Here is a 57,671-nt window from a genome sequence, read left to right on the forward strand (position 1 = left end):
CACTACCAACACCTGATGTATCAAGAACTGCTCAAAAAACATGGTATCGTGCAAAGCATGTCCAGAAAAGGAAATTGCTTGGATAATGCAATGATGGAGAACTTCTTCGGTCTGATGAAGAATGAACTGCTATACATTAATCAGTTTGACTCCGTAGAGGATTTTGAGCAGCAACTGAAGAAATATATTCTCTGGTATAACAATAAAAGAATAAAATTGAGGTTAAAAGGAATGAGCCCGGTACAATACCGAGCTCACTACTATAGAGAGATTAATAATTAACGATTAATTTAACGTCCAACTTTTCGGGGGCACTTCAAAGTCTGCTTGTGTACTTTCTTTTTTTCTCTTCTTGCGCCATAAACGGCGACTTTAGAAGCTAATCCGATATCGGTTTATTACTCGTCAGGCGTTTTATCTTTCTTAGAGAACAGACGGATAATTCCTTTGATAATCCAATATACGATAAAGAATCCCAGCAAGAAGATAAATATCGTCCATCCCAGCGCCTTTAGTGCTGTAACCTCAGTATAGAAGCCAGAGGTTAAGAATTTTGCGAATCCACTTTTCATAATTATCTACCTTAATAATATTAATAATTTAACGCATCTTTGCCTTGACGGTCAGTTCCTGGGCCAATTCCCTCACTCTCTCCCAGTCTGCACGGTCAATAAGCGCAGAAAGTTCGTCCAGGCCAGCAGTGATCGCGCCTTCTATCTGTTTTCCCTGTGGCGTCGTATGGTTGGCTCCATAGCGAATGGTTTCATAGAGCCTGCTCACTTCTTTCTTCGCAGCAGCATCTTTCACCTTGACCTCCAACAGTTGCAAGCGTTGACTCAACTGCATCTTCGAGTCTTGTTCAGCAGCCTGTTCGGCCAATGATTCCCTTGTGGCATCATTGGCAGTCTTGTGTATGCCCAAATTGAAAGCATAGAACAGCAGCACCAGCAGATATACAGACAGGACAATCACCGTATAGTTCTCCGCCAGGAACATCGACCTTCCGACAACCGTCTCAGTCGTCGTATTTACCGTATTTCCTATCGCAGAGCCTATGCTGTCGGTAGCAATGCCAGCCACACTGTCAGGCAGACTCTCCACCACCTTATTCACCGTATCCTGCATGTTGTTTGTCAAACTCTGCACCGTTTCCTGTGTCCTGCGAAGCACCATGCCATAGCCAATAGCCACGGCACTCAGCACGGTCTGCACACAGAAGTAAGAGAGAGGCAGAAATGTTGTGGTCAGGTGATACACCTCATCGCTATCCTTGCTCACGCGCAACACCGCTATAGACGCCACCACAAAAGAAAACATGGCAAATCCATACGACATCCACTCTACAATGCCTCGTGTCTCGACATCAGTCCAGACAAAAAACAACACATTCAGCACAATGAGCACCAACACCATCAGTGCCACAAAAGTCATTTGATTGATTCTCATAATCTTCTAATTTCGTTTAAAGGGTTGGAGGTGTCGGAGGCATGGGTGGAGGAGTCGCTCCAGCCGCTGCAAAGAACTGCTGCAGCTCGGGCACCGTTTTAGCGGCAGCCCACTGAGGCATTCCCTCTTTCCACACCATCGTATCAGGAGTCAGCTGTCCAGTCTGCACATACTGAGCAAGCTGTTGCATGGGCACCGGTCCCACTTGCTGGTTGTTCACAAAGAGCCAGAACTGCGCCATGGGAGGCGGAGCAGCCTGCTGCATAGGTTGTTGCTGCCCCATCGGTTGTCCCATCATTTGCTGTCCCATACCGAAGAAAGAACCTGCCGCAGCCATTCCCATACCGATTCCGGCACCTATTGATGCCGTGCCCTGGTTGGCGGCCATGGTCTTCATGATGTCCACCTGCTGCTGAGCAGCCCACTTATCGCCAAGGATATCCATCACTTCCGAGTCGGCAGAAGCATTACCGAGCTTAGCCTCATAGGCTTTACGCACCTCGTCGTCCAGATCAACTTCCAGAGCAGAAATCGAAAAGCGTTCCAGTTTCACGCCATAGTCAGACAGCACCTCAGCTACCAGCGGTGAAATCTTCTGACTAATCTCGCGCTGTCGAGCCTGAATGCCCAGTATCTCGCCTTCCAGTTCCACCAAGACGGTGGCTATTTCCGTCTTGATATGTTCCAAAAACTCATTGCGGAAGTAGTCTTGCAACTCCTCAGCACCAAACGAACTGATGCCGTTGCCTATCAGTTTGAAGAGGAATTTTCCACCGTCCTCCACACTCACGCGATAGGCACCACGTGCAAACACTTTCGAGGCCACGCGCAGTTTCTTATCGCGCACCTGAATATCGCCAGCTCCCCAGTTCACCTCCATACTTGTGGCCGTTCGGATAAAGAACACCCTACAGTTGAAGGTACTCACGCCACCCGTAAAAGCATTGCGCAGACGGCTGATAAAGGGATAGTTCTCCGTTTTCAGCTGGTAGCGTCCCTCGGTGAACATCTGGTATATTTGTCCGTTTTTCTCGAAGATAGCCTGTTCTCCGGGGTGTACTGTCAGCGTAGAATTGGTGTTGAAGTCTTGATCAGGATGGAGCGAAATCATATCGCCTCCAAAGCCAACATTCTCTATAGACTCAGCCCAGTGCTTCTCGCCACCCACATAGTTGGCCTCTTTTGGATCTCTCTTAAAAAATCCCATAGTCGTATAATTCTGTTTATTAGTGATACATTAAGGTATTGGGAACTCAGGAACGTCGTATTTCAAATCCAGTTTAAAATTACGCTGAGCAGACTGACGCTTATGTTCCTGGAACTCCTGCCAGCGTGCACGGAACTTCTTACGGATAATACGATTGACAATGGCACGGATGATGGCATCAATACCGCCAGTGACAAGAGCTATCAGTCCATAGACAATCAGTCCGAGGAAATAGCCTATCGCGCCCAGGATTGCCACACCAATAACACCAGTCCAGAAGCCGGCCTTAAACAGTGCAAAGACGATCAGCAACAGTATCAATATGAGGATGGCAGTCACAATCCACGTCACCGGCTTCATGCTGGTATAGTCGGGACTCTGCTTCAAGAACTCAGCATTCGGGAAATTATCAAACTCGTACCACCAGCGATCGCCACTTGCTGTGCCGATGAAGGTGTACTGCTGTCCGTTATACTCCACAACCTCCTCGACCACCGGCAGACAGTAGTAGGCTGGTGTTGGGATATACGAGCCAATGTCTGTGTGCGAGAACTCAAAACGGTTCTCCGAGGCCGACTGTTCCTTAGGAATTACCTCCGTGTCGCGAATATAATCGCTTGCGAATGGCACCATCTCTTTCGTATTGAAGTGTTCCTCATAGTCAGCAATCAGCATATAGGGCGTGCCGCACAGTTTCTCGAAGAACTCTTTACCATACTTACACAGCGGGAAGATAGCGCGCTCGGTGGCCTGTCCGTACTCACGAGCCCAGAAATATTTTCTCTTAATATCCACAATCTTCATATTGTCGAACACGTCCACAGGCGCATTTTCCATGAGGAACTGCATGAAGAATTTGTGATACTCGTCTTTTGTAATGGTAAACTTCGCGAGCAGCTCAATAATCAGGTTATCGTCGAAAGCATTACCACCGCCACCCAACAAAATAGCCTTACCACACTGGTGACACTTAGCCCAGTCCTTGCTCAACAAGTCTTTTGGTCCAAGATCAGCACCACAATGAGGGCACGCCATCTTCGAGGCGCTCATCTCTTGATTGCCAGCAGCTTGAGGTTTCGGTGGGAAAGGCTGTGGGTTTGAGGGTTGCGGATTAGAGGGCATTGCGTTTGATGGCATTGCATTAGTAGGTTGATACCCCCCGGGCATTGGGGGAGGAACAGGTCCGGTGGGGGCTGCCGATTGCAATGGGCAGCCACATTGTGGACACGTAGCAGCACGATCAGACACCTGCTTACCACATTCAGGGCATGTTATTAAAGCCATAATTACACTGTTTTAGGGTTAATATTTAGGTATTGTAAACATCATTGGCAATCTACAATTGCAAAGAAAATCATTTATTCAGTCATATCCTAAAAAATCAACAGCATATAAGAGTCATTGAAACAAAAAACCACAAAAATTGTTTTAATGACACACCAAAACATCAGTATATACGCCACTATAGAACGAAATGATCAGTGGAGTAAAAGTGGTTCCCTTCATAGACTCAACCGGTCTTCACAATCTGGAGAACATGTGCTTGATGAGTCAGCGTGAAGGCATCGCCATCGTTCTGTCGGGTGTCAACGAAAAAGATCGTTCACTACTCTTTGGGCAGTGAACGATTTTTTTGCGAATATCTCACGCACTTGTTATCTTACAAACTTCTTACCGTTTACGATATAAATACCTTTAACAGGTTTCACTACCTGACGTCCCTGAAGGTCAAACATCTTATCAGCGCTATGTTTCAAAACGGCTGTGTCAATATGGTTGACGTCATCCGTTTTAACGATTTCAATACCATTACACTTTGCCTCGATAGCGCTCCAGTCTTCATCCCAACGGGCGGCATCTTTGACGATGAGCTTAGTTGCCGTAGGAGCCAGCTTCTTTGCAATAAGGGCATAGTCATCATAATCCATCGAATGCCAGTCGCCATCCCATGTGCACTGATAGGTACCCTTGCCTATAACACCTGTGATCGTCACCTCACCATCGAGTGAATTGTCTGCATACGCAAGGATTCCCTTATCATTAACCATCGGGCCTTCCAGTTTGATGTCGTCAACATAGAAAGTCTTTCCATCGCCCTCACTTGTCTCCTCGTAAGGCCAGATGGAAAGCACCAGGTTATTGTCTTCGGTAATCTTTTCAGCATCAGGTCCCTCTGCAAACTCATAAGTCAGAATTCTCCATTCGTTGCCACCATCCTGCCATGCCCAGCGTGGCGTATTGAAGGCACCTTCCTTGCCCTCGAGTCTAACCATCACATTGTGACTGTCTGTCATCTTCAGTCGCATGGTCAGTCGGCGCAGCCCCTTGAAGTCAACACCTTCCAGAGGAATTGCGCCATTATGATGCTCATCTCCCCAGCCACCAGGATTAGCTTTCATCGTGAACTTCATCACGTTGTTGCCCTGCTCCTCTACGACAACAGGTTCTGCCCGATTCCAGAAGCCACCGTCACTTCCCAGTTCCTTGCCATCGCCATTCCAGATTACGACCTGTGCACTACAAACCGTTGTTACAAACCATGCTGTGAGTAAAAATACTTTTTTCATAAAGATTAGTGTTTTAAATTAATAATACATTTGGTAAAATTCTTAATTCTGGCGCAAATGTATATTAAAAAAGGCATCTTCACAATAAAAAATGATACATCCAATAAGAAAAAACGTTCAACATATCATTATTTCTCTCAAATGAAACAAAAATACCAAAAGACGTATGGTGGTCCTTATATTTAGAATTAGGTATAAGCGCAACTTATCTCATGATCTTTACCATCGTGCCATCAGTATATACGCCACTATAGAACGAAATGATCAGTGGAGTAAAAGTGGCACAATAGATGGTCAATAGTCTTTGTTCAAGGAAGTGATATTGGCACCTTACTGATGTAAAACGATAAATACCATACAAAATCCAGACTCTAGAAATGTGCATTCTAGAGTCTAGAACAAGATAATCTAAAGTCTAGATGCGCACGTTCTAGAGTCTAGAAATGAGCATACTAGAGTCTAGAACAAGAGCAAAAGTTAAGCTTTTGGAACGTAAAAGCTTAACTCTTGCTCTGCAAAACGGCCTGAATAGCCTGGCTATTCGGCTTGATTAGAACAGCACCTTTTGTCCTTGACGGTTGATGCCGATGCCCTTTCTCTGCGCATCCTTGCGAATGCCCTGAACCGAGAACCATTCCTGGCTGTCCGCATGCTGCTCCACCGTCTTCACGCCTGCGGCATCCCTAGCAGTCTGCGTCGCAAAGCGCACAATCACGGGATAATGGTCGCCCAGAGGTTTGCCATCCGCCTCATAGCCCGCCTTATCCACCTCGTAGCTCAGCGGAGCGATGGTGGTTGACGCATTCGCGGGATTGATATAGATAACCTTGTCGAGCAGTTCGCCCTGCTGGGGCTCGCCACCCATTTCGGGGAAGATGCCATTTTGCTGCAGCTCAACCCATACATCGGCAGCAGTAGCCAGGCCCGTGGCTGCTATCTCGTCGAAGAACACCTTCTTCACATCATCCCTGTGATACAGCGTGTTCATGTCGCCCATCACGATCACGGGGCGTGCATCCAAGTGGGCCATGATATGCTCGCGCAACTGGATCCACTGCGCTAGTCTGACCTCGCGATCTTTCGCATCGTTGCCCATCGTCTCGTCACGATAGCTGCTGGCATCCATATGCATGTTATACACCACCACCTCTGTGCCGTCGCCCAGCACCATATCATGGCGGCGGAAGCCCTTTGTCACCATGTCGTCGAAGTCGTGACTGAACTTTCCAAAGCTGCGCTCCCATGCCACGCGCTGGTAGGCACCAGACTGGCTGCCATTCTTCCACGACATGTTCAGACCGTCGCATGGCAACTTGATGTTCTGCGGATGCAGGAAGTCACAGTCCAGCATATCCTCGTAAATGATGCCACCCGTCCACTCATCATGCTGGTAGTTGGCAAACAGCTGCGACCATATCTCCCAGCGGTAGTTGAAGTCCTCTTGCATAGCGATGATGTCGCAGTTCTTGCTGGCCAGATAGCTACTGATAGCCATGCTGCCTTCCGACTTAGGTCCGTCTTTGTTCACGTCCAGCACCAACCACTTGTTGGGCAGTCCGTCCACGTTGAGTGTCATCACGCTGAACGTGCCGTCCTCTTCCTTCACGTCGGCTACGCGATTGGTCTGTCGCAGTGCCGGTATCTCTCGATAGTCACTACCACGACTTTCCTCCGTCGTCAGATAGGTGTAGATTTCAAAGATGTCCAACAGCGACAGGCCACTGTCGTCTGCCATTTGCAGCACGTCCAGAGATGTCAAGCCCAGCGGTTGCAGTTTCTCGTCCAACTCAGCCATCAGCGAGAAGATATTGCCCGAACCTTCGCCTCCCATTCGTTCCTGCACAATCTTTTTCAGGTCGATGCCTGCATCCTCCAGTTTATGGATGATGTTCATCGGCGTTGCATCCTTGATCAGATCGGCATAATGCGTGTTTAGCTCACCGTCATAGTATAAAACAGGCAGGGTGCTCAACATGATAGCAAGTTGCAGATAGTAAGTGAGACCACCCACATACACATGGTCTTTCGATGGTATCACAAAGTTCGTTTGCAGGTGCGTCTGTTCGGGCACAATGCTCTTCTTGAACAGCGGGCTCGTCTCTCCATCATAACGATATGTGGACAGGAAGTTAATCAGAGACCTACAGCTGCCAGTAGGCACCACACAATCGTGCAGCACATTCAGCACGAAATAGTTCTGTGTAGTGTCAGGCTCCCAGTCGTTCTCCAAGGCCACGTCCTTCATGGCTTGCTTCAGCTTTTTCACCACGGGCGAACTGGACTTCAGCAGGGTGTCCTTCAGCACCTCTGTGATGGGCAGACCATCGAGTGCGTCCTTCACATGCTGGGTGGAGTATTTGCCCGTGTGGAACCACTCGTCAAACATCGACGCCGCAGGCTCATTCAGCATGCTGGGAATATCCAGTTCCAGGCCGCCATGTGTGTTGTAGCTGTCCAGTATCATCAGCAGTCCAAACAGTTTCAAGTCGGTGTCATCCTTCTTGTCTATCATCTCATTATAAGCCTCAACCATATCGAAAGGCAGACCGCCCACAACGGTCTTATCAAACGAGATTACGTCGCGATATTTCATGTCGCGCAACTTCTGGATGGCTATCGCCTCATAGCCACCCGACGAATAGCCCGCATTGACCAGCAGTTTACCCTGACTGATACCGCGCGCATCGAGCAGCAGCCTGGCCGCCAGCAGACAGTCTATGCCTGCCTGTGCATTGGCGTCGCCATAGCAGTAGTAGTAGCCCTTGCCCTCGGTCACGCCATAGCCATACTGATCGCTGGTCACCACTATATAGTTGGGCTTCAGCGGACTAGCCATCACATAATCTTCGCCCTGAGCATAGCCCCTAGTAGGTGCGCCATCGTAGCCCATCTGCGTGTAGTGGCTGTACAACAAGATGCCATCTACGGGCTGATGATCCTTATAGATGTCGTTAGGTATTGCCACATAGCCACTCATTTCTGTGGGATTGCCCTTAGGGTCTGTAGAAGGATATACAATGTCTATGCGGTGCATAGACCTGCTATACAGGTTGATGCCCTGCAGTCCAAAGTTCCACACCGTGTCGATCTCGTGGATCACTCTCACCTCGTCGGCTGTCATCTGAGCCCATGCGGTCATCGGACTGCCACAAAGCAGCAGCCCAATCATGGTGTTAAAAAGTCTCTTCATGATCATATCTATAAACGTTATTTCATTAGCACGCGTTAGCGTAAAGGTAGATTATCAGTTGCAAATATACAAAAAATTTATATTCGCGCTATCAAAAAGCTCCATTTTTATAAAAAATTCATCGTTCATTGCCTCATTTCTGAGACAATGAACGATGAATACAGTTGGTAGTTTTTCGTTATTTGCTGTAGAACTTTGTGGCCGTGCCATCAGCCTGACGACTGATATAGATCTTGCCAGGCATCAGCATGCGTACCTGCTGGCCGTCCAGGGTGTAGAAAGTAACCGACTGACTGTTGGCAGCAGTCTTCACCGTCTGTACTGCGGTTGGTTCAGGCATTGGTCCGCACCACTTGATGAAGGTAAACTCTTCAGCTGATGCTGCACCATTTTCTGCTGAGAAAGCGTCGACCATTGCTGTTGTGAGATAAAGATACAGACGGTCATCGCCACTGAATGTGGCTTTGTTATACAGTCCCTCTGTTGTCTTAGCTACACGTTCAAAGCCCACCTTCTCTGGGGTGCACACCCACTTATAGATGGCACGTGACTTCTGGCTGCCGCTGAACTCCAGCGCATCAACCTCTGACCATGTGAGCGCATTGCTTGGAATCTTCTTGGATGGCTGTGCCTCGCTGTAGTAAACCTTGTAAGTGCCGGGCTGTCCTGTCAGGATAAACACTGACTTAGCTAGCAGCTCGTCCGTTCCACCATATATATTATAGGTGAGGTTCGTGTTCTTGGCGTTCGTAGTGATATAGTTAAAGGAGATAGCACTTTCGCCAAAGCAGCTCTTCTCGGGGCGGAACACCAGGAATCCGCTCTCAGGAATAGTCACTTCCTGCTCTGTAACCCCGGCCAGCTCTTCATCGTAAGCACGTGGCTGAATGGTGGTCGATGACTGGAAGTCAACTGTAGAGTTGTTGGTATCATAGAGCACCCTGCGTCCGGCGGGAGTCACGAATGCCGTCTTGCGATACACCGTCTCGCCATTGTAGCCACCTTCTGCCGTTGTCGAAGCATACCCCTGGTCGTAGGTGTCGCCCAGTCGCTTCATGGTGGCGTCAACGCCCTTGTTCTTCACGTTACCCAGTATATCTACGGCATCAATGGCGTAGTATGGGTTCACCAGTGCAAACTTGTTGCCCGTGGTCTTTCCCCTACCATACACGAGGCTCTCTTCTGCCGTCACAACAGCAGCAGCATTGTTTTTCAGCAGCATCACACTTGCCGAACCCGTGCCTGTATAAGAAAGGTTCATGAAGTCGAGCGTTGGTGTCATGGTGTAGATGAGCTTCATGGCTGGCACTGCATCATTGTGAGGATAGTTCGTGTTGGTTGTTTTCACCTCGAAGTCAGCACCAGAGAGGTCGTGACCAGTCACGGCACCTGCAGTGTGGTCTGTGGCACTGTTGCAGATAATCATCGACTTTCCTGCCTCGATGGTGTAAGTCTGATCGTCAGGAATCTGAAAGATCTGCTTCACTACAATCTTTCCGCCCAACGCAGCCTTCAGGTCTGCATTCTCCTCAATGACAGCCTGCGTATAGGCCGAAGCAGCTGATTCGCTTTCCAAGAGTGCCAGATACAGGCCCTGCACCTCAACAGCCTCGTCACGGTTGTTGTATAACTCTACGTACTGACCAGCCACATAGTTGCCAGAGCCAGCTGCTTTCTTAGAAGCAGCATAGAACACTTTACTAATCAAGAGGTCTCCTGAACTAACCTTGTTTGGTGTGATGACAGCACCAGCATCGGTGGTCATCATTGCGCCAGCCATTAGGGCCAGCATCTTAATCTGAGTAAATAGTTTCATTAGATTTTCTGGTTTTTATTTGTACTACAATATTGTTATTATAATTATTATCCAGCAAATTAGACTTTCTGACGCTGCAAAGGTAAGAATTAAATTTCAAAATACAATATTCTAATACAAAAAAAAAGATTGCTCCTTTTTTAAGAAGCAATCTTTTTGTTTATTACACTTATGTTGTCAAAAAAGATATCATCTGCCACAAATGGCTGTTTGACGAGCTAATACTGCTAGTTCCTCGTTGGTGATGGGTGAAAATAGCAGTTTTCCGATAACGGAAAAGTGAGTCTTATCGGCAGGAATTCTGTACTTCTCAATCACGTCGCGACCACAACTGCTGTTGCCCAGCGCACGGTTGTAAACATCCAGGTTGACATAGGTTTTATTTTCAAATTTCACCTCACTAGGATGACGCAGACGGTGGTGACGATCGGTATAGATTGCGCGATCGTCCCAATGACCTGCCGAGGCTGCCATTGTATCAGGAGCAACAAACAGTACGCCCACGCCATTGGTGTTTGTGAGTGCCATCCAAGCCACATCTTCTTTGTTGCCCATTTCCTGAGGCAGCACATGGTTCTCCCACTGGTTGCTGACAGTGCTTTGCCACAAACCGATAAAGGCACTCTCCTTACGGTCGCGATAACTGTCGTGAGGGCCACGACCCAACCAGCGCAACTGCTCAAGCTCGCCTGGAAGCACTGCTCGATAGCCCAGACGAGGCAGTTCGCAACCTAGTTCGCTTGGCATGATATCGCTGTCAAAACAAATGGCACCATTATTATATATGGTGATGGTCTCCTCTGTGGTAAAATGCATGGTGCCATGGGTACTGCTATAAACGTTAGTGAAGTGCAGCATCACACTGTCAGAGGTCTGCTGATAAGAGGCTTTCTGGTTATGACATGTCAAGTCACGCAGTCCTTGCTTATCCCAGCGTTCTGTCTGTTCTTTATCGTTGTCGTGGGGAGCACGGAAAGCATTCAGCTCAAAGAGCACCTTTCCGTTCTCATCGACCAACTGTCCATTATGAAAGGATAACGTAAAAAGCCCCACACGCACCTGATAGCCATCGGGGGTTTCTTTCACGTTCAACGCCACACACTCGTCTTCAGGAGTTGGTGTCACATAGTCGGCACCCGCCAACTGGAACTGCTCGCTGGCCACCTCGTAGCCCTGTTCAGCCCAAAGTGTGGCCTCACGTTGTCTTACTGAGAAACGAATGGCATCGTGGTGCTGATCCACCTGCAATTCGGTGCCGTTCAAAGGCTGCCATGAGCCTTGTTGCAAGCCATTATCAAAATAAGCATAGCAGATGTCATAGTCCTGCTGTGGCGTACGGAACTGGCGTTTATTCTTCAGTGATACGCAGCCATTGGTCATCACAAAGTCCACTGGCTGATATATTTTCTTCACGTTATAGCTCTTTGAGGTCCACGATCCATCAGCCAGCACCACTCCGTTGCAGCAGAAATTGTTATCGTTGGGTTGATCAGCAAAGTCACCACCATACATTTGGTCGTTTCCTAAGCGGAGTCCCTGATCCTTGAAGTCCCAGATAAACTCACCTGTTAGCGAGGGATATCGCTCATAGAGGTCGAAATATTCACGCTGGTTGCCCATCGAGTTGCCCATGGCATGGGTGTTTTCGCACATGATAAAGGGGCGAATGCCCGTCTCGCCACGCTGGTAACGCTCCAGATTCTCACGACCGATACGCTCCACATCGTCCAATCCGGCATACATTCTGCTAGTTGTGAGACTCCACTGTGAGTTGCCCTCATAATGAGTTATGCGGGTTTTGTCGAGGGCCACGATACTATCGGCCACAGCCTGGAAGTTATCACCGTTGCCACTCTCGTTACCAGCAGACCATCCGAAGATACAGGCATGATTGCGCAGGGTCAGCACCTGGCGTACGTTGCGTTCCACCATTGGGGCACGGAAGGTCTGCTCATGACTGAGTCCTGTGTTGCCATGACACTCCACGTCGGCTTCAGCCAACACATAGAGACCATACTGGTCGCACAAATCGTAGAAATAAGGATTATCAGGATAGTGCGATGTACGCACAGCATTGATATTGAGTCGCTTCATATTGCGAATGTCAGCCTCAGTCTCCTCGCGGGTGATGGTACGTCCATTCCACTGACTATGGTCGTGACGGTCCACCCCATGGAACAACACACGTTGCCCATTGATGAGCAGTGCCCCATCCTTACGCACAGAAACAGTGCGGAAGCCCACTTTCAGAGTACGAAGATCCAGTACCTTACGTCCCTTCATCAACTTAATACTGAGGTCATAGAGCTTTGGGGTCTCAGCACTCCATGGCTCCACGGCGAGATCATTAAATGATAGCGTACAAAGACCAGCGGCAGAAGCCACCTGACTAACGGTGCCAACGAGGTGGTTTCCATCGCGCACCTCGGCCTCTATGGTGCCCCCACCTGTCACATCCACTTCGAGTGTGGCGGCGGCACAGGTATTATGATTCGTCAGGCGGTCTGTGCTGAACGAAAAGTCACGGATATGCGTTTTCGGTACCGACCACAGAAGCACATCACGCTCGATACCCGTTAGACGCCAATAGTCCTGACACTCCAGAAACGAACCACTGGTAAAACGGTAGGCCCTGACGGTGATACTTTGTTCACCCTTGCCGAGCAGGTACGGGGTGATGTTCCACTCTGAGGGTAGGAACGAATCTTCCGCATAGCCCACAAACTGGCCATTGACCCACACATAGTAGCCATGTCCCACACCATTGAAACGCACAAACACCTCGCGTCCTTTCCAGTTGGCAGGCAACTTAAACGTGCGGTAATAGGTTCCAACGGGATTCTTCATGTCCCCCGTGTAGGTCCAATCGGCTGGTCGTTCGGCCATTACACTCCATGTTTTGCGGTCGTAGGTAAAAGGATAACGGGTATTCACATACAGTGGTTTATCCCACGACTTATTATGACGCAGCGCATAAATCTGCCAAGGGCATGGTACCTCTATATCGTCCCAATCGGAGCCATCACTAAAGTGCGGCGTACCAATAAAGCCAGTAGGAGCCTTATCGGGATTGGGTGCCCAATAAAACTTCCACGTGCCGTTGAGCGACATAACATAGGGCGAGTCCCAGTAGTCGCTCTCGCCACGTGAAGCCACTGTCTGTTGTGGCAAGGCTATGGCGTGAGCACGCTCACGATTCAACTGAAACACAGCTGGGTCATCCCACTCATTAAAATGTTGTGCATAGACACTGCCAACGGCAGTCAGCATAAAAATTGAAATAGTTACTAATAGTTTTCGCATCATATATAATCAATTATTGTTATTGGTTAAGATTTTTGCGCTGCAAAGATACAAAAAATAGCGAACAGCCCTCACGTCCAGCCCACTATTTTTTTAATCTTTTCTCTCCCGTTTCTCCCGAGTAGTACTCGGGACTAAATAAGTTAGTATGTCATTCAGTAGGTTTCGCATAGCAAGAGTGGAGGTATTGTCACGTTAAAGTGCCACTATTGACATTCAATAGTGGCACTTTTGACCTGAATCTAGGGGCTAGATTCGTTCAATCCAGGGGCTAGACAGCTCATATACAGCCCCTAGATGAAGTGAATCTAGCCCCTAGAATTGAGTCCGCCAGCACCTAGACCAGAAACAATACCGAAAGTATTGCATCTACAAAGCGCAGAAATAGGACCACCAAACCAGTGGTTTAAAGACAGAATCGCTCGGCTCTGCCGCTTTTACCGAGGCGCAGCCGAATAAAAGAACAGAAGAACATACTTTTTTTAAGAACATACTTCACTACTGCCCCGTTAAAGTGGACTAATCGCTCTTTGAAATAATCGAAATACAACCGTAAAAACGGGCGATTTTTAGTGAACACTATTATTCAGTATTTCTGCGAAGATACCGTTGGCTACGCTTACGCCATCCTTATTCTTTAGTCTGACAGCGCGATAGTCTGTGTTTAGATAGCGTGAACCATTCTTTCTGTAGTAGTCCCATTCTGTAAATTTGGTCTTCCCCAAATCGAACTGAATTCTACGGTCAGAACCATTGTAGAAAAAGCCATAGAAGCTATCGCCTCTCAACTGGTAGTCTACGATATATGTGGGATTCCACTTGTCGTCGTCATAGATGATGGTGATGTCGCCATCTACGATAAACCACTTAAAGGTACAGAAGGCATAGTTCTCTTTGGGTGAAGAAGTCTTGTAGTCCAGCTCATAGCCTCTTCCACTGGTATAGTGATAATCTTTTGACTCAAAGCCCATCACGGTAGAATATTCTGAGCCATTAATGCCCCAGCGATTCTGATAATATTCTGTAATCTTACCTTCCCAGTCGCTGCTACGCAGACTTGAGGCGATATAGTCGTCCTCGTTTGTAGTGCAGGCGGTGAATACTACCATGGCAGCCATGGCAACGAACATGATTTTTGTGTAATTGAACACTGTTTTCATAAAGTTTAAATTGTTAATTGTGTATTATTAGTTGTGATTATTATTCTCTTCTTATATTATATGGATATGACAGTTTCCAGGGCGAATCTTCCAGCTTAAACTTCTTGGCGCCCTCCTGTGTCTTTGGTGTGCGTACAAGTGGTAAGTCTGAGAGATCCATCAGGTAAAGATATTGATGGAACAGCGATTTTATACCTTCTCTTACCGACCAGCGTGCAGAAATGTATTCTTTTGTTATAGGATCATTACCACGGATGGCCTCTACCTCTTTGTTCCATGCTATCAGCTTGACCATAGCAGCCTTATATTCTGCCAAGAGTGATGCTGGCGATTTCTGCATCCAGCGCTGTAAAAGCTTACGGTTGTATTCGGCCACAATCTCTGCCTCACGCTTGCGACCCTCCACAAACCAGTCAGGCGTCTTCTTGGGATTTTCAGCGGCCACACGTGCACGCAATTCGTCCTCTATGACCTGCACACGCTTACACTCGTCAGAGCCAAACCACTCCTTAATTATCTGCTTTACCAGTGGCGAATAGATGTTAAAGTAGAAACGAGGTGCACCACCTTGCTTCTCGAGCAGCCAGCATCCTCTGTCATGATCTGGCGTCTCGTTATAATGTACAATGTCTGCATTTTGATCGTAAAACTTTGTGCATGCAGCCTTCATTTTATCCAACACCTTATTATATTGTGGCCACTTCTTGTCTACAAAAAGGGTGTCGAAAGGCTGTCCTTTGCGTGCCTTCTTGGCATTATCCATCATGATTTTACTAAATCTGTCATTTTCCGTTTTCAACTCAGGTTCTGGCTCATAGTTAGCAACGGCTTCAACGCGTGCCCTTAATTCGCCTGCTGAGTATTCTGTCATCTTTTCACGTGTATCAACTTGCGATGGATCGGGCAGCACAGGCAGATTCTGATAGGCCTCTTCAAAAGTCTTATAAGTGTACTTTTCTACCATCTTTTTATAATCCTCTTTGCTTATCTTCCAGTCTGTTAGCAAGGCATTACCTTCTCTGGCTGTATAGTCCCAAAACATGTGTCCACCCAGATTCTGTGCATAGTTACGATCTTCTGGCTCCACATATAGTATCTTTGCTGTCGACTTTGTGGTTGCTTTAGTATTTGTTTTCTGGCTTTTAGCCTTTGCCTGTGTCTTAGCTTTGGTCTTGTTTTGTGCTTGCATAGAGGCTGTTCCAGTTAGAAGCACTGCTGCAAGAGATAGGTAGATAAATGGTTTCATTATATAATACAAATAGATTACTTATTTATTTCTGGCTGCAAAGGTACATAATGTTTTTGAAATAAAAATACCGATGATACATGTCGAACATATATTGTTACTTATCAAACATTGCCTTTTCGTTTTTTATATCTACTTTTGCATCCGAAAATGAGAAGAACAGAACATTATGGATATTTTTGAGTTCAAACCAAGAAAGGGGGCAGGTACTCTTCGCATGGGTGATAGCGACGAGTTGGTACTGGTGGATTGCTTTGACGGTATGCCTGCTGGCAGAATAAAACCGATGGACCATGGTATCATTATTATCTGCACGGCAGGAGCTGCCCAGTTCGAGTATGATGGTCAGACCATTCAACTGAACAAGAATGACCTCTTTCTCTACATGGTACGTTCTGTTGTGGAGAAGTTTATGTCTACTCCCGACTTTAATTGTCGCCAAATCTGGTTCTCTCGTGGCGAAATGTGGAACATGAACACGTTTACTAAAAGCAGTCTTTCCGATGTGGTGCTATTGAAGCAGCATCCCAAGGCGTCACTATCCGATACTGATGTTGCACTGTTCGATTCTTACTACCAGCAACTTAGCCATCACATGCGCAACAGTTCTTTGGCGCTCTATCCCGATATAGTGCGCTCTATTGTCAGCACCTTCCTCCTAGAGGTACTCTCTGTGCTGCGTAGGGGAGAGCAGCGAACCAAGGGTGATAATGCTTTTGGCAATACTGGTCTGCATGGTAAGAAACTTGCCGACCGCTTTATGCAGTTGGCAGAGCAAAGTGATGGTCGCATCCGTCGTGTCGATGAGTATGCCAAGATGCTGAACGTCACTCCTAAATACCTCTCCAAGCTGTTGATGGAAACCATGAATAGGCGCCCCAGCGAGATGGTTCATTTCTTCACACTCCAAGCTATCGAGAACCGTTTGCGCTTCACTGATATGACCATGCAGCAGATTGCCGATGACCTGCAATTTCCCAATGCCTCTTTCTTTGGCAAATACTTTAAGGAACACTCAGGCATGACACCCATGGAGTTTCGTATCAAGTATCAAAACAACAACGAAGAAGAATAAATACACAACCAACCATATCGACCATATATAATACACACTTATAACCTATATGACACTCATCAAATCCATATCAGGAATCTACGGCACCATCGGTGGGCGTCCTGGCGATTCGCTGAATCCCCTTGACATCGTCAAGCTCACCTCAGCCTTTGCCCACTATATTCATGGCAGGAAGATGGTCGTAGGTCGTGATGGTCGTATGTCAGGACTGATGGTGCGCAACATTGTTGTTGGCACTCTCATGGGCTTGGGCTACGATGTTATTGATATAGGCTATGCCAGCACCCCAACCACCGAGCTTGCTGTGCGCATGGCTGGTGCTGATGGCGGTATTGTCATTACAGCCTCTCACAACCATAGCCAGTGGAATGGTCTGAAGCTACTCAATCATAATGGAGAGTTTCTGACGCCCTATGATGGTAAAGAGATGTTGGCTCTTGCTGAGACAGAAAACTTCTGCTATGCCAATATCCAACACTTAGGGCAGTTAACTATCGACGAAACCTTCAACCAGCGCCACATCGATGCTGTCTTAAATCTAAAGTTAGTTGATGTTGATGCCATTCGCAAGCGCCATTTCCGTGTCTGTGTTGATACCATCAATTCCGTTGGTGGCATCATTCTTCCCCAATTGTTTCAGGCTCTCGGTGTAGACTTCGAGATACTCAATGGTGAGTGCACAGGTGCCTTTGCTCATAAGCCAGAGCCCATAGAGAATAACTTGTTGGGCATTATCGGGCGCATGAAGCAAGAACATTTCGACCTCGGCATTGTTGTTGACTCCGATGTAGACCGCTTAGCATTTATCTGTGAAGACGGCACGATGTTTGGCGAAGAATACACTCTTGTCAGTGTAGCCGACTATGTGCTCAGCCATACTTCTGGCAATGCTGTTAGCGACCTCAGCAACACGCGAGCTCTGCGCGATGTCACCCTGCAGCGTGGTGGTCAGTATTTCGCCTCTGCTGTTGGCGAGGTCAATATTACCGCCAAGATGAAAGAGGTGGGTGCTATTATCGGTGGCGATGGCAATGGTGGTGTAATCTATCCTGAGTGCCACTATGGTCGCGATGCTTTGGTAGGCATTGCTCTCTTCCTGAGCAGTCTGTCTCAGCAGCAGTGCACTGTCAGCCAGTTGCGGGCCTCTTTCCCCGACTATCAGATAGCAAAGAGTTCCATCGACCTCATGCCTGATACTGATGTAGAGGCCATTCTCAAGAAAGTAAGAGACCGCTTCTCTAAAGACAAGAGCGCCCAAATCAGTGAGACCGACGGACTGAAGATAGACTTTCCCGATCGCTGGGTTTATCTGCGCAAGTCCAACACCGAACCCGTGGTGCGTGTCTATAGCGAGGCTCTCTCCATTGAGCAGGCTGACCATCTGGGCAACGAGCTCATGCATTACTTCTACGACATGCAGAAAGACTTGGTACTTGATAAATTTGGATTAAACAACAACCTAATATTACATAACACTACTGCTCCGTTAAAGTGGACTAATTACTCTTTTAAATAATTGAAATACAGTCCATTAAGCAAGCTTTTAAAATAAAACGGACTTGATTTTGTAATATTGGTAACCGATCACTAGTGTCCAGTTAAAGCTGGACACTAGTGAACATTCTAAAGAACATAAACACACCCCAAAAAAGTTATTCTGTCAAAGAACTCAGTCGGCCTGGATGATGAGATAGCGACTGATGCTCCAGAAGCGGGGCACGTTGGTGATGCGCAGCGTACAACTGTTGCCATTCTGAGTGATGGAGTAAGAGTCGGAGGGCGCATCGGTCAGCACCTTAGCCTTCTTGCTGGGGATGTTGAACTGCGTGGTGTTGCGAATGTCAATCTTGGTGAAGAGCGCCTGGTTCAGCGACTCGTAGTTCACCTTCTTTTTCTTCAGCAAGCCACCGGTCAAGAGGCCCTTCTCTTTCAGGTCGCGACTGGTGCCAATGACATAGTAAGCCTTGTTGGCCTCGGCCGTCTGAGCCTCCATGGTCTGGCGCTGCTCAGCATTCTCGTCTTGCAGTGAAGACACCGTCTTGCTCAGTGAGTTGATGTCCAGACGCAGCAAGTCCATATCGGCGTTGGCCTGTGCCAACTGTTCCTCGAGCTCGGCGATGCGAGCCTCTTTGGCAGCAATCTCTGCATTCAGGTGGTCCACCAGCTTGCTCAGCTGTCCCAGCTGGTCGCTGCGTGTGGCCAACTGCTTCTGCAACTGGGCCATGCGCTCTTTGTTTGCCTGCAGGGTAGCCTTGAAGGCTTCCAAGTTCTGCATCATCTGTTCCTTGGTGATCATTGGTGACTCGTTAGACTGGCGCAGCATGCCTTCGCCCTGAGCTATAGAGTCGAGGCTGGCCGACACCTCGACCAGTGAAGACGTCAGGTCGTCGAGCACCTGCTGTTGTTGTTCGTTCACCTCCATGAGAGAGTCACGTTCCTGCTGCCAGTTGCTTTCGCTACCGCCGCCACACGATGTGAGGGCTGTTGCTACAGCAGCCGACATCAAAATCTTAATTGCTTTCATACGTTGTTATTTTTACTTTTTCTGTCGTTATATTGAGTCTGTGAGCTAAACACTCAGTAACCAACTCAATAATAAATCAAAGTGGTCATACACTGCTTGAAGTCCTGGAAGCTGACAACACGGTCGGTCGAGGTCTCCCACAACTCCTGCTGATGCTTAGGCAACTCCATGAACCACTGCATCACCTCGCGCTGCTCGGGCGAGAAGTAGGCTGCACGCAACTGATAGATGTTGGTCAGCGAGTCCACACTGTGCTGCTTAGCCATGAAGCCATCCACGAAGATTTGTTTCATGGCGATGAGACGGTTGGAGTAGTTCTCAGCCTCCATGGCAGTGCCATTTGGATCGACGTCCTGTTCTATCTGTCGCACCACGTCGAAGGTCACATCGACGGTGCCAAGCTGATGGTAGGCATCGGCCATCGACATCTTCTCTTCGACAACGGGTGCTGCCACCTCAGGTTGTGAAGAAGCCACAAGACGAGGATAGAGGAAATAGCCTGCTACGGCCAGAAGGGCCACCACAACGATGCCCAACAGCACCTTCAACATCGGACTGCCCGACTGCGACAAATCTTGCTCTGTAGCGGGAGCGGAAGCAATAGACTGATGGTTGGTGGCAAACTTAGCAGGTTGCACGGGGGGCACAGCCTGTGTGGCGTTGTTGCCTTCAGGGAATGCTGGTGGCGGCAGAATGACCTTGCGGGCAGGATCGTTCAGGGCCTTGTTCTTGACACGAGCCTCAAACTCATCCTCGGGCAGATCCTTGTCGCCGGGCTCACGCTCCACGCTCTTCACCTTGATGAGATAGGCCGAGTGGTTGTCCTGACTGTCGCGCGAAGCGTCGATGAGTCGGGCTTCCTTCTCCTCATCGCTGCTGTTGGCACCAATGATAGAGAGCAGCAGCGCATCGTCCATGTGCTCCAACATACCGTCTGAGCACATCAGGAAATAGTCGCCAGCCTTGATGTCGGTGATGTGGGTGAGCTCGGCCATGGTGAGCTCGGGCTGATGGGGCTGCAACGCTTTCAGAATGACATTCTTGCGGGGATCGGTGCTCATCTGTCGATAAGACAACTGTCCTATATCATAGAGCTGCTGCACCAACGAATGGTCGCGCGAACGATAGAGCATGCCCATGTCGGGACCTAACGAGGGACGAAGATGATAGATGCGACTATCGCCGATATGGGCTGCCAAGCAACCGCCACGGTGGAAACAGAGGAAGGTCAGCGTGGTGCCCATCTCGCCCTGGTTCTTCACGTCGGCAGCATCGAGGGCTTCGTAGGCACGCGTCACAGCATTGTTGAAAGCCTCGTCTGTGAGTGGCTCGCCGGCTTGCAGCACCTCTTCAACGCTGGCACTGATCGTGTCGCAGACGATCTTGCTGGCCACCTCGCCCTTGTCGCAGCCACCCATGCCGTCGCACACCAAGAACACGCGGTTCTCGCTGGTGGCCTGTCCCTTTGCAGGATAGATACAATCCTCCTGGTTAGGACGTGAACCTAACTCATAGATGGCATGTGGCTCTAATAATTCTATCTTCATTTATTATTCCCTAATTAAAAGTATTTTCATAAAAAAGTCCGCCAACATACGTTGATGTCAGCGGACAAAGGTATATAGAATTTTCGATTCTGCCAAATTTTTACGACAAAAACACTACTTAACCACCTTCTTGCGACCTCCAGATATGTAAATTCCGCGTCGGGGAGCAGTGACACGGCGACCTGTAAGGTCGAAAACAGGCTGTCGGCTATTGTCGGCCTGGACGCCATCGATGCCGGTGGCCTGGACCACGGTGAGGGTGCCCGAGACGTAGGTCATCTCATAGTTTTGGGCCTCAGCACCACCCACACGAATCTCATACTCGCCAGCAGGACTCTCGGGTGTGGCATCACAAGTGATGACGGGCTGCTTGATGAACACATCGGAGGTCTCGCCGTTGCGGAACGACTTATACTTCAGCTCAAACACGGGGTTGGGCTGTCCCACCTCGCGGGTGGCATTGAGCGCCGTGACGGTGAGTGACGACTTCGTGATGGAGAACACGCCCGGTTGACAAACCAGACCTGGCGTGGTGATGGTGCCGGGCAGCACCGTCAGCGGATAGTCGCCCACAGGTGTGGTGGTCACCTCCATGACGTCGCACAGATACTCTGGCTCACCATCGATGGGCGCACCGCTCAGTTCGAAGGTGATCGAGCCAGCAGAACGACCATAGCTGCGATAGCCGGTGGCAGTGACAACGGGGATGCCGGTATAGGCCAGCAACTTGCATTTGTTCTTCCAGTCGGAGTCGGCATAGGCATCCAACAGGGCGGCGGGCACAAACAGCGTGACCTGAGACTGAACACTGCTCTGACCGCGGGCCACGACTGCCTGCTCATGAGGGATGACCAGATACTTCAGGTTGAAACAATTGCCAAAGGCTTTCTCGCCCAGCGACTCGATGCTAGAGGGCAGATGGACTATCTGTAGGGATGAGCAGCCGGTGAAGGCGCCATCGGCAATGTGCTTCAGCGAGGTAAAGTACTGCAGTTCCTCGAAACTGCGCATGTTAAGGTTCTTCTGGAACAGCGTGCCGAGGTCGGTGACCAGCGCAGCCTCATCCTGGGTGAGCTCGCCATCCTCGTTGAAGTCCCAGTTGGCAAGACAGACAGTCTGCACATACTTGTCGGCAAAGTCGATGTAGCGCAACTTTCGGCGCAGCGACTGCACGGCCTGGTTAATGTCGTCGTAGGTGCTGCTCAGATTGTCATAGACGGCCTGCTCGGCAGTGACGTCGATGGACTGTGCCACACACTCGTCGAGCATGGCGCGCATATTGGACAGCAATAGGTCGGTGCGGCGGGCTTCCTGCATATCGGCAGCAGAGACGAAGCCCCAGAGCGTACGCTTGTCAACAGGCAACTGATCCCAGTAAAGACCGTAGGTAGGACTGGCCGCACCGCTGGTGTGACTCTCGTCGGTGCCCAGGTATTCGCCCTCCACACGGGTATTGTCGCCGGTGGGTACGCTGAGAAGGAACAAATGGTCGCCGGCCTCCTCTATCTGCCAATAGGCCTTGGTCGAGAGAGAGCCGTCGCCGAAACAGGTCTTCACGCCGTCGCCCACTTTCTTGTCGGTGGACACACGGAAGATAACCTTACTGCTACCTGACTCCTGGATGTAGTACACATTGGCGGGCATGGTGGCCGAGCGCTGGAACCAATAACTGATAGGCGTACCGCCAGTAACCACCGACTGGGTGCCGTAGGCCTCGCCCATGGCCACATACTTACGACTGCCCACATTGTAAAGGTAGCCGGGCACATCGGCCGTGATGTCAGAGAAACGGGGCTGTGTCTTACCACGGAACTCGCGAATGGTACCAAAGTTGCGCCATACATCGGACTGCTCGTAGAGGGCCTTCGAACCATAGGGCACGTAGAGCGTGCAGAGAGACAGATCGACTCCGATAAAGGCACTTGGGTTGATGTCGATCACGTCGGGATCGGGATTCCACAGGGTGACCTCGCGCAGAGCGGTGCAATAGCCAAAGCACTGTGCGCCCAGCGTATTGATGCCTGCGGGCAGGTTGATGCTCTTCAAACTGCTGCAGTTGCGGAAGGCATAATAATAGAGTTTCTCGATGCCGTCGGGCAGGATGATGGAGGTCAGACTGGCACAGTCGGCAAAGGTGTTGTTGTAGATGTAGGGCACGGCCTTGAAATACTGGAACTCATCGAAGCTGACGATGGGTAAACCCTTGAAAGACACATCAAAATCTTTCACCTGGGCAGCCTCGTTGAAACTCAGCTCGCCATCGTAAGACATATCCCACTGCTGACGGCAGTAGCTGCCAATGGTGTTATCCTTGAACTCGATGAGGTTGAGCTTCTGGCGCAGACTGCTCTGCGCAGCCTTGATGGCATCGAGACTACTGTCGAGGTCATCGTAAACGGCCTGCTCCTGCTCTACGTTGCGATTATTTTTGCGCGCCATATTGATGAGGTTGAGCAGTGTGGCTGCCTCGTCATAGATTTCGGTCTGGGCGGCATCGTAGGCCACAAACTTCCACAGGCAGTTCTGGGGATAGTCGGCAGAGCTGATGTCGTAATAGACGCCATAGGTAGGCATGGCGGCATTGCTGGCATGACTGGTCTGCACACCGAAGTACTGACCCTCCTGATGGCCGGTGACACTGGCGGGTATCTGAATGGTATAGACGGCATCGCCAGCGGCACTGATGGTCCAGTAGGCGCTGTTGCCGAGCGTACTGCCGTCGATAAAGACGGCCTTGACACCCTTACCCACATTCGGATCGGACGAGGTGCGGTAAACGTACTTGCCACCGAGACCGGAGTTCTCGCAGGTGATGGTATAGACATCGGTGCCTACCGACGGCATGCTGTTGAGCTTGAAGCGCAACGGCTGGCGACCGACGATGACCTGGGTGTTGTAGGCCTCGCCACGGGTGAGGTAGCGCCCCAGACCGACGTTGTAGAGATAGTACTCCTGACCGGCCTCGATGGTGGTGAAACGACCACCTGAGAGTTCGCGGGCCTGGAAGATGGTGCCGAAGTCAGACCACTGGCTGGTGGCGGCGAAGTAGGCCTTGGTGCCCTGCAGCACGTGGAGGGTGGCAGCACTGAGGTCATTATCAGCAAAGACGCCCTGCCCCATCGTGATGGCGGCGGGGTCGTAGGTGTTCACCTTGAAGGTCTGCAACTTGGTGCAACCGGCAAAGGCGCCATCGCCCAGACGGACAATGCTGACGGGCAGGTCGAAACTGGTGAGCGCGGTGCAGCCACGGAATGTGCCGGCCTCGATGGCGGTGATGGTCTCGGGCAGCGACAGGGCTGCTAGGGCTGCACAACCGCTGAAGGCCTCAGCACCAATGGCGGTGAGGTAGTCGGGCAGTACAAACTCGCTGAGCGACTGGCAACCTGCGAAGGCGCGGGCACCGATGGTCTGCAACTTGCGAGGCAGACGAACGGAGGTGAGCTTGGTGCATCCGCTGAAAGCATCGTCTGCGAGGTGCTGTAACCCGGTGAAATAATAGAGTTCGGGGAACTTGGTGATCGAGGTCTGGCCCTGGAAGGCGGTGCCCAGATCGGTCACGGCAGCGGCCTCGTTGTAGGTCAGCTGGTCATCGTGGTTGGTATCCCAGTGTTCCAGGCAGATAGCCTTCACATGGGTATCGGTGAAGGTCATGACCTTCTCACCATAGTTCTCGGGCTCGATGCCAACGATGATTTGTCGATAGCCGTTATAGCCATCCTCACTACCGCCAATGCCCTGACCCTGACCGGGCGTCAGGTTGGTGAGGTAGTAGTAGCCATCGCTCTGTCCGCCCCAACCCCAGTTGATGTGGTAGCGCAGGTTGCCGTCGTAGCCATCGGCCACGAAGGCATGGCCCACCGTGGCGTTGGAACCACTGATATAGACGGGACGGCGAGCAGCAATGTCGGTATAGACCACCTCGTCCCAACCGGCATCGGTGGTGACAGTGGTGTAATCGACATAGCGCACCGAACTGCCATAGCCGAAGTAGGCCTTCAGGGCGTTATAGACCTCGTAGGACTGGGCACCAGAGGAACTGTTGGTATAGTCCATCTTCACGCTGACGCCACAATAGTGCATCAGGTCGGCCACGGCCCGGCGCTGCAGGTCGCTGGCAGTGCCATAAGTATCCTTCATATTAGCCCAGTCAATGGGGGAACCCTTGGCGATGCCTTCCACCTTCAGATTGCCGTAGGTGGGGTGCGAGGTCCACGTGGTGTAGCCGGGGATGTCCTGCTGCACCTCGCTGACAGACTTGTCGCGGTGATAATACATGATCTGTGCCATGGCGGTGGCCACACAGCCAGTGACGGAGCGTCCCAGCGTGAAGTACTCTGGACAGGTCATGTTATAGGGGTAACCCTGGCTCCACTGGCAGGTGAGCAGTGGCTCCACCTTGGGGTGCGTGGGAATGGTGGCGCTGATGACGGGAGCGCCCATTTGTATCTGCGCAATCTGGCGGGCATAGTCGTCGAGCAGTTCGCGCAGGTTGGGCGGCGCCTGGGTGTAGTCAAACTCGCCACTGTCGGTATAGCCCAGCACGGGAATGGTACTGTCGTCGCCCGACACGATGACGAAGCCGCCATTCATGCCGCGGTTGAAGACATAATAGGGCTCGGCCGTCGTGGCAGCAGCCGCACGGCGTGGGGCCAACTTCTTAGCGGCCACGGGGGCCAACTGGCGCGGGTCGTTCTGCTGAGTCATGAACGCGGCAGCACGCTTCAGAGCCTGCTGGCGGGTGATGGGATTGGCCTGGATGGTGCTGACAACAGAGACAAACAGCAGGAGCATCCATGCGAGTCGCAGCCACACCCCATGGGGCACAGCACGATAGGTGTTAGTAGGAATTATCATGAGTACATGTTGTTAGTAAATTACTTGTAGTTATAAGTTTGCAGCAAAGGTAATAATTCTTTTCGACACCGACAAGTGTTTCTGGGAGTTTTTAAGGGAGAGAAAACGTTTGGCGCCCCCAAACGACTGGTTTGGAGGCGCCAAAGGGTTGGATTGGAGCCCCCAAACGGACCGTTTGGAGGCACTAAACAAATGAGGCGCTGCGAGCATACAATTACTTTGCCGTAAGGGCACCTTGACTTTGCCGTAAGGAAAGCTCGGGTATGCCGTAACGAAAGGGATGGTTTGCCGTAAGGAAACCTGGGGCTTGCCGTAACCAGACTCAGGCTTGCTGCTGACGACGACCCTTGAAGGTGTAGCCAATGCCTTCGACAGCCTGCTGGACGTCGGCCTCGGTGGCAGTGCCCTTGACAGTGAGGGTGCAGGCCGAAGCATTTGCCTTGGCCGATGTGACACCGGGGAGTGACTCGACGGCACGCACCACAGCAGCCTCGCAATGGCTGCAGTACATATCTTCAACCCGATAGACCACAACATCGGCCTCTGCAGGTTTGGCTTCCCCCCTGCCATCGCGCCACTTCATGAAGAGGGCAAAGGCAATCATGAGGGTCAGGGCGACTGCACAGACGAGCTTGAAGGGGCTGGGCAGCACGACATCGCTGGCACAACAGGCATCGCTAGCCACGGGGGGGAAGAGGTTCAGACCACTGGCATTGAGCAACAGGCCGAACAGCACCGAGAAGCCTACGATGGTGGCTAGGTAGATGGCTGTGAAGCGGCGCCCCATGGACTTGTGGACCACAAGGATTGAAGCAAGGTTAACTGCTGGTCCGGCCATCAGCATGACCAGGGCGGCACCGGGCGAGAGGCCTTTCATCATGAGGGCGGCGGCCACGGGGATGCTGCCTGTGGAACAGATATACATGGGCACGGCAATGGCCAGAATGACCAGCATCTGGAGCAAGGGCTCGCTGCCAAAGCTGAGGAAAAAATCGTCGGGCACGGCCACCTGGATAAGGGCGGCCACAACAAGACCTACAAGCAGACGCAACCCGATGTCGCGAATCATGTCGTAGTAGGCATACTTCAGCACGCGCCATGGCTTGCTGCCCTGCTCTACGGCGCAGGTGGCTGTGGCATCGTCGGAGAAGTTATCGTGGCGAATCAGGCGGTTGACCAGCAGGCCACCACACACACCGGTGATGAGGGCGGCTACCGGACGAACAATGGCAAAGCCCAGTCCCATGAGCGAGAAGGTGGCCAGGATAGAGTCGATGCCCGTCTGTGGCGTGGCGATAAGGAACGAGGCAATGGCGCCCTTGGAGGCTTTCTCATTGCGAAGACCAATGGCTGTAGGGATGACGCCACACGAACAGAGTGGCAGGGGCACGCCCAACAGGGCTGCCCAAAGCACCGACCAACGGTTGTCGGCCGACAGATAGCGGGCATAGAAGCGCTGTGGCACATAGACATGCAGCACACCAGCGATAAGGAAGCCCAACAACAGGTAGGGGGCCATCTCGGCCACCACCATCAATAGTGAAGAAAAAAAACTTTGTAAATTCATGCGTCAAAGGTACTAAAAAAGGAGGGAGGCACAAAAAAATGAGACTGAAATAATGTTATCTCAGTCTCATTATACTCTATTGTAGGTATTGCTCTGTCCCGACAGTGCGGGAATTAGCAACTGGGGAAAGCAATCTTACTCCCACTCGATGGTTGCAGGTGGCTTTGACGAGATGTCGTAGCAAACGCGGTTGACACCACGCACCTTGTTGATAATCTCGTTAGACACCTTGGCCATGAACTCGTAAGGCAGATGAGCCCAGTCGGCTGTCATGGCATCGGTAGAGGTAACGGCACGCAGTGCAACGGGATGCTCGTAGGTGCGCTCGTCGCCCATCACACCTACCGAACGAACGGTAGAGAGGAGGATGGCACCTGCCTGCCAGATCTGGTCGTAGAGCGAAACCTCGATCTCGCCGTCCTTCATATCGGCAGGAATACCAGCGGCCAGCACCTTGCGGGCCTCTTCGCCACTGAGCTTCACCTTATAGTCGCGCAGACCACGGATGTAGATGTCGTCGGCATCCTGCAGGATCTGTACTTTCTCACGGGTGATGTCGCCCAGGATACGTACGGCCAAACCGGGACCTGGGAAGGGATGACGGGTGATGAGATGCTCGGGCATACCCATCTGGCGACCTACACGGCGCACCTCGTCCTTGAACAACCACTTCAGTGGCTCGCAGAGCTGCAGGTGCATCTCTTCTGGCAGACCGCCCACGTTGTGATGGCTCTTGATGACCTTACCAGTGATGTTCAGCGACTCGATGCGGTCGGGGTAGATGGTACCCTGTGCCAACCACTTAGCATCGGTAATCTTTTTGGCCTCGGCGTTGAACACCTCGACGAAGTCGCGACCAATAATCTTACGCTTCTGCTCGGGATCGGTAACACCTGAGAGGTCTGAGAAGAACTTCTCGCTGGCATCCACGCCAATCACATTCAGACCCAGCACCTTGTAGTCGTCCATAACCTGCTGGAACTCGTTCTTACGGAGCATGCCGTGATCTACGAAGATACAGGTGAGGCGAGAACCAATGGCCTTGTTGAGCAGAACGGCAGCAACGGAAGAATCGACACCACCCGAGAGACCCAGGATGACACGGTCGTTGCCCAACTGCTGCTTGAGCTCGGCTACGGTAGAATCGACAAACGAGGCGGCACTCCACTCTTGCTTACTGCCACAGATGTCAACCACGAAGTTCTGGAGCAGCTGCTTGCCCTGAAGTGAATGGAACACCTCGGGGTGGAACTGAACGGCCCAGATGGGTTGCTTGGTCGAGGCAAAGGCTGCATTGGTAACGTCCTTGGTAGAACCGATAACCTTGAAGTCGCTGGGGATGGCAGTGATGGTGTCGCCATGAGACATCCATACCTGAGAGTGCTGCTCGAAGCCCTTGAACAGGGGATTCGTCGTATCGACAGTCTCCAGGTTGGCACGTCCGTACTCGCGAGAGTCGGCCTTCTCTACCTTGCCACCCAGTGTGTGCGAGATGAACTGCGCGCCATAGCAGATGCCCAACACGGGCACCTTGCCTACAAACTGACTCAAGTCAACCTTGAAGGCCTCGGGATCGTGGACTGAGTAGGGGGAACCACTCAGGATGACACCAATCACCGACTCGTCGCCAACGGGGAACTTGTTGTAGGGCAAGATCTCGCAGAAGGTGTCTAGCTCACGCACACGACGGCCAATGAGCTGCGTGGTCTGTGAACCAAAGTCTAAGATGATGATCTTCTGTTGCATATATTATTATAATGATGTGATAAATGTCTCTGCTTCGTCTAACGTATCCAACTTGCCTACATCCATAAGGCGCAGGTCGTCCTTAACCACGCCAACAACCTTGGAGCGGTGACAGATACTGAGATAGAAGTCGATAATGGGGAAACGATCGGGGAAGCGATCCATCAGGGTGAACAGGCGGGGCGAGAAGCTATGGATGCCAGAGAAGGCATATTCGTTGAGGGGCTCGCCATATTGCGAGAGGCCAGTGCGACGGACATACTCGTAGGGCGACTTGATCTCGCCGGTTTCTTTGTTAATCCATCCCATCAAACGCATGGCATTGTCGAAAAGCAGATAGCGCTTGGTCTTACGACGGCTGACCAGCAGAACGGCTTCTTCGTCGGCTTCGTGTTGCTGAGCAAACCAGTTAAAATCGACGTTGCTCAGGATATCTACGTTGTGGATAAGGATAGGGTCGGCATCGTCGAACAGCGGACCGGCCTTCTTGATGCCACCACCAGTCTCTAACAACTGGCTGCGCTCGTCGCTGATGCGGATGTCCATACCGAAATCATTGGTCTTGAGATAGTCAACAATCTGGTCGGCAAAATGATGCACGTTGACTACCACGCGTTCATAGCCTGCAGCCGTCAACTTCGTCAAGATATGCCACAGCAGAGGGCGCTCTCCTACTCTCACCAACGCCTTAGGCATTGTGTCGGTGAGGGGTTTCAGTCTTGTACCAAGACCTGCTGCAAATACCATTGCCTGTTTCATGCTGCAAAATTACACATTTTTTTTGGAATACACAAAATAATAGTTGAATAAGACACGGGGGATTATTCGTCGGTCCACATACTGAAAGTGGACTGACGCGACTCTATTTCTTCAGCATCGACGGGAGTGTCGTCTGGATCGGCCGTGGTCTGGGGATTGGATGCGTAGAGCATCTGTGTATTTGTATGGAGGCACACCACAGTTATGGTGGGTTTCTGATAGGTTTTCTTCATTGTCAAATGTACTACTTAATCATTACTTTAACGGTCTTGCCTTGCTGGTTTCCCGAGGCATGGCGCATGATATAGAGGCCTTTGCCTGGACGCACGACACGACGGCCGTGCAGGTCGTAGAGCTCATCACAACTGGGCGAAGCAACGGCTGCACGGATGCCAGTGGTCTCATTGGTCTTGTTGACCTCGGCGGGCTCGTCAACAAAGGTCACACTGAGACGAGCATTTGAGGTTGAGGGAAGACTGGATGTGAGAAGAGGCAGGTAGGCTTTGTTGGCCTTGATGGTGCCGTCTTTGATGCGGACGAACTTACCACCACTGAGACCGAAGTTGGAATAGTCGCCATCAACGGTTGTAATGGGGGTGGGAACAAGCGTGCCACGCAACAGGTTGGAAGCGAGGGTCTCGCCATCGGTAGCGATGGGGAGAAGAATGGTCTGGCCGGCCTTCTCTGGATTGTAAAGCACAATGGGTGTCTGAGGAGCTACCCTACCCTGTATCTTTGCGAAGCGGACTGTCGTACCTGAAACGGACGAGACTGCATAGGCGGCATAGTCGTCGGTAGGCGTCAGGTCGAGTGCGTAAGGACTGCAATAAGTGGCGTAGCCGCTGGCAGCAAGTTTCAAACCAACGTGAGTCATAATCTTAACGTCGTCAATAACAATACGGCAACTGCTTGCTGCAGAAAACGTAATCCCTGGATTCTTCCCTACATCTGTTATCTTGACTGTGTAGTTGGTATAGGTAGATGGAATATCATCTAGGACTGAAGGGGTAACGGTGCAATTTTCGCCAATAACAGAAAGTGTCTTTTCGTCAGCATCCCATCCTTTAACGTTTATCGTCATGATTGCATCTGTCGTCATAGCAGGAAGCACAGGAGTCGTGATTGAGCCTGGACCATTTTCTTTAGCTAATCGGACGCCTCCATACTTATCTACATGATAAATATCACCACTCATTGTCCAACCAGTTTGGTCAAAAGAGCTTGTATCGTAGTTATCAACCAAATCGAACGTCTCATGAAAAATAACACCTGAATCAGTTTCATCTTCAAGAACATATACGGTAAAATCATGGGGACATGTATTGAGGTACGTGTCTGTGTATGAATAAGCAGAATAATCATTGGATTTTTTTTCACCTATAAAACGGTTCTCATTACTGATATTCTGAATCAAAGCGACACCGTTATCAAAACTAAAAGACCAAACAGAAGCCTTTGAATCAAAACTTAATGATGTACCCGAAGAGTTATACAAATATTTATCCTTGTCCACATTCTTTATGTAAAAGCCATCAGTAGCGGCATCAACTCTCCACACATATGATTCATAACCCGTCAACTCTACGCTTTTATAGTTTGACGTTGTCTGAAGAACTGTGGAAACAATAGAATTATTAAGAACGCGTCCGTTCCTCTCAAATACATATTTTCTTCCTGCTTGTACAGATGTTACTTTGGTAAGTTTGTAGGAGGCAAAACCCTTAAGGTTTCCCAAAAGAAAACATGCCAAAAGCAACCACAACTTTAGTAAATAGTTATTTATCATCTTTAAGGTTGATTAATTGTAAAAAAAGAGGGGGCGTGCCAATAATGACACACCCCCTATCGTTAGGAATTAGAATTCTGCTGATTTTGGTGTACGTGGGAAAGGTATCACGTCGCGAATGTTCTGCATACCTGTAACGAACAGGATGAGACGCTCGAAACCAAGACCGAAACCGGCATGAGGGCATGAGCCCCACTTGCGAGTATCGAGATACCACCAGAGATGGGTCTGATCCATCTCACGACGGTTAACCTCGCTCATCAACTTGTCGTAGCTCTCCTCACGAACAGAACCGCCAATGATCTCACCAATCTGTGGGAACAGCACATCGGTACCCTGCATGGTGGGACCAGGAGCAACAGCACCCTTGTAACCTACAGAACCGCCATCGGTAGTATCCTCGTTCTGCTTCATGTAGAACGACTTGAAAGCACGTGGATAGTCGGTCATGATGACTGGCTTCTTGAAATGCTCCTCTACAAGGTAGCGCTCGTGCTCAGAAGCGAGGTCATCGCCCCAGTTACAGGGGAACTCAAACTTCTTACCATTCTTGATAGCCTCCTGCAGGATGTTGATACCCTCGGTGTAAGGCAGACGAACGAAGGTCTCTTTCAGAACGCCTTCCAGACGCTCGATGAGGGTCTTGTCGATCATCTTATTGAGGAACTCCAGGTCGTCCTTACAGTGGTCGAGTGCCCAACGAACGCAGTACTTGATGAAGTCCTCTTCGAGGTCCATCAGCTCTTCCTGGTCGATGAATGCAACCTCAGGCTCTACCATCCAGAACTCGGCCAAGTGACGAGGCGTGTTAGAGTTCTCTGCACGGAAGGTAGGACCGAAAGTGTAGATGGCTCCCAGGGCTGTGGCACCCAGCTCGCCTTCCAACTGACCAGAAACGGTAAGAGAGGTCTGCTCTCCGAAGAAATCATCGTCGTAGATAATCTTGCCGTTCTCGTCCTTCTTCAGGTCGTAGAGGTTCTTGGTGGTGACCTGGAACATGTTGCCTGCACCCTCACAGTCGCTGGCTGTGATCAGCGGAGTGTGGAAATAGAAGAAACCGTGCTCATGGAAATAGGTATGGATGGCCATTGCCATGTTGTGGCGGATGCGCATCACGGCTCCAAAGGTATTGGTGCGCAGACGCATGTGGGCATTCTTACGCATAGCCTCGAAGCTCTGGCCTTTCTTCTGCATGGGATAGTCGTTGCCGCAGAGACCATAAACCACCAGGTTGGTGGCCTGAATCTCGCTGCTCTGACCGGCACCCTGGCTCTCTACGAGCGTACCCTCGGCGCAGATACATGCGCCGGTGGTGATGTCTTTCAGCAACTGCTCATCGAACTTGGTGGGATCAACCACAATCTGAACGTTGTTGATTGTTGAGCCATCGTTGAGGGCAATGAAGTCAACAGCCTTCGAACTGCGGTGCGTGCGCACCCAGCCCTTCACGCAGACTTCCTTGCCATATTCTGTGCTCTTCAGCACATCGATTATCTTAGTTCTTTTCATTGTTTTAAGCCCCCTAAATTAGGGGGTTGGGGGTCTGAACAAGCGAAATCAGACCATTACGCTCCTTTATTGTTGGGATCTGCGCCTGTTCAGACCCCTGTTGTCTCCTAGCTTAGGGGACTTGTATTACTCGTAAGCACCCATGCGCAGGCGGTCAACCTCCTCTTCGGTGAGGAAGCGCCAGTCACCACGACGCAGGTTCTTCTTGGTAAGGCCAGCGAACTGTACGCGGTCGAGCTTGGTAACCTTGTAGCCCAGGCTCTCGAAGATACGACGCACGATGCGGTTCTTACCCGAGTGAATCTCGATGCCTACCTGCTTCTTGTCAACGGGATCTGCATACTCGATAGCGTCGGCCTTGATCTCGCCGTCGTCGAGCATCACACCCTCGGCAATACGCTGCATGTCGTGAGCAGTTACGTTGTGATCCAGATACACGTGGTAGATCTTCTTCTTCAGGAACTTTGGATGAGTGAGTTTAGAAGCCATATCACCATCGTTGGTGAGCAGAAGAACACCAGTGGTGTTGCGGTCGAGACGACCTACGGGATAGATACGCTCGGGACATGCATCCTTCACGAGATCCATCACAGTCTTACGCTGCTGGGGATCATCGCTGGTAGTCACGTAGTCCTTGGGTTTGTTCAGAAGCACGTAAACCTTCTTCTCGAGTGTCACGGGATTATCGTGGAACTTCACGAGATCGGTGCGCATTACCTTTGTTCCCAGCTCGGTAACTACCTCGCCATTAACGGTAACGACACCTGCCTGGATGAAGTCGTCGGCTTCACGACGGCTGCAAACGCCAGCATTGGCCAGGAACTTGTTCAGACGTACGGGCTCATTGGGATCGAAGTTGATCTCCTTGTACTCAATGCGCTTCTTCATTGAATACTTTGCATTGGGATCGTAATCGGCTGTGCGAGGACGATAGCCTCCCTGAGGACGCTGGCCATAACCGCCCCGCTGCTGATAACCACCACCCTGAGGACGCTGGCCATAACCGCCACGCTGCTGGTAACCACCACCCTGAGGACGCTGACCATAGCCGCCCTGAGGACGCTGACCATAGCCACCCTGTGGACGCTGACCGTAGCCACCCTGTGGGCGCTGCTGGTAATCGTTATTACCATAATTATTGGTACGAGGACGATAGCTTCGCTGTGGAGCTTGACTCTGCAAACCAGCACCGAAGCCTTCAGGACGGAAACCGCCTTCTTCATCCTGGCTATGCTTGTTGTAACTAGGGCGCTCGTAGTTATTGCTTACTGGACGTGCATGAATACGTGGACGTGGCGAGCGACCTACTGGTCTGAATTCTTTCTGGAAGCCTTCACGGCTTGTGCTCTGCTGTTCTGTTGACAGCCCTTCATGATTTTTTTCGTTTTCGAAATCCATAATAAATGAATCTTTAATGATGTTAATAATTGGAACCTCACGGCTCCGTTAAATAAAAATTATTGTGTTGAATATTAAATACCTGTATAGGTCCATGGTGTGATTTCCATCAGTTCCTGCTTCACGCTGTCGCTGACATTCAGGTTCTGGATGAACTCATGGATAGTCTCTTCAGTCATCTTCTGGTTAGTACGCGTCAGAGCCTTCAAAGCCTCGTAGGGTTTAGGATAGCCCTCGCGACGAAGGATGGTCTGAATACCCTCTGCTACGACGGCCCATGTGTTCTCGAGGTCCTCGTGCAGCTTCTCTTCGTTGAGGATCAGCTTGCGCAGACCTTTCAGTGTGCTTTGGAAAGCAATTAGGGCATGACCCATGGGGACACCTACGTTGCGAAGAACGGTAGAGTCGGTCAGGTCGCGCTGCAGACGGCTTACTGGCAGTTTCTGAGCCAAGAAGCCCAGCACGGCATTGGCCATACCGAGGTTACCCTCTGAGTTCTCGTAGTCAATAGGATTGACCTTATGGGGCATAGCGCTAGAACCCACCTCGCCAGCCTTGATCTTCTGTTTGAAGTACTCCATAGAGATGTACATCCAGAAGTCGCGATCAAGGTCGATGATGATGGTATTGATGCGGCGCATGGCATCAAAGATGGCTGCCAACCAGTCGTAGTTAGAGATCTGAGTGGTGTACTGCTCGCGCTCAAGACCCAGCTTCTCGCTAACGAAACGGTTGCCAAACTCGCGCCAGTCATACTGAGGATAGGCTACATGATGCGCATTATAATTACCTGTAGCGCCACCGAATTTTGCGGTCATTGGCGTCTCCTTCAAAGAGCGAAGCTGCTCTTCCAAACGGTAAACATATACCATCACCTCCTTGCCAAGACGCGTAGGAGATGCGGGCTGGCCGTGTGTCTTTGCCAGCATGGGCACCGTCTTCCACTCTTCGGCATAGTCATTCAACTGCTCGATCAGTTCTTCGAGCAGAGGGCAGTAAACATTCTCGAGTGCCTCCTTGATAGAGAGGGGCACACTCGTGTTGTTGATGTCCTGCGAGGTGAGACCAAAGTGAATAAACTCTTTGTACTGGTCAAGATTTCCAATGGCGTCTAGTTTCTCTTTGATGAAATACTCCACGGCCTTCACATCGTGGTTTGTTACCGATTCAATCTCTTTCACACGCTGTGCTTCCGCTGGTGTAAACTGGCGATAGATGTCGCGCAACGTCTCAAAAAGTGAATGATCGAAATCCTGAAGACCTGGTAAAGGCAGTTCACATAGTGCAATAAAGTACTCTATTTCCACACGAATGCGATAGCGAATCAACGCATATTCTGAGAAATACTCGCTCAATGGCTCTGTCTTACCCCGATAGCGACCATCTATAGGCGAGATGGCCGTCAATAAATTAAATTCCATGATACTCTTATAGATAATTATCTTTCAGCGTGCAAAGGTAAGCATAATTATTAAAAATGAAGAAGATAGAATTAAGAAATGCATCTGTTTTAGTATTTTTTTTGTTTTGAGGACACAAAAAAAGTTGCAACCTCACGATTGCAACTTCTTTTGTGGGCGCTGAGGGATTCGAACCCCCGACCCTCTGCTTGTAAGGCAGATGCTCTGAACCAACTGAGCTAAGCGCCCTAACTTACTTAAAGAAAAAGGTTTTTACTTGAGTGGGCGCTGAGGGATTCGAACCCCCGACCCTCTGCTTGTAAGGCAGATGCTCTGAACCAACTGAGCTAAGCGCCCTTTCTTTTCGTAAGCGGGTGCAAAGGTAAGGAGTTTTTTTGATTCCACCAAATAAATTCCAAAGTTTTTTCAATAAATGCCTAAAAAAAGTGCTCTCACCCTGTTTTTCGGGGTGAGAGCAACCAAAATCTCTTTGTATTATCACTTTTTTATTCGCATCCCTCAATGCGGGTCTTCACATCTGCTTTCGGGAACGAAGTGATACGAAGACGTGCAGCGCCCATAGGTACCAGCTGCAATGGCTTCACTTCATCCGAGCGTTTTGCGAAACAGGTGGGCAGCAAATCGGTCATGCCTGTAGCATCCATCCCCCAAGAAGGAATCTGGCGTCCTTTGGCACTGAACTGAAGAGGAACGTTCTCGAGCGTGAAAGGATAATTATCAGTTGGCCAAGGACGATGCTCCACCTGAATATCCTTTGGCAACTGTTCGTCCATCTGCAGTGCATAGTTCCAATCGGAAGCAGCATAGATTTCATAAGCAGGCCACAAGCCGGCATCCACGCCCTCCTGCCAATGAGAGTCGTCTTGTACAATCTCCTTATCACGACTGTCTCGTTGTTGGTAGCGCTCAGCAATCTTCAACGAGAGCGTGAGTGGACCATAGTTCACGCTGACACTCGATTTGTTCTTCTGCCAAGTACGTGTTGTGATGCTCATGGGCATCTTCAGCACAACCTCGTCGCCATCGTTCCAGGTGCGTTCGATACATACAAAACGTCCATTGGCAGCTGTCAGATTGCTCAGCGGGGTGCCGTTGACGCTGATTGCCGTTTGGTCTGACCATGCAGGGATTCGGAGATAGAGCGGGAAGTCTACTGCTTTCGAAGTCGCTATCTTCAGTACCACTTGTTCTTCGAAGGGGTACTTAGTCGTTTCAGTGAGTCGAATCTCCTGGCCATTAGAAACGAGCGCAGTGGTCTCACTTTCTGAATACAACATCGTTGCAAGTCCACCATCGGTTGTGGCCATCACCAGATGTTCCGTGAAATAAGGCCAGCCCATACCATGATTATGCTGACAGCAGCGACTACTGAAAGGACTCATCGACAGCATGCCGCGCAGACTATTATCGATACTTGGAGCATGATTCTTTCCATCACTGATAGCCATATTAGGAGAGGTGATATATCGCAGTGCACGCATATCGCTGGTCAAGGCTGCGGGCAGGGTATTGAAAGCCACTTCCTCACAATGGTCTGCCCAGAACGGATCGCCCGTGATGCCCATCATCATCTCGTCACTTGCCATCTGTTCAACAACAGCACAGGTCTCAGCGCCTTGACGCGGATCAGTATAACCCAAGCGGGCATTCTCATCGGCACCAAACATTCCGCCAGGCACCTGACCATAGCGTTGGCGCATGGTTTGATGATTCTCGTAAGCAGCCTGCAACATCTGGTCATCACCATTATATATATAATAGGTGGCAGGCTCACGAAATCCTTGCGCCACATTCACGCCATGCCAGTTGGGAAGGTCGTTCTTTAATGTCCAGTCAACGCCACAACGGTGCAACTTATCAATAAGGGGAAGAATAGACTTGTCGCCGGTATGATTATAAAGCCATACCACACTCCATTCGTTATCACTGCCGCGTTTTGACTGCCACAGACCTTTCAGGAAATGCTCATCGGGAATGGTCAGTTCCCATTTGAAATAATTGGTCATTGCTGTCAGCACACGCTCGTCACCGCTATATTCATAATAGGTCTGCAATGCCCATAACATTGGCATCTTAGCCCAAAGGTCGGGTGTGTTAGGATCGCCATCGGTGCCGCTTGGTCCCAGTTCACCGTTGGCCTTCAAGTGAGACAGCACGGCATCGAACCATACCTGTGCTTCAGCCTTCAACGTCTCATCATCCAGGATATAGGCCAGAGAAGAATAGCCGCGGAGCCAATAGGGCACCTCCTCCCATCCATGATCCCCTTTATCAGAAAGCCATTGGTTGTTGCGTTTGTCCAACCAGGCACTCACCGTACCCAACTGGCCATTTAGACCATCACGCTGACGGTTCAACATCTCGCGCAACCAACCGCGTGGCTGCACCTTTCCCACAGGCAACTTCAACAACCGGCCGCCATGTAAGGGTGCACGATAGGATGAATAGTTGACCATCATTCCCATCGCCGGACGATCAACAACAGACACTTTCTGCTGAGCGGCCAACGGCAATGATGCCAACAATACATAGAACAATGCTAATTTCTTTTTCATTTCTTGTAAGGTTTTTATTTTAGAATCTGATTATTTTCTTTGCTATAGTACCATCGCGGACAATAGAGATGCCTTTCCCCGGAACATCTACAGGTTGTCCTGAGAGGTTGAAACATTGGCGCGACTGCTGTTCTGGAACAACATCGCAGATGCCAGAAGTACTAAACGAGCCATTGAAATACAAGCCATAATCAATATGGCCACCACCACCGCCTTGCTTCAAGGATACAGCCAACACATTATCGCCTTCAACAAATAACTTTTTCTGACGAGGTATCAGTACAAAACTATCATAATCATTATCGTTCCACCCTGAGGCGTTCCAGATGAGCCTACCATTCAAATAGACACTGGGATTCTCATCGTAACTACAAGTCAACACAATCGTTTTGTCCTGAAGTTCTTCCACCTGTTGCTTAGTAAGCGCAAAATGGCGCCTTACCAATATTGGTTGTAGCTGACTTCCCCACTCTGTCGTCATAAACTGATCGAGACTGTTACTGAGCGGACCTACCCCTTGCACCCACTCTTCTTCATCCACACAGCGGCCTGCCCATTTATCGGAAGACAAGTCGGCTAACTCATCATTACTATTTAAGAGATAGTAAGCGCAAAGCCAAGGACCATCTATGAGCGTTGACAACAACTTGGTCTGCTCTGTTTCCTGCGCATTTAGGGTGCCATAAACAAACACCATCAAAAGAAGTATTAATTGTTTCATCAGTTTTAAGTTATGGTTTTCACGCCACAAAATTACGACCAAAGAAACAAAACAATGACAAAAATACAGTCAATAAAAGAAAAAAACAGTTCAATAAAAGACAAAAAAAAGAATCCCGTGCGGAAAACCACACGGGATTCAGGAATACTATGTTACGATTAGATTACTTAATCTCAACAGTAGCACGACGATCGTAAGAAGCGGGCTTCAGGATCTTAACACCACCCTTAGCAACAACTTCGATCTTAGATGCGTCAACACCCATCTTAACCAGCTCAGCCTTAACGGTGTTAGCACGCTTCTCAGAAAGCTTCTGGTTGAAAGCAGCGCTACCAGTCTTAGCATCAGCGTAACCAGTTACGACGATAGTCTTGTCGTTGGCCTTAGCAGCCTCAGCGAGGTTCTTAACGTTTACGAGGTCCTTCTTAGAAGCAACCTTAGACTTACCGATGTTGAAGAATACTGATACGGGAGCAACAGCAACCTCCTTAACGGTAACAGTCTTTGCCTCGGGGCACTTGTGGTTCTTGATGATGTTGTTCAGACGGTCGTTCTCCTCGCCAGCAGCACGGAGCTGATCGTTCAGACCATCGATCTCGCTCTGCATGAGAGCCTTGATAGCGTCAACATCGGGAACCTTATCAAATGTACCCTTACCCAGGTTGTAGGTCAAACCAACCTCAACGCTAACGGTACGGTCCTTCTGCTCGAGGTTCCAGCGCTTTCCAGCACGTGGGAAGTTAGCACCGTCGAAGTCAGTCTCATGACCACCAAATGCGAGGTCGAGGTTGACTGCCAACTTTCTGCTTACCTTGAAAGTATTCAGGATACCGAAGTTCAGACCCATAGCATACTGATCGTAGCTCATGTTGCGAGAAACGCTACCACCGAAGTAAGGAATGAAGTTCCAGATACGATCGGGATTGTAACCGCAGAACATGTTGCTCAGATTGAACAGAACCTGCTCGTTAGCAGTCCAATACTTATTTGCATTGGTTTCAGCATCCTCAGAGATTACGGTGCGACCCCAAATACCATTCACCTTGGTACGAAGACCGAGACCAGGAGTGAACCACTTACCAATAGCAACAGAAGCGCCGAGGTTTGTGCGGTAGTCCTTCAGCAGACCACGATAAGACTCACCATCGTTATAGAAAGATGTTCCAACGAGGTTAGCCTGTACAAACCAGTTGCTCCAGAATGAATTGGTTGCTACACTGAACTTCTGTGTAGGCTCGTCCTGTGCCATACCAGCTACAGAAACACTGGCGAAGGCCAGTACCATTAAAATCTTTTTCATACAATTTTTATTTTAGAAACGATAATAATTTATTTCATAATTCGCTGCAAAAGTAGATAAAATAATTAGAACTTCCAACAAAAAAGCATAACAAAATGCATTTTACATGTTAATTTCCTTTAAAAAAGATGCAAATGCGAGCCTTTTCGCTAATTTTTTAACATTTTACCCTAACATTTGTTCTATATCATGTTGCGGCAAAATGCAAAGGATGGCGCGGCCATCGGGCGTGTAATTTACATTACTACAGGCAAATAGTTGATTGACAATGCCCTCCATCTCGTCGTTCGAGAGCACCTGACCTTGCGACACTGCTGAATGGCGAGCCATGCTGAGGGCCAACGAAGCATGCATCTGTTCGGTAGAACTTACGCCATGTTCAATTGCGTCAGACACAACACTACGAAACAGGTTGACAGGATCCACATCATCGAGTTCGGCTGGAACACCGTTGATGGCAAAACTGCCACCACCGAGATCGCTAACCTCAAAACCCATAGATGCCAACTCAGGAATCATGGTTTGCAGAACCACGGCATTTGAAGGCGAGAATTCCACAGCCTCTGGGAACAAGATGCGCTGGCTCTTGCCCGACTGATTCTTCAACTGCTCCATATAGCGCTCGTAGCGAATGCGTATATCTGCTCGCTGCTGATCAATAATCATCAAACCCGACTTCACAGCAGTCATGATATAACGCCCCTTATACTGATAGTGAGCCGGTGACTTCTCTTCCACCAGCAAAGCATTACTCTCTTCCGAGTAGAATGGCTCTTTGCTATCAACAAACAAGTCCGTCTCTTCGGGCATTGGTTTCGAAATAGCTTCCTGATACAGTTTCTCCCAATCAGGGGTCACCGATGGTTTCTCTGGTGTACTACTAAACGGATTGTAGGAAGAGTTATACGAGACCTTGGGCATCTGGATAGCATCACGCTGGGCATCGAACACAGGAATCTCTGGGCGACCTTCGGTATCAAAATCGATGGAAGGTACCTCGCAGAACTTACCGATCGAGTCCTTGACAGCAGCTACGAGTATCTGCCAGATGCTCTGCTCGTTTTCAAACTTAATCTCAGTCTTCGTGGGATGTATATTCACGTCAATATCGGCCGGACTTACTTCAAAATAGATAAAGTAAGGCACCTGCATACCAACAGGAATCAGGCGTTCGAAAGCGGTGATGATGGCTTTATGGAAATAGGCATGCTTCATGAAGCGGCCATTCACAAAGAAATAGTCGTTACCTCCCTTTTTCTTAGCAGACTCGGGCTTACCCACAAAACCTGTGATATTACACAAAGCCGTCTCTACAGACACTGGCAGTAGATCATGATTCAGTTTCTTGCCAAAGACATCCGTGATACGCTGGCGCAGAGAGCCAGCCTTCAGGTTCATAATCTCCTGACCATTGCTATACATCACAAAGTTGATGTCAGGATAGACCAGCACGATGCGTTCAAAAGCAGTGAGGATGTTATTAAGTTCGGTAGCATTAGTCTTCAGAAACTTTCTGCGAGCTGGCACGTTGAAGAACAAGTTCTCCACCTTGAAGTTGCAGCCCACCGGACAAGCCACTGGCTCATGTCCAACTACACGTGAAGCATTCAAGGTCAGACGGGTGCCAATATCCTCTCCCTCCATACGTGTGGTCAGTTCCACCTGTGAGACTGCAGCAATCGAAGGCAGTGCCTCACCACGAAAGCCCATGGTGTGAAGTGCAAAGAGATCATCAGCCTGACGGATCTTTGAAGTAGCATGACGTTCGAAAGCCAAACGGGCATCCGTCTCCGACATACCACATCCGTCATCGATGACCTGTATGGATGTTCTGCCTGCATCAACCACCAGCACACGGATATTCTTAGCACCGGCATCGACAGCATTCTCTACCAGTTCCTTAATGACCGAAGCAGGACGCTGAATCACCTCGCCAGCAGCAATCTGGTTAGCGACGGAGTCAGGCAACAGTTGAATAACATCACTCATAGTATATTTTCTCTCCTATTCATTAAATGCTCTGGAAGTCCCCTTACGGTTCGATTCCTTACGTTTCTGTATTTTCAGTTCGGTGCCAGCCTTCTTAGGACGCCAATTGAAAATATCATCCTTCGACAACGGGCGCACATAATCGAACCATGCAAAGCGTTCCAGAAAACGCTTCTTAGGTGGTATCTGCGACATCGGGTACATGGTACCATCGGCCTTGGGCGCCCATATCTTCTGTAACTTGCGCTTCTCCATGAACATCTTCAGTTCGCTGGTTTGCATACTCACAAGTCCTACATACGAACTGTCCGACTCCTCAACGGGGTAATAGACCACCTCCACGTTATCCACAGCTCTACCCTCACGAATGTCTCCTTTCTCAAAGAAAGCAAACATATCCTTCGAGGATATCTGGTTGTAGAGCCTATCCTCGGGCAACTTCTCGATGGAAAGCGCCTGTCCCAACACATTGGCATGATCCAGCACAGAGTCTTTCATGAAGACCTGAATACGTTCACCCAACAACTGCTGGTTCTGATTCCAGACAATAGGATCATGATAAAGCGTCATGCAAGAGTCTTTCGACTCATACACCAGCGAATCGCAGACAGCCTGTACGTCAACACGAAACGCGCGTACCTTATTATACGCGTGTATCACGCGATAGACCGAGTCAGTATTAATATTATATGTGAACACCTTGAAGGTGTCGGCATGCATATACAGTGAATCGCGCTGCGAGAAGTCTATCACCACGGCACTATCCGTACACAAGGCATAGCCGATGCTATCCTCATAATGACCATAATTACAGAGCAGGCGGTTCTTGTTCACCGAGTCTGTATAGACCACATGGCCAAATCCCTCGTTAACGCCCGTCTTTCCATTATGCCACAGACTATCGGCCGTCAGCTCACGACCCTCGTTTCTCAACACCGAGCGGTCCAACAATTCAGCCACTTCTGTATCGGTGTTATAAAAACCCAACTCCGAGTAAATCTTACTATCGCCCGACACGATGTTGGATGGTCCAACGATTTGCGCTTGTTTCGAACGCGTGTTGTAATACAGCGAGTCGGTGGTCAGGTGAAAACGCTTATCATCCATAACGACATGATAATAGAACACCGCCATTTTCGTGTCCGTATGATATTCTCCCCAGTCACTTGTCAGCGTAGTTTCTTTATCCACCAGTTGACCGCCATTCTGGAAATAACCCTGATTCCAGATTCTGTCAAAATAGAGCGAATCCGTATAAAGCGTTGTTCCTCGATGCTTCAGCACCACATTATCAAGTGCTTCCAGCATCTGGTCATCACCATTATAGTAACCGAAGTCACTGACCAACGACAGAGTGTCGCCTTGCAACATTTTCACATGTCCCCACGCCTCAAACGAATTGTTACCCTCAAAGAAGTTGGCACTATCACAATAGAGTTTTGCGCCATCATGTTCAAATTCCACATGGCCGCGCAACACCTGAGCATCATTGTTCTGCCAACGGTCGTAGCGCAGTTCGTCGGCATGAACCAGATAGACCCTTTTCTCCGCTTTCTTCTTGGTCTTGGGTTTCACAGCACCAGTCATAGACGCCGCAAACACCAGGGGCATGCAGAGCACACACAGAAGCATCATGATGATACTTCTGTGCATAAAATGTTGTATTATGGTCTTAACACTCATTTAATCCAACCTTGATATTCGAACTGACAGTCACGATACCTATCGCCCACATGGACATACGTATCCTTAATCTTCTTGACCACCCAGTCATGGAGCTTCTTCTCGCGGCGCTTCTCCATCACCACGTCCTTCATCACCTGGAAGTCCTCAGTGATGATAGCCTTGTGACCCTCCGTTCTGCTCTTCAACTTGGCAATGGCACAAACCGTCTTACCATTGTTATTGATCATCACAAAGGGTTTCGATATCTGTCCCACCTTCAAGGTGTCAACGACCTTAGCCACCTCTGCAGGCAGATCCTGCAACTGGAACTTAGACGTCTGTCCGCGCTCCGAGCGGTTGGCCATCAGACCCTTATTGTTGCGAGTATCCTTATCATCGGAAATCACGCTAGCACCCTCTTCAAAGGTGAAGAGCCCTGCACGAATATCCTTTGCAATAGAATCCAAACGGTTGGTAGCCTGCACAATAGCCGAGTCAGAGACGATAGGCTTACGCAAGATATGGCGCACTTTGATTTTCTCGCCGCGCTTATCTACCAATTGGATGATATGAAAACCGAATTCCGACTCCACAATCTTAGAAACCTTCTTTGGGTCTGTCAGATTGAAAGCCACGGCAGCAAAGGCTGGGTCGAGCATACCACGACCGGTGTAGTCCAGTTCACCACCATTTCTACGTGAACCGGGGTCCTCTGAATACAGTCTGGCCAGTGTTTGGAAAGAGGTCTCACCCTTATTCACACGGTCGGTATATTCGCGAAGCTCATCCTTCACGCGGTTGATCTCCTCTGCAGAGATACGTGGTGTCTGTGTGATAATCTGCACCTCAACCTCGGTAGGTACATAGGGAAGACTATCAGAAGGCAGGTCTTTGAAATAGCGTCGCACCTCTGCAGGTGTCACTGCTATCTCTTTCACCAGATGCTCCTTCATGCGCTGAATCATCATTTGGTCACGAAGGTCGTCGTGCATAGACTGACGGATCTGCGAGATACTCTGCTTCTTATACTCCTCAAGCTTCTCGCGAGAGCCAATCTGCTGAATCATGTATTCGATGCGCTGCTCAATGGCTGAAGCCACCTCAGCCTCCGTCACCTCGATACTGTCTATTGCAGCCTGGTGAAGAAACAACTTCTGAACAGCAATCTGTTCAGGAATAGCACAATCAGGATCTCCCTTCCAGCGCACACCCTCCATGGCAGCCTGCATGCGGGTCACCTCGATATCACTCTTCAGGATGGCCTCATCGCCAACAACCCACACAACCTCGTCAACCACGGTTCCGATCGAGTCGTTACCGAGTGTCGAGGCCATCATAGCCATAGGGGTTACGGCCATCAGTGACAAAAAAAGACGTTTCAGTTTCATTAGTGTTTGTTTACGGTCTTCAGAACTTCCTCGTTCACCTTGAACGTATATTTGCGACGCAGCTGAGCAATCCACTCTTTCTCCAGCTGTTCCTGATAGTCAGAAACCACCTGTCCGCGCACGTCCTGATAGGTCTCAGGACCCTTCTTCAGAATCTTTCCATAGACAGCATCATAAGGATAGTCCTTCACCTTGGTTACCGTGGTATCCTTCTTGAACACCAGACTATCTACCAAGGCGTTATCACCCTTCTTAAAGATACCTTTTTCCACACGGATGCGGATCACTGAATCAGCATTGAACGTGGTGCGCAACTTATCGGCCCACTTATCGAAGTCGAGCTTTTTCACGCAGTCCTTAACAGCCTTAATATCGGCCACATCCTTCACGTGATAAGCCATACCCTTGTAGCGAGGCTCATCCCATGCGTAGTTCTTCTTATGTTTCTTAAAATAGCGTGCCAGACCCTCTTCGTCCTTAGCACCCTTATCCCACACATTCATGTTCTTGATCTCATAGAGCAGAAGACCGTCGTGATATTCGCGAATCAGATATTTCAGTTCCATATCCTTCGCAGCAAACTCGTCGGATTTCTGATCCATCATCTCCTCTTTTGTCAAGCCCTTTGGATTGGCAGCTACCAGTGAGTCAATCTTCTGGCTGGCAATATTATCGCGCATATTACGCTGTTCCATGAAGCGCAGGATGCTGTTGCGATGATATTCGAAAGGTTCAAATTGTTTGCGTTCCTTCATCAGGATGATGTGATAGCCGAAGGGCGATGTTACGATGCCCGACATCTCACCAGGCTGCAGTGCAAAGGCCGCATCCTCATATTCTTTCACCAGTTGTCCGCGCTGAACGAAAGGTAACAGTCCGCCCTGACGAGCAGAACCAGGATCCTGCGACACCTTCTTAGCCAGTTCTTCAAAGTCGGCACCAGCCTTCAAGGCCTTATAGATAGAGTCTATACGCACCTTGGCAGCATCCCATTCAGCCTGAGGGGCCTGTTGGTTAGCACGAATCAAGATATGAGCAGTACGAATCAGACCGTCAGGTCCGACGCGCTTGGCTGCATCATCATAAATCTTGTGTGCTTCACGTTCCATATCAGCATCCGTCACCAGCAGAGGTCTGATCTGCTGGTCACGGTACTGACGGAACTCATCTTTATAAGACTTCAGCGTGTCAATCTTTGCATCAAGAGCGGCAGCAATCTGCAGTTTGTAGTTCACAAACAGATCCACATATTCCTCTACCGTCTTCTTGTCGATGACACCTTCTGAGTTGTTTTTATTAAAAGAGTACTCAAACTCCGAACGCAACACAGGCTCACCATTGATAGTCATCACAACGGGGTCGTCGGTTGTCTGAGCAAGTGCAGCAGCGCTCATAAAGCATGCTGCCAAAAGCATTTTTAGTTTCATATGAGTTTTTTAATCATTAGGTCTTGAATAGTTGGGAGCCTCACTCGTGATTGTGATATCATGAGGATGACTCTCCATCACGCCGGCATTGGTGATGCGGGTGAACTTAGCATCGTGCAGATGGTCGATGTCAGCAGCACCGCAGTAGCCCATACCAGAACGCAAACCGCCAGTCAGCTGATAGATCACCTCCTGAACAGTTCCTTTGTAAGGCACACGACCAGCGATACCCTCGGGCACCAGCTTCTTCACGTCCTTGGTATCAGCCTGGAAGTAGCGGTCCTTTGAACCGTGCTCCATAGCCTCCAGCGAACCCATGCCACGATAGCTCTTGAACTTACGTCCGTTGTAGATAATGGTATCACCAGGGCTCTCCTCGGTACCTGCTACCAGCGAACCGATCATCACACTTGAACCACCAGCGGCCAGTGCTTTCACGATATCACCAGAGTAGCGAAGACCACCGTCAGCGATCAAGGGCACACCAGTACCCTTCAGGGCGCTATATACATCGTAAACAGCGCTCAACTGAGGCACACCGACACCTGCTACCACACGTGTTGTACAGATACTACCAGGACCGATGCCCACCTTCACAGCGTCTGCACCATTGTCAACCAGCATCTTTGCAGCAGCGCCAGTAGCGATGTTACCTACCACGATATCAATATTCTTAAATGCATTCTTTGCCTCACGAAGCTTCTCTACAACGCCCTTTGAATGACCATGAGCGGTGTCGATCACAATAGCGTCAGCACCAGCATTGACGAGTGCCTGCATACGGTCCAGCGTATCAACAGTCACACCCACACCGGCAGCCACGCGCAGACGACCCTTCTCGTCTTTACAAGCCATGGGTTTATCCTTAGCCTTTGTGATATCCTTATAAGTGATAAGGCCTACCAAGTGGTTATCCTTATCCACAACGGGCAGTTTCTCGATCTTGTTCTCCTGCAGGATCTGTGCAGCAGCAGCCAGGTCGGTCTGCTGATGAGTGGTCACCAGGTTCTCCTTAGACATCACATCATCTACGGGACGATCCAGACGACGCTCGAAGCGCAGGTCACGGTTGGTGACGATACCTACCAGATGGTTATCTTCATCTACTACAGGGATACCACCAATGCGATATTCCGACATGATGGCAAGCGCCTGAGCAACGGTTGAACCACGACGAATGGTGACAGGATCATAGATCATACCATTCTCTGCGCGCTTAACGATAGCCACCTCGCGTGCTTGGTTTTCGATCGACATGTTCTTGTGGATCACACCGATACCTCCCTCACGTGCGATAGCGATAGCCATCTGACTTTCCGTAACGGTATCCATAGCTGCAGTAACAAAGGGCACATTCAACACGATGTTACGTGAGAAACGTGTTTGCAACTCTACCGTTTTAGGCAGTACTTCTGAATAAGCGGGAATCAACAGGACGTCGTCAAAAGTGAGACCGTCCATCACAATCTTATCTGCAATAAATGATGACATAATATGGTACTTTTGAATTTATTGCGTGCAAAGATACTCATTTTTCCTCACTTAGCAGACATCTTTCACGCATTTTCTCTTATTTATTAATACGATTTAACGCGCATTCCACTCATGGGCAAGCCACGCTTAGTTGGCCATATCCGAAATGAACTTGATACGCACCAGACGAATCTCGTCCTCGGAGAAATCGCTGCCAAACTCGTCGAAAGCGGCCTCGATATCGTCTTTCTCCTGTTCTGCGAAATAGTCGTAGATATCGTTGATATCATCTGGATCCATGATGTCGTTGAGGAAATAGTCGATGTTCACCTTGTTGCCACTATACAGCACGATGCCCTCGAGTTCATCCAGCAACTCGTCAAACTCAATGCCCAATGCATTGGCAATATCGTCGAGTGCAATACGGCGGTCGATATTCTGAAGAATCTTGAGCTTCTTCATCGAATCCTTCGGTTTCGTCCTGACGCGCAGGTCCGACTGTCGTTCTATCTCGTTCTCTTCACAGTAGCGCTTGATCAGATCCACGAAAGCCTTGGCATAGGGCTGTCGGGTCTTTCCATCGCCCACGCCCTGAATGTTCTTCAGTTCATCGAGCGTCACAGGATAGTCGGTAGCCATCTGTTCCAAAGACACATCCTGGAAGATCACATATGGCGGACGCTCCAGCTTGCGCGACCACTCCTTGCGCAGATCGTGCAGCATGGCGCTCAGCGTGGGATCCAGCGCACTGGTATTACCCTCAGCATTCATCAGTTCCTCGTCCTCGTTGAACTCATGATCCTCCACCACCATAAAGCGAGAAGGATTCTTCAGGAACTTCTTGCCGGCAGCCGTCACCTTCAAGAGGCCATAGTTCTCCACCTCTTTCTTCAGATAGCCAGCAATCAAAGCCTGACGTATCACGGGGTTCCATATCTTCGAGTCGAACTCCTCGCCAGCGCCAAAAGCATCCAGCTCGTGATGCTTATGGGCCACGATCTCGTCGGTGCCGCGACCGCGAATGAAGTCGATGACATAGTCGGCACGGAAGTTTTCCTTGACAGCTATCACGGCCTCAAGCACGATACAGAGCTGCTTCTGTGCTTCAATCTTGGTGCCTGGGTGCAGACAGTTATCACAGTTGTGACAGTTGTCCTTGTCATACTGTTCGCCGAAATAGTGAAGCAGCATCTTTCTGCGACACACCGATGTCTCGGCATAGGCAGCCGTCTCCTGCAACAGCTGTCGGCCAATGTCCTGCTCGGCCACAGGCTTTCCCTCCATAAACTTATCCAGCTTCTGCAGGTCCTTATAGCTATAGAAAGCCAGACAGATACCCTCACCGCCGTCGCGTCCGGCACGACCGGTCTCTTGGTAATAGCCCTCGAGCGATTTCGGTATGTCGTAGTGGATCACGAAACGCACGTCGGGCTTGTCAATGCCCATTCCAAAGGCGATGGTGGCCACGATGACATCTATCTTCTCCATCAGGAAGTCGTCCTGCGTCTGCGAGCGCGTGGCTGAGTCGAGACCCGCATGATAGCACTGCGCCTTGATATCATTGGCACGCAGCACTTCAGCCAGGTCCTCCACCTTCTTACGCGACAGGCAGTAGATGATGCCACTCTTTCCGGGATGTTGCTTGATAAAACGCACTATATCCTTATCGATATCCTTGGTTTTAGGTCTTACTTCATAGTAAAGGTTTGGTCGGTTAAACGAGCTTTTAAACTCATCGGCATCCATGATGCCCAGGTTTTTCTTGATGTCCGTACGCACCTTGTCTGTGGCAGTAGCCGTCAGAGCAATGATTGGTGCCTTGCCTATCTCGTTGACAATAGGCCGTATGCGCCGATACTCGGGGCGGAAGTCATGTCCCCATTCCGAAATACAGTGAGCCTCGTCAACAGCATAAAAAGAAATCTTGCACGTCTTCAGAAACTCAACGTTATCTTCTTTCGTCAGCGACTCGGGGGCCACATAGAGCAATTTCGTCCGCCCGGCCCGGATATCGTTCTTCACCTGATCAACAGCGGCCTTATTCAATGAAGAGTTCAAGAAATGGGCGGTTCCCTCGTGTTCGCTCAGGTGCGATATAAAATCCACCTGGTTTTTCATCAGTGCTATCAAAGGCGAGATCACAATGGCCACGCCATCCATCAACAACGAGGGCAACTGATAGCATAAGGATTTTCCTCCGCCCGTAGGCATCAACACAAACGTATCGCGTCCACTCAACAAGTTCTGAATGATTGCTTCCTGATCACCCTTGAACGTGTCGAAGCCGAAATATCGTTTTAAGGCATCTGTCAGATTATTCATATCTTTTATCAAAGGCTATGCGATTTGGCAAGTTGCTGTTCCACGTATTCGCGTGTCACATTAAATTTCTTAACATCTGCCGAGGGCACTTCAAACATAGCATCCGTCATCACGCCTTCTACGATAGAACGCAGGCCACGGGCACCCAGTTTGAATTCAACGGCTTTATCCACGATAAAGTCCAGAGCCTCCTCGTCAAAAGTCAACTCGATACCATCCATCTTAAACAGTTTAATATACTGTTTGACGATAGAGTTCTTTGGTTCTACTAGGATTTTTCTCAGCGCATCGCGGTCCAGTGGGTTCAGATAGGTGAGCACTGGCAGACGGCCGATAATCTCTGGTATCAGACCGAAGGATTTCAAATCCTGTGGCTGCACATAGCGCATCAAGTCGTCCTTATCAATTTTCCTCACATTCTGCACCGAGTTATATCCCACGGTGTGTGTGTTCATGCGCTGCGCAATCTTTCGCTCAATGCCGTCGAAGGCGCCACCGCAGATAAACAGGATATTGCGTGTATCCACGTGGATATAGTCCTGATCAGGATGTTTGCGTCCACCCTTTGGTGGCACGTTGACCATCGTACCCTCCAGCAGCTTCAGCAATCCTTGCTGTACGCCCTCACCGCTCACGTCGCGTGTAATGCTGGGATTGTCGCTCTTGCGGGCAATCTTGTCGATCTCGTCGATAAACACGATACCGCGCTCGGCCGCACTCACGTCATAGTTGGCCACCTGCAGCAGTCGGCTCAAGATGCTCTCTACATCCTCGCCCACATAACCGGCTTCAGTCAGCACCGTGGCATCCACAATCGTAAAGGGCACATCCAGCAGACGGGCAATCGTACGGGCCATCAGTGTCTTACCAGTACCCGTAGAGCCCACCATGATGATGTTCGACTTCTCAATCTCTACGCCGTCATCATCAGCCTTGGGCTGCTGCAAACGCTTATAATGGTTATATACCGCTACCGAGAGGAAACGCTTCGCCTCGTCCTGACCAATGATATACTGGTCCAGGTAGGCCTTGATCTCTACGGGTTTTGGCACAGATCCCTTGGGGGTATATTCGCTTTTCTTACCGTTTGCGCCACCTATGATGCCTGCCTCCTGAATAATCTGGTAGGCCTGTTCCACACAGTGCTCGCAGATATTAACGCCTCCTATACCTGATATCAGCAATCTGGCCTCTTTGTCCGAACGGCCACAGAAATCACACTGTTTCTTCTTCATTTCTTCACCAATACCTGATCAATCATACCATACTCCTTAGCTTCCTCTGCCGTCATCCAGTAGTTGCGGTCAGAGTCCTTCCACACCTTGTCATAGTCGGTGTGTGAATGGTCTGCAATGATGGTATAGAGTTCCTTCTTCAGTTTCTGAATCTCGCGGGCCTCAATCTCGATGTCGGAAGCCTGACCCTGCACGCCTCCCAGAGGCTGGTGGATCATCACACGGCTGTGGGTCAGCGCCGAGCGCTTGCCCTCCTGACCAGCCACCAGCAGCACGGCTGCCATCGAAGCAGCCATACCAGTACAGATGGTAGCCACATCACTTGAGATAAACTGCATGGTGTCGTAGATGCCAAGACCTGCATACACACTACCGCCAGGCGAGTTGATATAGATAGAGATATCCTTACCTGGATCTACTGAGTCCAGATAGAGTAGCTGTGCCTGCAGAGTATTCGCTGTATAGTCGTCAATCTGTGTACCGAGGAAGATAATGCGATCCATCATCAGACGCGAGAAGACGTCCATCTGCGTCACGTTCAACTGGCGCTCTTCCAAAATATAAGGATTCAAATACTGGGCTTGTGCCTTCACAACATCATCTAATACCTGTCCGTTCAATCCCAAATGCTGGGTTGCATATTTTCTAAAATCATTCATAGTTTTTCTTATCTTTTGTGCTTTCTTGATACAAAATTACGAAAAAAAGTCGAGATGCGATACATCCCGACTTTATTTTTTGGTTAAAGAATTATAATATTCTTTTCTTATGCTTCCTGCATCATTTTGTTGAACTCATCGAGTGTTACCTCTTTCTCGTTCAGCTTCACTGAGCCCTTCAGAGCTGCTGTCAGCTTCACGTCAACGGCACGGTCAACGAAGTTCTCGATATTCTCGCGCTTCTTCAGCTGCTCGGCAGCATAGTTCTCCAGCACGTCCTCAGGAACGTTGGTCATACCATACTGAGCAAACTGAGCACGGATAGCATCCTTAGCTACGTTCTTCAGGTCGTCGTCTTCAACCTTGATACCGGCTGCGCTTACCAGCTGCTCCTTGATGAGGTGCCACTTCAGCTCGTCGATAGAAGCCTTGAAGTTCTTCTCTACGAACTCAGCGCCCTTGTCCTTGTTGTTGTTCAGCATCACGCGCTTCAGGATCTCCTCGGGGAACTGCAGGTCGCCTACCTTCTTCTCAGCGTGCTTGCGTACGTCAAGCAGGAACTTGTAGTCGCTGTTAGCCACCAACTGACCCTTCAGGCTGTCGGCGATGCGCTGACGGAAGTCAGCCTCGTCCTTCACACCCTCACCGAATACGCGCTCGAAGAGCTTAGCGTCAACAGCTGCAGGCTGGAAGTGGCGGATCTCGGTCACCTGGAAGCTGAAGTCAGCATCCATGTCCTTGATAGCCTCCTTGTCGGTCTTCAGCAGAGCTGCAACCTCAGCGTCGTTGTCGGGATAAGCCTTCTTAGGATTGAAGACGATGATATCACCGGGTTTGCAACCCTCGAACTTCTTCTTCTCGTCCTCACCCTTGATGTAGCTGGGCATAATCATGCCACCCTCGGTGGTGATACCACCCTCGAGTGTGTTGCCCTCAGCGTCCAACTGGCGCAGGTCGCCCTTCAGGGTGTCGTTGCCGCTCCATTCCTGAGCCTCAACAAACTCACCAGCCTGTGATGCATACATCTGAATCTGATCGTCGATCAGCTTATCGTCAACCTTGATGGTGTAGAAATCAATCTTATCCTTACCGTTCAGAGCTACTTTAAACTCGGGAGCTACTGCGATATCAAAAACAAACTCGAAAGGTCCGTCGCCCTCGAGATTCTGAGGCTGCTGCTTCTCCTCGTTGGGGAGGGGCTCACCCAGCATCTGAATTTTATTCTCACGGATGTACTCATAGAGCTTCTCGCCCAAGATGCGGTTCACCTCGTCAACCTTCACGGCTGTACCATACTGCTTCTTAATCAGTCCCATAGGAACCATACCAGGACGGAAACCAGGCACCTGAGCCTTCTTACGGTAGTCCTTCAACTTCTTGTCTACTGCCTCCTGGTAGTCTGCCTTCTCAATGGCGATGGTCATCAAACCATTGATTTTATCGGCACTTTCAAACTTAATATTCATTGTTTTATATACCTTATTAATTATATACTATCGTTTTGAGCGTGCAAAATTACTCATATTTGGCGTAAAACTATCACGTTTACGATTTTTTAACGAATGTACGCACCTCAATCTTCTTCTGTTTTCATGCGCTCAGCCTCTATCTTCTGGAAGTCTTTCTGGCGCAGCACAAACGATTCCGTGAGGTAGTTCTTACGCACAATCTCGTTGGCTGCCAGTTCTTCGGGCGTGCCGTGAAACAGGATGCGTCCCTCGAAGAGCAGATAGGCGCGGTCGGTGATACACAGGGTGTCTTCCACGTTGTGGTCGGTGATCAGGATGCCGATGTTGCGGTCTTTCAGTTTCCACACGATGAACTGGATATCTTCTACTGCGATGGGGTCCACGCCGGCAAAGGGCTCGTCGAGCATGATGAACTTGGGTTCGATGGCCAGACAGCGGGCTATCTCGCAACGGCGGCGCTCGCCGCCACTGAGCTGGTCGCCCAGGTTCTTGCGCACTTTCTGCAGACGGAACTCCTTGATCAGACTCTCCAGCTTCTCCAACTGGTACTCGCGGGGCTTGCCCGTCATCTCCAGCACCGACAGGATATTGTCCTCTACTGACATCTTGCGGAACACCGATGCCTCCTGAGCCAGATAGCCGATGCCTGCCTGTGCACGCTTATACACGGGATCCTTGGTCACTTCATGGTCGCCCAGATAGATATGTCCGTCGTTGGGCACCACCAGACCGGTTGTCATGTAGAACGAGGTGGTCTTTCCGGCACCGTTAGGTCCCAGCAGGCCCACAATCTCGCCTTGCTTCACGTCGAAGTTCACGCCGTTCACCACGGTGCGCTTGCCATATCTCTTCACCAGTCCTTCAGCTCTGAGGACAATGCTTTCTTCTGCCATAGTGCTAAAATTTTGATGCAAAGGTACGAAATTAAATTCACATTGCTCCAATATTAAATAAAATTTGTATCTTTGCACCCAACTACAAATATTGAATCGATGATTATTCATTCATATCTGACAACCTTCGGACGCTATCTGATGCTGATGGGACGCACATTCTCCGTTCCCGAGCGTTTCCGCATGTTCTGGAAGCAATACGTCAAGGAAATGGAGCAGTTGGGTGTCAACTCCATTGGCATCGTGCTGCTCATCTCGTTCTTCATCGGTGCTGTCATCTGCATCCAGATGAAGCTGAACATTGAGAGCCCTTGGATGCCTCGATGGGTAGCGGGATTCACCACGCGCGAAATTATGCTGCTTGAGTTCTCGTCATCCATCATGTGTCTGATTCTGGCAGGCAAGGTGGGGTCTAACATTGCCTCGGAGCTGGGCACCATGCGCGTCACCCAGCAGATTGATGCACTCGACATCATGGGCATCAACTCGGCCAGCTATCTCATTCTCCCAAAGATTCTGGGCATGCTCACCATCATGCCATTCCTGGTCATCTTCTCTTCGGCCATGGGCATCGGTGGTGCTTATGGCACAGCCTTCATCGGACATATCATGACACCAGACGACCTGACGTTGGGTCTGCAGCACGACTTCATCCCCTGGTTCCTGTGGATGTCTATCATCAAGAGCCAGTTCTTTGCCTTCATCATCTCCAGTGTGCCCGCCTACTACGGCTACACCGTGGAGGGAGGTTCGGTGAATGTGGGCAAGGCATCTACCGATGCTGTTGTCAGCTCGAGCATGCTCATTCTGTTCAGTGATGTATTCTTAACCCAGTTGCTGTCATGATAGAAGTCAAGAATCTCTATAAGTCTTTCGACGAGAAGCAAGTTTTAAAGGGCATCAGCACCGTCTTTGAGGATGGTAAGACCAACCTGATCATCGGTCAGAGCGGCAGTGGTAAGACCGTGCTCATCAAGAACTTGGTGGGACTCCTTGAGCCTACCAGCGGACAGATACTCTACGACGGGCGCGATTTTGTACACATGTCGAAAGAAGAGAAGGTGATGATGCGCCGCGAGATGGGCATGATCTTCCAGAGTGCGGCCCTCTTCGACTCGCTCACGGTACTCGAGAATGTGATGTTCCCTCTGGACATGTTCTCGTCGATGACGCTGCGCGAGCGCAAGAAGCGCGCCATGGACTGTCTGGATCGTGTCAACCTCATTGGTGCCGAAAACAAATACCCGGGCGAGATCAGTGGTGGCATGCAGAAACGCGTGGCCATTGCCCGTGCCATCTCGATGAACCCCAAGTACCTGTTCTGCGACGAGCCTAACTCGGGTCTTGACCCTAAGACTTCATTGGTCATCGACGACCTGCTGCACAGCATCACTCAGGAGTTTAAGATGACCACCATCATCAACACCCACGACATGAACTCCGTGATGGGCATTGGCGAAAACATCGTGTTCATCTACGAAGGCCACAAGGAGTGGCAGGGCGTCAGCAGCGACATCATGCACAGCACCAACCAAAAGCTCACCGACTTTATCTTTGCCAGCGACCTGCTGAAAGATATGCGTGCGGCCATTCTTAAGAACGAATAAAGGTCGTCTCTCCCACCCGTTCAGCCACTATTAGCACGCAAAAGTTACGCTTTTAAACGCTTATACAGTAACTATTGCAAGCCAAGAGTGCCCCTTTTAGCTTGCAATAGTTATACTTTTGGTGTTCATCTAAAGTCTAGAAAGGTCATTTCTAGAGTCTAGAAACGGTCATTCTAAAGTCTAAAAGCACTAGTTCTAAAGTCTAGAAACGCCACTTTTAAAGTCTAGAATCAAAACAATAGTTTCTGTTCTAGCCCCTAGAATGGTCACTTCTAGCCCCTGGATGGGCTGCTTCTAGGGGCTAAAAGTGGTCGTTCTAGGGGCTAGGAACGTCTCGTCCAGGGGCTAGATTAACACCAAAACTAACGCTTTTGCAGGTCAAAACTAACCCTATTGCAAATCAAAAGCTAAACTATGACGTTGCAAAACAGCCCCCATCATCATGCCATGGAAGACATTGCCTTTAAGTCATCATCAACGGTAGTCCCTTTCAACTTTAACTCATATGGCTTTTGGCTATCTATGTACAAGTGAATGTCACCTGGCTCAACGTAAAATCTGTATCTAATCCCTTTGTACTCAATAATAGCAGCTGTTAGCCCTGAAACATCTCCATGAAAAAGGAACTTCTCTTGCAATACTATGACAGAGTCCTCCTTAATAATAATGTACGTACAATATAGTGTCCCGTTAAAATGGGACGAGTTTAAATATGTTTCAATCGCATATCATGTTGGACAATAGCCACGAGACAGTATGTGATAATGGCCACACTGATTTGTATGCGGACTGCATTCTACGTTGTCCCCCAACGTAGTTGTTAAACTGAGTCCTGTTCAGAAAATCG

Annotated in this window: 40 protein-coding genes, 2 tRNA genes and 3 pseudogenes; 6 read left to right on the plus strand and 39 right to left on the minus strand. The window is 49.8% G+C overall.

The window, feature by feature from the left end; all coding sequences use genetic code 11:
- On the plus strand, positions 1-282 hold a 282-nt coding region (locus tag T433_RS0105780), incomplete at its 5' end, for an IS3 family transposase (protein WP_027455192.1).
- Between the two features lie 116 nt (positions 283-398).
- On the opposite strand, the gene T433_RS16445 is transcribed toward T433_RS0105780, so the two are convergent.
- The 5 genes and pseudogenes from T433_RS16445 to T433_RS17015 all read right to left on the minus strand — a co-directional run.
- Positions 399-572, minus strand: a complete 174-nt coding sequence (locus tag T433_RS16445) for a hypothetical protein (RefSeq protein WP_155808398.1) — start codon at positions 570-572, stop codon at positions 399-401.
- A gap of 28 nt (positions 573-600) precedes the next feature.
- Positions 601-1,446 carry a hypothetical protein gene (locus T433_RS0105790; protein WP_155808399.1) on the minus strand — a complete coding sequence of 282 codons (846 nt, stop codon included), beginning with the start codon at positions 1,444-1,446 and terminating at the stop codon, positions 601-603.
- A 16-nt stretch (positions 1,447-1,462) separates the two neighbouring features.
- The gene (locus tag T433_RS14780; RefSeq protein ID WP_052342238.1) at positions 1,463-2,653 is read right to left on the minus strand and encodes an SPFH domain-containing protein; all 1,191 of its coding nucleotides are present in this window, start codon (positions 2,651-2,653) and stop codon (positions 1,463-1,465) included.
- A 30-nt stretch (positions 2,654-2,683) separates the two neighbouring features.
- A complete protein-coding gene (locus tag T433_RS16450) occupies positions 2,684-3,790 on the minus strand; it encodes a hypothetical protein (protein WP_231478054.1) in 1,107 nt (368 codons plus the stop codon).
- Between the two features lie 72 nt (positions 3,791-3,862).
- Positions 3,863-3,937 (minus strand): annotated as a pseudogene (locus T433_RS17015) (zinc-ribbon domain-containing protein); the annotation flags it as partial.
- A 202-nt stretch (positions 3,938-4,139) separates the two neighbouring features.
- Here T433_RS17015 and T433_RS16455 point away from each other — a divergent pair.
- Positions 4,140-4,265 (plus strand): annotated as a pseudogene (locus T433_RS16455) (STAS domain-containing protein); the annotation flags it as partial.
- A 43-nt stretch (positions 4,266-4,308) separates the two neighbouring features.
- On the opposite strand, the gene T433_RS0105805 reads toward T433_RS16455, so the two are convergent.
- The 6 genes from T433_RS0105805 to T433_RS0105830 all read right to left on the minus strand — a co-directional run bounded on the left by T433_RS0105805 (position 4,309) and on the right by T433_RS0105830 (position 15,878).
- Positions 4,309-5,220, minus strand: a complete 912-nt coding sequence (locus T433_RS0105805; RefSeq protein WP_027455194.1) for a hypothetical protein — start codon at positions 5,218-5,220, stop codon at positions 4,309-4,311.
- Positions 5,221-5,770: 550 nt separating this feature from the next.
- Complete coding sequence (locus T433_RS0105810; RefSeq protein WP_155808402.1) at positions 5,771-8,410, minus strand: endonuclease/exonuclease/phosphatase family protein; 2,640 nt, start codon at positions 8,408-8,410, stop codon at positions 5,771-5,773.
- Between the two features lie 178 nt (positions 8,411-8,588).
- Entirely contained in the window at positions 8,589-10,226 is a 1,638-nt protein-coding gene (locus tag T433_RS15865) for a DUF4876 domain-containing protein (RefSeq protein ID WP_052357011.1), read from the minus strand.
- Between the two features lie 189 nt (positions 10,227-10,415).
- The gene (locus T433_RS14790) at positions 10,416-13,532 is read right to left on the minus strand and encodes a glycoside hydrolase family 2 TIM barrel-domain containing protein (protein WP_081778387.1); all 3,117 of its coding nucleotides are present in this window, start codon (positions 13,530-13,532) and stop codon (positions 10,416-10,418) included.
- Between the two features lie 566 nt (positions 13,533-14,098).
- Complete coding sequence (locus T433_RS0105825) at positions 14,099-14,689, minus strand: hypothetical protein (RefSeq protein WP_155808403.1); 591 nt, start codon at positions 14,687-14,689, stop codon at positions 14,099-14,101.
- A 40-nt stretch (positions 14,690-14,729) separates the two neighbouring features.
- Positions 14,730-15,878 carry a hypothetical protein gene (locus T433_RS0105830; protein WP_027455197.1) on the minus strand — a complete coding sequence of 383 codons (1,149 nt, stop codon included), beginning with the start codon at positions 15,876-15,878 and terminating at the stop codon, positions 14,730-14,732.
- Positions 15,879-16,104: 226 nt separating this feature from the next.
- Between T433_RS0105830 and T433_RS0105835 the strand changes: the two genes are divergently transcribed.
- Positions 16,105-17,010 carry an AraC family transcriptional regulator gene (locus T433_RS0105835; RefSeq protein WP_027455198.1) on the plus strand — a complete coding sequence of 302 codons (906 nt, stop codon included), beginning with the start codon at positions 16,105-16,107 and terminating at the stop codon, positions 17,008-17,010.
- A 49-nt stretch (positions 17,011-17,059) separates the two neighbouring features.
- Complete coding sequence (gene glmM, locus T433_RS14795; RefSeq protein ID WP_081778388.1) at positions 17,060-18,526, plus strand: phosphoglucosamine mutase; 1,467 nt, start codon at positions 17,060-17,062, stop codon at positions 18,524-18,526.
- 153 nt (positions 18,527-18,679) lie between these two features.
- Here the strand turns inward: glmM and T433_RS0105845 are convergent, their stop codons facing one another.
- From T433_RS0105845 to lptB, 26 genes are all read right to left on the minus strand, one after another.
- Positions 18,680-19,534 (minus strand): Cbp1 family collagen-binding glycoprotein adhesin, encoded by an 855-nt coding sequence (locus T433_RS0105845; RefSeq protein ID WP_155808404.1) that lies wholly within the window; start codon positions 19,532-19,534, stop codon positions 18,680-18,682.
- A 65-nt stretch (positions 19,535-19,599) separates the two neighbouring features.
- Positions 19,600-21,081 (minus strand): PP2C family protein-serine/threonine phosphatase, encoded by a 1,482-nt coding sequence (locus T433_RS0105850; protein WP_027455200.1) that lies wholly within the window; start codon positions 21,079-21,081, stop codon positions 19,600-19,602.
- A 114-nt stretch (positions 21,082-21,195) separates the two neighbouring features.
- The gene (locus T433_RS15870; protein ID WP_027455201.1) at positions 21,196-25,935 is read right to left on the minus strand and encodes a leucine-rich repeat protein; all 4,740 of its coding nucleotides are present in this window, start codon (positions 25,933-25,935) and stop codon (positions 21,196-21,198) included.
- 322 nt (positions 25,936-26,257) lie between these two features.
- Entirely contained in the window at positions 26,258-27,502 is a 1,245-nt protein-coding gene (locus tag T433_RS0105860; RefSeq protein WP_027455202.1) for a permease, read from the minus strand.
- A 135-nt stretch (positions 27,503-27,637) separates the two neighbouring features.
- The gene (guaA, locus tag T433_RS0105865; RefSeq protein ID WP_027455203.1) at positions 27,638-29,248 is read right to left on the minus strand and encodes a glutamine-hydrolyzing GMP synthase; all 1,611 of its coding nucleotides are present in this window, start codon (positions 29,246-29,248) and stop codon (positions 27,638-27,640) included.
- A 6-nt stretch (positions 29,249-29,254) separates the two neighbouring features.
- Positions 29,255-30,007 (minus strand): nucleotidyltransferase family protein, encoded by a 753-nt coding sequence (locus tag T433_RS0105870; RefSeq protein WP_027455204.1) that lies wholly within the window; start codon positions 30,005-30,007, stop codon positions 29,255-29,257.
- A 62-nt stretch (positions 30,008-30,069) separates the two neighbouring features.
- Entirely contained in the window at positions 30,070-30,240 is a 171-nt protein-coding gene (locus T433_RS16460) for a hypothetical protein (protein ID WP_155808405.1), read from the minus strand.
- Between the two features lie 11 nt (positions 30,241-30,251).
- Positions 30,252-31,202 carry a hypothetical protein gene (locus T433_RS0105880; protein WP_027455205.1) on the minus strand — a complete coding sequence of 317 codons (951 nt, stop codon included), beginning with the start codon at positions 31,200-31,202 and terminating at the stop codon, positions 30,252-30,254.
- A 660-nt stretch (positions 31,203-31,862) separates the two neighbouring features.
- On the minus strand, positions 31,863-33,302 hold the full coding sequence (gene asnS / locus T433_RS0105890) for an asparagine--tRNA ligase (protein ID WP_027455207.1): 1,440 nt from the start codon (positions 33,300-33,302) through the stop codon (positions 31,863-31,865).
- A gap of 126 nt (positions 33,303-33,428) precedes the next feature.
- Positions 33,429-34,700 carry a pseudouridine synthase gene (locus T433_RS0105895; protein ID WP_027455208.1) on the minus strand — a complete coding sequence of 424 codons (1,272 nt, stop codon included), beginning with the start codon at positions 34,698-34,700 and terminating at the stop codon, positions 33,429-33,431.
- A gap of 74 nt (positions 34,701-34,774) precedes the next feature.
- Entirely contained in the window at positions 34,775-36,121 is a 1,347-nt protein-coding gene (gene purB / locus T433_RS0105900; protein ID WP_027455209.1) for an adenylosuccinate lyase, read from the minus strand.
- A 153-nt stretch (positions 36,122-36,274) separates the two neighbouring features.
- Positions 36,275-36,349, minus strand: a tRNA-Val gene (locus T433_RS0105905).
- A 33-nt stretch (positions 36,350-36,382) separates the two neighbouring features.
- Positions 36,383-36,457, minus strand: a tRNA-Val gene (locus T433_RS0105910).
- Between the two features lie 149 nt (positions 36,458-36,606).
- On the minus strand, positions 36,607-38,676 hold the full coding sequence (locus tag T433_RS14805; RefSeq protein ID WP_044109341.1) for a beta-L-arabinofuranosidase domain-containing protein: 2,070 nt from the start codon (positions 38,674-38,676) through the stop codon (positions 36,607-36,609).
- A 19-nt stretch (positions 38,677-38,695) separates the two neighbouring features.
- Complete coding sequence (locus T433_RS0105920; RefSeq protein ID WP_155808406.1) at positions 38,696-39,376, minus strand: hypothetical protein; 681 nt, start codon at positions 39,374-39,376, stop codon at positions 38,696-38,698.
- Positions 39,377-39,560: 184 nt separating this feature from the next.
- Positions 39,561-40,697: an OmpA family protein gene (locus T433_RS0105925; RefSeq protein WP_027455211.1), complete on the minus strand. Its 1,137-nt coding sequence runs from the start codon at positions 40,695-40,697 to the stop codon at positions 39,561-39,563.
- A gap of 165 nt (positions 40,698-40,862) precedes the next feature.
- The gene (gene mutL, locus T433_RS0105930; RefSeq protein ID WP_027455212.1) at positions 40,863-42,686 is read right to left on the minus strand and encodes a DNA mismatch repair endonuclease MutL; all 1,824 of its coding nucleotides are present in this window, start codon (positions 42,684-42,686) and stop codon (positions 40,863-40,865) included.
- A gap of 15 nt (positions 42,687-42,701) precedes the next feature.
- Positions 42,702-44,339, minus strand: coding sequence for an OstA-like protein (locus tag T433_RS0105935; RefSeq protein ID WP_231478055.1), 1,638 nt, complete (start codon positions 44,337-44,339; stop codon positions 42,702-42,704).
- A gap of 26 nt (positions 44,340-44,365) precedes the next feature.
- The gene (locus T433_RS0105940) at positions 44,366-45,709 is read right to left on the minus strand and encodes a peptidylprolyl isomerase (protein ID WP_044109365.1); all 1,344 of its coding nucleotides are present in this window, start codon (positions 45,707-45,709) and stop codon (positions 44,366-44,368) included.
- 29 nt (positions 45,710-45,738) lie between these two features.
- On the minus strand, positions 45,739-47,166 hold the full coding sequence (locus T433_RS0105945; protein WP_027455214.1) for a peptidylprolyl isomerase: 1,428 nt from the start codon (positions 47,164-47,166) through the stop codon (positions 45,739-45,741).
- 9 nt (positions 47,167-47,175) lie between these two features.
- The gene (gene guaB, locus T433_RS0105950) at positions 47,176-48,657 is read right to left on the minus strand and encodes an IMP dehydrogenase (protein WP_027451084.1); all 1,482 of its coding nucleotides are present in this window, start codon (positions 48,655-48,657) and stop codon (positions 47,176-47,178) included.
- Positions 48,658-48,786: 129 nt separating this feature from the next.
- Positions 48,787-50,973, minus strand: coding sequence for a DNA helicase RecQ (gene recQ, locus T433_RS0105955; protein WP_027455215.1), 2,187 nt, complete (start codon positions 50,971-50,973; stop codon positions 48,787-48,789).
- Complete coding sequence (gene clpX, locus T433_RS0105960) at positions 50,970-52,196, minus strand: ATP-dependent Clp protease ATP-binding subunit ClpX (RefSeq protein ID WP_027455216.1); 1,227 nt, start codon at positions 52,194-52,196, stop codon at positions 50,970-50,972. Before clpX ends, recQ begins: the two co-directional genes overlap by 4 nt.
- Entirely contained in the window at positions 52,193-52,855 is a 663-nt protein-coding gene (gene clpP / locus T433_RS0105965; RefSeq protein WP_027451087.1) for an ATP-dependent Clp endopeptidase proteolytic subunit ClpP, read from the minus strand. Before clpP ends, clpX begins: the two co-directional genes overlap by 4 nt.
- Before the next feature lie 107 nt (positions 52,856-52,962).
- Positions 52,963-54,321: a trigger factor gene (gene tig / locus T433_RS0105970; RefSeq protein WP_027455217.1), complete on the minus strand. Its 1,359-nt coding sequence runs from the start codon at positions 54,319-54,321 to the stop codon at positions 52,963-52,965.
- A gap of 107 nt (positions 54,322-54,428) precedes the next feature.
- Positions 54,429-55,217: an LPS export ABC transporter ATP-binding protein gene (gene lptB / locus T433_RS0105975; protein ID WP_027455218.1), complete on the minus strand. Its 789-nt coding sequence runs from the start codon at positions 55,215-55,217 to the stop codon at positions 54,429-54,431.
- A gap of 99 nt (positions 55,218-55,316) precedes the next feature.
- Here lptB and T433_RS0105980 point away from each other — a divergent pair, with 99 nt between their 5' ends.
- Positions 55,317-56,063 carry an MlaE family ABC transporter permease gene (locus T433_RS0105980; RefSeq protein WP_027451090.1) on the plus strand — a complete coding sequence of 249 codons (747 nt, stop codon included), beginning with the start codon at positions 55,317-55,319 and terminating at the stop codon, positions 56,061-56,063.
- Complete coding sequence (locus T433_RS0105985; RefSeq protein ID WP_027451091.1) at positions 56,060-56,824, plus strand: ABC transporter ATP-binding protein; 765 nt, start codon at positions 56,060-56,062, stop codon at positions 56,822-56,824. The genes T433_RS0105980 and T433_RS0105985 overlap by 4 nt, the downstream gene beginning before the upstream one ends.
- Before the next feature lie 440 nt (positions 56,825-57,264).
- Here the strand turns inward: T433_RS0105985 and T433_RS17020 are convergent, their stop codons facing one another.
- Together T433_RS17020 and T433_RS16465 are read right to left on the minus strand one after the other, a co-directional pair.
- Positions 57,265-57,546: a DUF4369 domain-containing protein gene (locus T433_RS17020; RefSeq protein WP_081778389.1), complete on the minus strand. Its 282-nt coding sequence runs from the start codon at positions 57,544-57,546 to the stop codon at positions 57,265-57,267.
- Positions 57,543-57,635 (minus strand): annotated as a pseudogene (locus tag T433_RS16465) (IS4 family transposase); the annotation flags it as partial. The pseudogene T433_RS16465 and the gene T433_RS17020, both read right to left, overlap by 4 nt.
- Positions 57,636-57,671: the final 36 nt, after the last annotated feature.

Origin of the sequence: Xylanibacter brevis ATCC 19188 (assembly GCF_000621725.1) — a bacterium.
GTDB classification, from domain to species: Bacteria; Bacteroidota; Bacteroidia; order Bacteroidales; family Bacteroidaceae; genus Prevotella; species Prevotella brevis.

What these genes read in the sequence shown, in the direction of transcription:
- T433_RS0105845 (WP_155808404.1), bottom strand. Translation starts at nt 19,534, where the DNA reads ATGAAAGCAATTAAGATTTTGATGTCGGCTGCTGTAGCAACAGCCCTC.
- T433_RS16445 (WP_155808398.1), bottom strand. Translation starts at nt 572, where the DNA reads ATGAAAAGTGGATTCGCAAAATTCTTAACCTCTGGCTTCTATACTGAG.
- glmM (WP_081778388.1), top strand. Translation starts at nt 17,060, where the DNA reads ATGACACTCATCAAATCCATATCAGGAATCTACGGCACCATCGGTGGG.
- T433_RS16450 (WP_231478054.1), bottom strand. Translation starts at nt 3,790, where the DNA reads ATGCCATCAAACGCAATGCCCTCTAATCCGCAACCCTCAAACCCACAG.
- T433_RS0105825 (WP_155808403.1), bottom strand. Translation starts at nt 14,689, where the DNA reads ATGAAAACAGTGTTCAATTACACAAAAATCATGTTCGTTGCCATGGCT.
- T433_RS14805 (WP_044109341.1), bottom strand. Translation starts at nt 38,676, where the DNA reads ATGAAAAAGAAATTAGCATTGTTCTATGTATTGTTGGCATCATTGCCG.
- T433_RS0105860 (WP_027455202.1), bottom strand. Translation starts at nt 27,502, where the DNA reads ATGAATTTACAAAGTTTTTTTTCTTCACTATTGATGGTGGTGGCCGAG.
- T433_RS0105880 (WP_027455205.1), bottom strand. Translation starts at nt 31,202, where the DNA reads ATGAGTGGTGATATTTATCATGTAGATAAGTATGGAGGCGTCCGATTA.
- T433_RS0105945 (WP_027455214.1), bottom strand. Translation starts at nt 47,166, where the DNA reads ATGAAACTAAAAATGCTTTTGGCAGCATGCTTTATGAGCGCTGCTGCA.
- mutL (WP_027455212.1), bottom strand. Translation starts at nt 42,686, where the DNA reads ATGAGTGATGTTATTCAACTGTTGCCTGACTCCGTCGCTAACCAGATT.
- guaA (WP_027455203.1), bottom strand. Translation starts at nt 29,248, where the DNA reads ATGCAACAGAAGATCATCATCTTAGACTTTGGTTCACAGACCACGCAG.
- clpX (WP_027455216.1), bottom strand. Translation starts at nt 52,196, where the DNA reads ATGAAGAAGAAACAGTGTGATTTCTGTGGCCGTTCGGACAAAGAGGCC.
- T433_RS0105790 (WP_155808399.1), bottom strand. Translation starts at nt 1,446, where the DNA reads ATGAGAATCAATCAAATGACTTTTGTGGCACTGATGGTGTTGGTGCTC.
- T433_RS14790 (WP_081778387.1), bottom strand. Translation starts at nt 13,532, where the DNA reads ATGATGCGAAAACTATTAGTAACTATTTCAATTTTTATGCTGACTGCC.
- lptB (WP_027455218.1), bottom strand. Translation starts at nt 55,217, where the DNA reads ATGGCAGAAGAAAGCATTGTCCTCAGAGCTGAAGGACTGGTGAAGAGA.
- asnS (WP_027455207.1), bottom strand. Translation starts at nt 33,302, where the DNA reads ATGAAAAGAACTAAGATAATCGATGTGCTGAAGAGCACAGAATATGGC.
- T433_RS0105980 (WP_027451090.1), top strand. Translation starts at nt 55,317, where the DNA reads ATGATTATTCATTCATATCTGACAACCTTCGGACGCTATCTGATGCTG.
- T433_RS16460 (WP_155808405.1), bottom strand. Translation starts at nt 30,240, where the DNA reads ATGAAGAAAACCTATCAGAAACCCACCATAACTGTGGTGTGCCTCCAT.
- T433_RS15870 (WP_027455201.1), bottom strand. Translation starts at nt 25,935, where the DNA reads ATGATAATTCCTACTAACACCTATCGTGCTGTGCCCCATGGGGTGTGG.
- T433_RS14780 (WP_052342238.1), bottom strand. Translation starts at nt 2,653, where the DNA reads ATGGGATTTTTTAAGAGAGATCCAAAAGAGGCCAACTATGTGGGTGGC.
- T433_RS0105940 (WP_044109365.1), bottom strand. Translation starts at nt 45,709, where the DNA reads ATGGCCGTAACCCCTATGGCTATGATGGCCTCGACACTCGGTAACGAC.
- T433_RS0105925 (WP_027455211.1), bottom strand. Translation starts at nt 40,697, where the DNA reads ATGAAAAAGATTTTAATGGTACTGGCCTTCGCCAGTGTTTCTGTAGCT.
- T433_RS0105830 (WP_027455197.1), bottom strand. Translation starts at nt 15,878, where the DNA reads ATGCAAGCACAAAACAAGACCAAAGCTAAGACACAGGCAAAGGCTAAA.
- clpP (WP_027451087.1), bottom strand. Translation starts at nt 52,855, where the DNA reads ATGAATGATTTTAGAAAATATGCAACCCAGCATTTGGGATTGAACGGA.
- T433_RS0105850 (WP_027455200.1), bottom strand. Translation starts at nt 21,081, where the DNA reads ATGAAGATAGAATTATTAGAGCCACATGCCATCTATGAGTTAGGTTCA.
- T433_RS15865 (WP_052357011.1), bottom strand. Translation starts at nt 10,226, where the DNA reads ATGAAACTATTTACTCAGATTAAGATGCTGGCCCTAATGGCTGGCGCA.
- T433_RS0105985 (WP_027451091.1), top strand. Translation starts at nt 56,060, where the DNA reads ATGATAGAAGTCAAGAATCTCTATAAGTCTTTCGACGAGAAGCAAGTT.
- T433_RS0105805 (WP_027455194.1), bottom strand. Translation starts at nt 5,220, where the DNA reads ATGAAAAAAGTATTTTTACTCACAGCATGGTTTGTAACAACGGTTTGT.
- purB (WP_027455209.1), bottom strand. Translation starts at nt 36,121, where the DNA reads ATGGAATTTAATTTATTGACGGCCATCTCGCCTATAGATGGTCGCTAT.
- T433_RS0105870 (WP_027455204.1), bottom strand. Translation starts at nt 30,007, where the DNA reads ATGAAACAGGCAATGGTATTTGCAGCAGGTCTTGGTACAAGACTGAAA.
- T433_RS0105835 (WP_027455198.1), top strand. Translation starts at nt 16,105, where the DNA reads ATGGATATTTTTGAGTTCAAACCAAGAAAGGGGGCAGGTACTCTTCGC.
- T433_RS0105935 (WP_231478055.1), bottom strand. Translation starts at nt 44,339, where the DNA reads ATGCACAGAAGTATCATCATGATGCTTCTGTGTGTGCTCTGCATGCCC.
- T433_RS0105810 (WP_155808402.1), bottom strand. Translation starts at nt 8,410, where the DNA reads ATGAAGAGACTTTTTAACACCATGATTGGGCTGCTGCTTTGTGGCAGT.
- T433_RS0105895 (WP_027455208.1), bottom strand. Translation starts at nt 34,700, where the DNA reads ATGGATTTCGAAAACGAAAAAAATCATGAAGGGCTGTCAACAGAACAG.
- tig (WP_027455217.1), bottom strand. Translation starts at nt 54,321, where the DNA reads ATGAATATTAAGTTTGAAAGTGCCGATAAAATCAATGGTTTGATGACC.
- guaB (WP_027451084.1), bottom strand. Translation starts at nt 48,657, where the DNA reads ATGTCATCATTTATTGCAGATAAGATTGTGATGGACGGTCTCACTTTT.